At 62.2% G+C, this 54,868-nt stretch carries 59 protein-coding genes, 1 tRNA gene and 2 riboswitches (1 of these 62 running past the window's edge); of the genes, 20 read left to right on the forward strand and 40 right to left on the reverse strand.

The features are described 5' to 3' along the window. The 10 genes from gspL to gpmA all read right to left on the reverse strand — a co-directional run. Positions 1-1,197, reverse strand: the 5' portion of a protein-coding gene (gene gspL, locus GJA_RS23485) for a type II secretion system protein GspL (protein ID WP_038497279.1). It extends 36 nt beyond the left edge of the window; 1,197 of the gene's 1,233 nt are visible here — the first part of the coding sequence; the start codon lies at positions 1,195-1,197; its stop codon lies beyond the left edge, outside the window. 19 nt (positions 1,198-1,216) lie between these two features. Continuing rightward, positions 1,217-2,173 (reverse strand): type II secretion system minor pseudopilin GspK, encoded by a 957-nt coding sequence (gene gspK, locus GJA_RS23490; protein ID WP_339325671.1) that lies wholly within the window; start codon positions 2,171-2,173, stop codon positions 1,217-1,219. Then, complete coding sequence (locus tag GJA_RS23495) at positions 2,170-2,808, reverse strand: PulJ/GspJ family protein (RefSeq protein ID WP_038497282.1); 639 nt, start codon at positions 2,806-2,808, stop codon at positions 2,170-2,172. The genes gspK and GJA_RS23495 overlap by 4 nt, the downstream gene beginning before the upstream one ends. 8 nt (positions 2,809-2,816) lie before the next feature. Continuing rightward, the gene (gene gspI, locus GJA_RS23500) at positions 2,817-3,221 is read right to left on the reverse strand and encodes a type II secretion system minor pseudopilin GspI (RefSeq protein WP_242404614.1); all 405 of its coding nucleotides are present in this window, start codon (positions 3,219-3,221) and stop codon (positions 2,817-2,819) included. A gap of 14 nt (positions 3,222-3,235) precedes the next feature. Beyond that, complete coding sequence (locus GJA_RS23505) at positions 3,236-3,715, reverse strand: GspH/FimT family pseudopilin (protein WP_038497288.1); 480 nt, start codon at positions 3,713-3,715, stop codon at positions 3,236-3,238. 8 nt (positions 3,716-3,723) lie between these two features. Further along, entirely contained in the window at positions 3,724-4,176 is a 453-nt protein-coding gene (gspG, locus tag GJA_RS23510) for a type II secretion system major pseudopilin GspG (protein ID WP_038497290.1), read from the reverse strand. A gap of 153 nt (positions 4,177-4,329) precedes the next feature. Next, positions 4,330-5,091 (reverse strand): HesA/MoeB/ThiF family protein, encoded by a 762-nt coding sequence (locus GJA_RS23515; protein ID WP_038497293.1) that lies wholly within the window; start codon positions 5,089-5,091, stop codon positions 4,330-4,332. A 27-nt stretch (positions 5,092-5,118) separates the two neighbouring features. Beyond that, positions 5,119-6,618, reverse strand: a complete 1,500-nt coding sequence (locus tag GJA_RS23520; protein ID WP_038497296.1) for a S41 family peptidase — start codon at positions 6,616-6,618, stop codon at positions 5,119-5,121. A gap of 48 nt (positions 6,619-6,666) precedes the next feature. After that, positions 6,667-8,163: a murein hydrolase activator EnvC family protein gene (locus tag GJA_RS23525; protein ID WP_422567921.1), complete on the reverse strand. Its 1,497-nt coding sequence runs from the start codon at positions 8,161-8,163 to the stop codon at positions 6,667-6,669. A gap of 3 nt (positions 8,164-8,166) precedes the next feature. Further along, positions 8,167-8,913: a 2,3-diphosphoglycerate-dependent phosphoglycerate mutase gene (gene gpmA / locus GJA_RS23530; RefSeq protein ID WP_038497299.1), complete on the reverse strand. Its 747-nt coding sequence runs from the start codon at positions 8,911-8,913 to the stop codon at positions 8,167-8,169. A 106-nt stretch (positions 8,914-9,019) separates the two neighbouring features. Between gpmA and GJA_RS23535 the strand changes: the two genes are divergently transcribed. From GJA_RS23535 to GJA_RS23555, 5 genes are all read left to right on the forward strand, one after another. After that, on the forward strand, positions 9,020-9,421 hold the full coding sequence (locus tag GJA_RS23535; protein WP_038497302.1) for a rhodanese-like domain-containing protein: 402 nt from the start codon (positions 9,020-9,022) through the stop codon (positions 9,419-9,421). 17 nt (positions 9,422-9,438) lie between these two features. Continuing rightward, on the forward strand, positions 9,439-9,708 hold the full coding sequence (gene grxC / locus GJA_RS23540; protein WP_038497305.1) for a glutaredoxin 3: 270 nt from the start codon (positions 9,439-9,441) through the stop codon (positions 9,706-9,708). A gap of 161 nt (positions 9,709-9,869) precedes the next feature. Continuing rightward, positions 9,870-10,346, forward strand: coding sequence for a protein-export chaperone SecB (gene secB, locus GJA_RS23545; RefSeq protein WP_038497308.1), 477 nt, complete (start codon positions 9,870-9,872; stop codon positions 10,344-10,346). A gap of 120 nt (positions 10,347-10,466) precedes the next feature. After that, positions 10,467-10,910: an SH3 domain-containing protein gene (locus GJA_RS23550; protein ID WP_038497311.1), complete on the forward strand. Its 444-nt coding sequence runs from the start codon at positions 10,467-10,469 to the stop codon at positions 10,908-10,910. Between the two features lie 41 nt (positions 10,911-10,951). Next, on the forward strand, positions 10,952-11,992 hold the full coding sequence (locus GJA_RS23555) for an NAD(P)H-dependent glycerol-3-phosphate dehydrogenase (protein ID WP_038497314.1): 1,041 nt from the start codon (positions 10,952-10,954) through the stop codon (positions 11,990-11,992). Here GJA_RS23555 and GJA_RS23560 read toward each other — a convergent pair. Genes GJA_RS23560 through mscL form a run of 4 tightly spaced genes read right to left on the reverse strand, consistent with a single transcriptional unit; the run spans position 11,989 to position 14,681 of the window. Further along, positions 11,989-12,315, reverse strand: coding sequence for a cupin domain-containing protein (locus tag GJA_RS23560; protein WP_038497317.1), 327 nt, complete (start codon positions 12,313-12,315; stop codon positions 11,989-11,991). The genes GJA_RS23555 and GJA_RS23560 overlap by 4 nt on opposite strands. A gap of 17 nt (positions 12,316-12,332) precedes the next feature. Next, positions 12,333-13,025, reverse strand: a complete 693-nt coding sequence (locus GJA_RS23565) for a DUF2461 domain-containing protein (protein WP_038497320.1) — start codon at positions 13,023-13,025, stop codon at positions 12,333-12,335. 32 nt (positions 13,026-13,057) lie between these two features. Further along, the gene (locus tag GJA_RS23570) at positions 13,058-14,212 is read right to left on the reverse strand and encodes a Do family serine endopeptidase (protein WP_061301606.1); all 1,155 of its coding nucleotides are present in this window, start codon (positions 14,210-14,212) and stop codon (positions 13,058-13,060) included. A 55-nt stretch (positions 14,213-14,267) separates the two neighbouring features. Continuing rightward, positions 14,268-14,681, reverse strand: coding sequence for a large conductance mechanosensitive channel protein MscL (gene mscL, locus GJA_RS23575; RefSeq protein ID WP_038500919.1), 414 nt, complete (start codon positions 14,679-14,681; stop codon positions 14,268-14,270). 646 nt (positions 14,682-15,327) lie between these two features. On the opposite strand from mscL, the gene petA reads away from it, so the two are divergent. From petA to GJA_RS23615, 8 genes are all read left to right on the forward strand, one after another. Then, a complete protein-coding gene (gene petA, locus GJA_RS23580; RefSeq protein WP_038497326.1) occupies positions 15,328-15,936 on the forward strand; it encodes a ubiquinol-cytochrome c reductase iron-sulfur subunit in 609 nt (202 codons plus the stop codon). Positions 15,937-15,938: 2 nt separating this feature from the next. After that, the gene (locus tag GJA_RS23585) at positions 15,939-17,351 is read left to right on the forward strand and encodes a cytochrome b (protein WP_038497330.1); all 1,413 of its coding nucleotides are present in this window, start codon (positions 15,939-15,941) and stop codon (positions 17,349-17,351) included. A 35-nt stretch (positions 17,352-17,386) separates the two neighbouring features. Further along, positions 17,387-18,151 carry a cytochrome c1 gene (locus GJA_RS23590; protein ID WP_038497333.1) on the forward strand — a complete coding sequence of 255 codons (765 nt, stop codon included), beginning with the start codon at positions 17,387-17,389 and terminating at the stop codon, positions 18,149-18,151. Positions 18,152-18,259: 108 nt separating this feature from the next. Further along, the gene (locus tag GJA_RS23595; RefSeq protein ID WP_008443913.1) at positions 18,260-18,871 is read left to right on the forward strand and encodes a glutathione S-transferase N-terminal domain-containing protein; all 612 of its coding nucleotides are present in this window, start codon (positions 18,260-18,262) and stop codon (positions 18,869-18,871) included. 200 nt (positions 18,872-19,071) lie between these two features. Next, on the forward strand, positions 19,072-19,578 hold the full coding sequence (locus GJA_RS23600) for a ClpXP protease specificity-enhancing factor (RefSeq protein WP_038497338.1): 507 nt from the start codon (positions 19,072-19,074) through the stop codon (positions 19,576-19,578). Between the two features lie 26 nt (positions 19,579-19,604). Continuing rightward, positions 19,605-19,680, forward strand: a tRNA-Thr gene (locus tag GJA_RS23605). Positions 19,681-20,099: 419 nt separating this feature from the next. Further along, positions 20,100-20,363, forward strand: coding sequence for a helix-turn-helix domain-containing protein (locus GJA_RS23610; protein WP_038497341.1), 264 nt, complete (start codon positions 20,100-20,102; stop codon positions 20,361-20,363). Between the two features lie 2 nt (positions 20,364-20,365). Beyond that, positions 20,366-21,712 carry a type II toxin-antitoxin system HipA family toxin gene (locus GJA_RS23615; RefSeq protein WP_038497344.1) on the forward strand — a complete coding sequence of 449 codons (1,347 nt, stop codon included), beginning with the start codon at positions 20,366-20,368 and terminating at the stop codon, positions 21,710-21,712. 159 nt (positions 21,713-21,871) lie between these two features. On the opposite strand, the gene GJA_RS23620 is transcribed toward GJA_RS23615, so the two are convergent. From GJA_RS23620 to GJA_RS27910, 7 genes are all read right to left on the reverse strand, one after another. After that, a complete protein-coding gene (locus GJA_RS23620) occupies positions 21,872-22,471 on the reverse strand; it encodes a glutathione S-transferase family protein (protein WP_038497346.1) in 600 nt (199 codons plus the stop codon). 180 nt (positions 22,472-22,651) lie between these two features. After that, positions 22,652-23,701, reverse strand: coding sequence for an iron-containing redox enzyme family protein (locus tag GJA_RS23625; protein WP_051781277.1), 1,050 nt, complete (start codon positions 23,699-23,701; stop codon positions 22,652-22,654). A gap of 57 nt (positions 23,702-23,758) precedes the next feature. Continuing rightward, positions 23,759-24,814: a 2,3-diaminopropionate biosynthesis protein SbnB gene (gene sbnB / locus GJA_RS23630; protein WP_242404615.1), complete on the reverse strand. Its 1,056-nt coding sequence runs from the start codon at positions 24,812-24,814 to the stop codon at positions 23,759-23,761. Then, positions 24,811-25,803, reverse strand: a complete 993-nt coding sequence (gene sbnA, locus GJA_RS23635; RefSeq protein WP_051781278.1) for a 2,3-diaminopropionate biosynthesis protein SbnA — start codon at positions 25,801-25,803, stop codon at positions 24,811-24,813. Before sbnA ends, sbnB begins: the two co-directional genes overlap by 4 nt. A gap of 75 nt (positions 25,804-25,878) precedes the next feature. Next, positions 25,879-26,130 (reverse strand): hypothetical protein, encoded by a 252-nt coding sequence (locus tag GJA_RS27605; protein WP_144241629.1) that lies wholly within the window; start codon positions 26,128-26,130, stop codon positions 25,879-25,881. A gap of 199 nt (positions 26,131-26,329) precedes the next feature. Further along, the gene (locus GJA_RS23640) at positions 26,330-27,601 is read right to left on the reverse strand and encodes a D-amino acid dehydrogenase (RefSeq protein ID WP_051781279.1); all 1,272 of its coding nucleotides are present in this window, start codon (positions 27,599-27,601) and stop codon (positions 26,330-26,332) included. A gap of 61 nt (positions 27,602-27,662) precedes the next feature. Beyond that, a riboswitch (glycine riboswitch) is annotated at positions 27,663-27,761 on the reverse strand. A gap of 3 nt (positions 27,762-27,764) precedes the next feature. Beyond that, positions 27,765-27,864, reverse strand: a riboswitch (glycine riboswitch). A 122-nt stretch (positions 27,865-27,986) separates the two neighbouring features. Beyond that, positions 27,987-28,136: a hypothetical protein gene (locus tag GJA_RS27910; protein WP_156484126.1), complete on the reverse strand. Its 150-nt coding sequence runs from the start codon at positions 28,134-28,136 to the stop codon at positions 27,987-27,989. Here GJA_RS27910 and GJA_RS23645 point away from each other — a divergent pair. Beyond that, positions 28,135-28,416 carry a PEP-CTERM sorting domain-containing protein gene (locus tag GJA_RS23645; RefSeq protein WP_038497349.1) on the forward strand — a complete coding sequence of 94 codons (282 nt, stop codon included), beginning with the start codon at positions 28,135-28,137 and terminating at the stop codon, positions 28,414-28,416. The genes GJA_RS27910 and GJA_RS23645 overlap by 2 nt on opposite strands. Here the strand turns inward: GJA_RS23645 and GJA_RS23650 are convergent. From GJA_RS23650 to GJA_RS23720, 15 genes are all read right to left on the reverse strand, one after another. Continuing rightward, a complete protein-coding gene (locus GJA_RS23650) occupies positions 28,409-28,714 on the reverse strand; it encodes a BON domain-containing protein (RefSeq protein WP_038497352.1) in 306 nt (101 codons plus the stop codon). The two genes, GJA_RS23645 and GJA_RS23650, sit on opposite strands and share 8 nt — an antisense overlap. Before the next feature lie 132 nt (positions 28,715-28,846). Continuing rightward, positions 28,847-29,983: a tetratricopeptide repeat protein gene (locus tag GJA_RS23655; protein WP_038497355.1), complete on the reverse strand. Its 1,137-nt coding sequence runs from the start codon at positions 29,981-29,983 to the stop codon at positions 28,847-28,849. A 203-nt stretch (positions 29,984-30,186) separates the two neighbouring features. Next, complete coding sequence (locus tag GJA_RS23660) at positions 30,187-31,128, reverse strand: type II secretion system F family protein (protein ID WP_038497358.1); 942 nt, start codon at positions 31,126-31,128, stop codon at positions 30,187-30,189. A gap of 34 nt (positions 31,129-31,162) precedes the next feature. Beyond that, a complete protein-coding gene (locus GJA_RS23665; RefSeq protein ID WP_038497360.1) occupies positions 31,163-32,140 on the reverse strand; it encodes a type II secretion system F family protein in 978 nt (325 codons plus the stop codon). Between the two features lie 22 nt (positions 32,141-32,162). Next, on the reverse strand, positions 32,163-33,509 hold the full coding sequence (locus tag GJA_RS23670) for a TadA family conjugal transfer-associated ATPase (protein ID WP_038497363.1): 1,347 nt from the start codon (positions 33,507-33,509) through the stop codon (positions 32,163-32,165). Positions 33,510-33,602: 93 nt separating this feature from the next. Then, positions 33,603-34,778: a CpaE/TadZ family protein gene (locus GJA_RS23675; protein ID WP_038497366.1), complete on the reverse strand. Its 1,176-nt coding sequence runs from the start codon at positions 34,776-34,778 to the stop codon at positions 33,603-33,605. Between the two features lie 28 nt (positions 34,779-34,806). Further along, entirely contained in the window at positions 34,807-35,418 is a 612-nt protein-coding gene (locus GJA_RS23680) for a TadE family protein (RefSeq protein ID WP_038497369.1), read from the reverse strand. 13 nt (positions 35,419-35,431) lie between these two features. After that, complete coding sequence (locus GJA_RS23685; RefSeq protein WP_038497372.1) at positions 35,432-35,914, reverse strand: TadE/TadG family type IV pilus assembly protein; 483 nt, start codon at positions 35,912-35,914, stop codon at positions 35,432-35,434. Further along, entirely contained in the window at positions 35,911-37,341 is a 1,431-nt protein-coding gene (locus tag GJA_RS23690; protein WP_038497374.1) for a pilus assembly protein TadG-related protein, read from the reverse strand. Before GJA_RS23690 ends, GJA_RS23685 begins: the two co-directional genes overlap by 4 nt. Next, complete coding sequence (locus GJA_RS23695) at positions 37,331-37,633, reverse strand: hypothetical protein (RefSeq protein ID WP_038497377.1); 303 nt, start codon at positions 37,631-37,633, stop codon at positions 37,331-37,333. The genes GJA_RS23690 and GJA_RS23695 overlap by 11 nt, the downstream gene beginning before the upstream one ends. 17 nt (positions 37,634-37,650) lie before the next feature. Then, positions 37,651-39,150 carry a type II and III secretion system protein family protein gene (locus tag GJA_RS23700; RefSeq protein WP_051781281.1) on the reverse strand — a complete coding sequence of 500 codons (1,500 nt, stop codon included), beginning with the start codon at positions 39,148-39,150 and terminating at the stop codon, positions 37,651-37,653. Positions 39,151-39,175: 25 nt separating this feature from the next. After that, positions 39,176-40,036 carry a Flp pilus assembly protein CpaB gene (cpaB, locus tag GJA_RS23705; RefSeq protein ID WP_038497380.1) on the reverse strand — a complete coding sequence of 287 codons (861 nt, stop codon included), beginning with the start codon at positions 40,034-40,036 and terminating at the stop codon, positions 39,176-39,178. Beyond that, a complete protein-coding gene (locus GJA_RS23710) occupies positions 40,033-41,481 on the reverse strand; it encodes an ATP-binding protein (protein WP_051781282.1) in 1,449 nt (482 codons plus the stop codon). Before GJA_RS23710 ends, cpaB begins: the two co-directional genes overlap by 4 nt. Before the next feature lie 151 nt (positions 41,482-41,632). Next, entirely contained in the window at positions 41,633-42,181 is a 549-nt protein-coding gene (locus GJA_RS23715) for an A24 family peptidase (protein ID WP_242404616.1), read from the reverse strand. A gap of 102 nt (positions 42,182-42,283) precedes the next feature. Further along, positions 42,284-42,466, reverse strand: coding sequence for a Flp family type IVb pilin (locus GJA_RS23720; protein ID WP_038497383.1), 183 nt, complete (start codon positions 42,464-42,466; stop codon positions 42,284-42,286). Between the two features lie 481 nt (positions 42,467-42,947). Between GJA_RS23720 and GJA_RS23725 the strand changes: the two genes are divergently transcribed. Next, positions 42,948-43,997: a GGDEF domain-containing protein gene (locus tag GJA_RS23725; RefSeq protein ID WP_038497386.1), complete on the forward strand. Its 1,050-nt coding sequence runs from the start codon at positions 42,948-42,950 to the stop codon at positions 43,995-43,997. A gap of 9 nt (positions 43,998-44,006) precedes the next feature. On the opposite strand, the gene GJA_RS23730 is transcribed toward GJA_RS23725, so the two are convergent. Continuing rightward, positions 44,007-45,227 (reverse strand): HD-GYP domain-containing protein, encoded by a 1,221-nt coding sequence (locus tag GJA_RS23730; RefSeq protein ID WP_038497388.1) that lies wholly within the window; start codon positions 45,225-45,227, stop codon positions 44,007-44,009. 177 nt (positions 45,228-45,404) lie between these two features. Between GJA_RS23730 and GJA_RS23735 the strand changes: the two genes are divergently transcribed. After that, a complete protein-coding gene (locus GJA_RS23735) occupies positions 45,405-46,373 on the forward strand; it encodes a LysR substrate-binding domain-containing protein (protein WP_038497391.1) in 969 nt (322 codons plus the stop codon). Between the two features lie 299 nt (positions 46,374-46,672). Beyond that, on the forward strand, positions 46,673-50,260 hold the full coding sequence (locus GJA_RS23740) for an indolepyruvate ferredoxin oxidoreductase family protein (protein WP_051781283.1): 3,588 nt from the start codon (positions 46,673-46,675) through the stop codon (positions 50,258-50,260). 31 nt (positions 50,261-50,291) lie between these two features. Here GJA_RS23740 and GJA_RS23745 read toward each other — a convergent pair whose 3' ends face one another. Beyond that, a complete protein-coding gene (locus tag GJA_RS23745) occupies positions 50,292-51,302 on the reverse strand; it encodes a substrate-binding domain-containing protein (protein WP_038497394.1) in 1,011 nt (336 codons plus the stop codon). A 452-nt stretch (positions 51,303-51,754) separates the two neighbouring features. Here GJA_RS23745 and GJA_RS23750 point away from each other — a divergent pair, with 452 nt between their 5' ends. Next, positions 51,755-52,117 carry a hypothetical protein gene (locus GJA_RS23750; protein ID WP_051781284.1) on the forward strand — a complete coding sequence of 121 codons (363 nt, stop codon included), beginning with the start codon at positions 51,755-51,757 and terminating at the stop codon, positions 52,115-52,117. Here the strand turns inward: GJA_RS23750 and GJA_RS23755 are convergent. Next, complete coding sequence (locus GJA_RS23755; protein ID WP_051781285.1) at positions 52,101-53,150, reverse strand: MBL fold metallo-hydrolase; 1,050 nt, start codon at positions 53,148-53,150, stop codon at positions 52,101-52,103. The two genes, GJA_RS23750 and GJA_RS23755, sit on opposite strands and share 17 nt — an antisense overlap. 157 nt (positions 53,151-53,307) lie before the next feature. Here GJA_RS23755 and GJA_RS23760 point away from each other — a divergent pair, with 157 nt between their 5' ends. Both GJA_RS23760 and GJA_RS23765 read left to right on the forward strand, forming a co-directional pair. Beyond that, a complete protein-coding gene (locus tag GJA_RS23760) occupies positions 53,308-53,922 on the forward strand; it encodes a TetR/AcrR family transcriptional regulator (RefSeq protein ID WP_038497397.1) in 615 nt (204 codons plus the stop codon). Between the two features lie 65 nt (positions 53,923-53,987). Further along, a complete protein-coding gene (locus GJA_RS23765; RefSeq protein ID WP_051781286.1) occupies positions 53,988-54,299 on the forward strand; it encodes a hypothetical protein in 312 nt (103 codons plus the stop codon). Here GJA_RS23765 and GJA_RS23770 read toward each other — a convergent pair. Next, positions 54,296-54,829: a carboxymuconolactone decarboxylase family protein gene (locus GJA_RS23770; RefSeq protein ID WP_038500951.1), complete on the reverse strand. Its 534-nt coding sequence runs from the start codon at positions 54,827-54,829 to the stop codon at positions 54,296-54,298. The genes GJA_RS23765 and GJA_RS23770 overlap by 4 nt on opposite strands. Positions 54,830-54,868: the final 39 nt, after the last annotated feature.

Genomic DNA, 54,868 nt, shown 5'->3' on the forward strand with positions numbered 1-54,868 from the left:
GATCTGCCACACCCCCGGCCCGGTTTCTTTCAAGGCCAGCTTGCGCTCGGCCAGCAGCGACCTGGCTTGCGCCAGCGCGCCGGCGTCGACCATGTCCGGCTTCAGCTTGACGGTCAGGGCATGGTCGCGGTATTCCAGGCTGGCGATCACGCCGCGATTGGCCAGGCTGCCCAGCGCTTCGCCCAGCGCCGCGCTGATGCTGGTGAATTCGTCGGCCCCGACTTGCCCGCTGAGCAGGCGCGCGGCGGCGATATTGCGGCGCATCTGCTCGGCCGGATACAGCGGGGTTTCGTTCGGATAGGCCGCCTTGAAGATTTGCGTCATCGAGGTCTTGACGGTGGCGGCGTCGCGCTTCAGCCGCGACCATTCGATATTCAACCCGGCGATATTGACGATGGCCAGCAGCACGGCGAGGCGCAACGGCCAGCGCCATGTCTGCCAGGTACGGGACGGCGCGCCGGCCGATCCCAGCGCGGCAAACAGGTCCGGCCCGGCCGTCTTCGAGGCGGCAATCCAGTGCGCCCAATGGTCGCTGTCGACCGTCACGCCGCTCACCTCCAGCGCCAGCTGCTGGTACTCGGCGGCCTGCGCGGCCGGCACATACACCGTCAGCGGCGCGTCGCCGGCCATGCCGCGCAATACTTGCAGCGCCGCCTGCGGCTGGGCCGGCAAGCTCAGGCCCAATCCTTCGGACGGCGTCAGGCGCAGCGTCAGGTCGAGTCCGCTGTTGCTCAATTGCAACACCGCGGCCAGACCACCGACCGGCAGCGGCACGCATAACTGCGCCGGCAGCACGCTGATGGCATGGGCGCCCTGCGCCAGCAACGCTTTCACCAGCACGTCCAGCCAGGCCCGCTGCACCACCGCCACCGTGCGCAAACCCTCGGCATCGGGCAGCGTGGCGGCCAGCACGCAATCGCCCGGCTCGCCGAGGATGTGTTCTTCGACCAGCCCGGGCAGTGCCGCCTTCAGGCGCGCGCCCGACAGCGGCGGGGTTTTCAAACGCAACAGGGTCACGTCGGCGGCCGCCAGCAGCAGCACCACGCGGCGCGCGCCGGCGATCAATTCGCCCAGGCTGCCCAGCGCGGCCGCGCCCTGTTGCAGCAGGTTGCCGCCGTCGCCGGCCAGCGCGAACTGGCACAGCGCGACGTTGTCGATACTGGCTTTGGCCGGATGGCGCAGGTAGAGAGTTGTCAAAGGGTTTCGCTTTCAGGTATTAGTATTCGCGCATCCAGATCATTTTGGTGGTGCGCGTCGGCTGCTGGGTACGCTGAATCAGCGCCTGCGCATTCAGCACCGCCCGGTCCAGCTTGACCAGGATCGAGGCCAAAAAATAATCGCTTTTTACATCCACGTCCACGCTCGCAGGCTTGCCCAGGTTGCTAGTAAAATTAGCCGCGCTGATGAACGGCGTGCGCTGCCGCGCCACCACCAGCGTATTCGCTTCCGACAGCGACACATCGCCCAGCGCCGCCAGCACTTCGGCCGGCGCGGTATTCACATTCACCTTGCTGCGTACCGGCAGCACGATGACAAAGTCGCGCAGCTTGTCCAGCACTTGCGGCGTCATTCCCGGCACCGCCAGCAAATCCTCGACCTGCGTCAGGCCGATCAGCGCGCTGCCGCCGCCACCGCCGGACTGGCTGCCCTCGCCCGGCGGGACATTGGGCTGGTCCGGCCCGGCGCCCGCCACCGAGGTATCGGCCATCATCTTTTGCACCGCTTGCGCCAGGCCGCTGTCGAGCTGCAAATTGGTCAGTAATCGTTGAAATACCAGCAACTGTTTCGGGTCGGGAATCTTGCCATTCATCAAATTAGTCAAATTGTAACGCGCCTGAGCGTCCGTGGCACGCCCTGAAACGGTGGCGTTGAATTTTTCGCCCTGTTCGCGTTCGCGGTCGATATAGTCGTCCAGCTGCGCCTCTTCGATCGGCTTGGCCCAGATATCGTTCAAGGTGGTGATCGGTGAAAAGTCTTCGCGCAGCCAGAAGCGGGCAAAGTCGGCCATGCCCAATGCGACCCAGCGGGTTTGCAGATGCAGGCGCTGGTTTTCCATCGAACGCACTTGCACCTGCTGCTGCCAGAACAGGCTGGCGACGATGGTGATGGCCAGCGTGGTCAGCAGCAGCGCGGTAATCACCGCGACGCCCTGCTGGCGCCGGCGCGGCATCATACGGCCCCCAGGAAAAAGACTTTGACCAGGCCGGCCGCCTGGCCGGAAATTTGCAGCGCCACCTCGAATCCGGTGACGCCGACCGGCAAGGTATTGGTGCCGCTCAGCACGCGCCAGGCGGAGCCGTCCCACGAACGCATGGTCATGCTGTCGAGGCCGCGCTGCAATTCCACCGGCACGCCGCCGCCGCTGGTTTCGGTATCCGCGTTACTCAGCGCGGCTTGCCACAAGCCGTCGATCTGCGCCAGGTCGCGGGTGCTGGCGCTTTCGCGCCGGGTCAGCACGCCGCCGCTCAAGCGATAAGTGACCACTTGCATCTGCACCGCCTCGCTTTCGCCGGCGCTGGTGCGCACCAGCGTAAAGCGGTCGTTGTCGACCGCCAGCCGGTCATGGCCGCGCATCAGGTTCTGGTCGGCCAGGTGCTCGCAATCGCTTTGCATCTGGGCGAACGCCAATTGCATGCCGCGCGTCTGTTCCAGTTGTCCGGTCAAGGTCTGGCGCGCGCGCACGATGCTGTCCAGGCCGCGCCAGCCGAGCACCGCGACGATCGCCAGGATGCTGATCGCCACCAGCAATTCGATCAGCGTGAAGCCGCCGCGACGCCGGGGTTGGATAGGCCTGCTGGAGTCGTTCATGGCATCCCTCACTGATTAAACGACAACAGCACCAGGCGCACGATCAGGCGGTCCGGGTGCGCGGTTTCATACACGCTCAGCTGCACCCGGCGCATGCGCGGGTTGCCGGTGGCGATCACTTCCTGGCGGCACTCCAGCAGCAGATCGCCCTGCGGGCAATCGAAGCTGGTCTTGCCGACCGGCGGAAAGATTTTTTCGAGACGCAAGTGCACCAGCTGGTTTTCCGCCGCCCAGGTGGCCATCATCGCGCTGCGCAAACCGTTGCTGTTCTGGGTCAGGCTGCCGACCGCGCGCAGCGACGCGCCCAGCGCGGTGCCGACGATGACCAGCGCCACCAGCACTTCCAGCAGCGTGAAGCCGCGCGCGCGGCGCCGCGGCATCAGGCGGGAAAGGTGAACGGAGCGGAAAAACATGGCTGGCCTCATCGTCAGTCAACCGTAAAATGGCCGATGCCGTCGGCGCGGATGGCGACGCTGCGCTCGCCGCTGGCCAGCGTCAGCACAAAGGGTTTGTCGACCGGTTCGCGGCCGAAGATGATGCGCAGCGGCCTGGCCAGCGTGTTCGACGGCGCCACCGTCAACATCAGCGGCGCATTCTTGAAGGGACGCTCGCGCAGCAAGTCGTCCTGCGTGATCGGCTCCCAGCGCTTGTCGTTGAGCACCAGGAAGCGGTATTGCTGGTCGTCGGCCTCGAACGCCACTTGGCGGCTGCGCAGGATCGCTTCGTCGCGCGCCAGTTGCAGCAGCAGCGCGATGCGCTCGCCTTCCTTTTGCAGCGCCTGCTGGCCGTTCGGCAAGGCGTTCAGCGATACCATGCCGAGCGTGATGCCAAAGATGACCATCACGACCAGCAGCTCGATCAGCGTGAAACCGCGCGCGCGGACGCGCCGCGGCTCAACTGTCGGCAACAGGGATCTCAGATTTCCCACGAACCGATATCGGCGTCGTCGCCGGTACCGCCGGGCTGGCCGTCGGCGCCCAGCGACAACACGTCAACCTCGCCCTTGATGCCAGGCGACAGGTATTGGTAAGGATTGCCCCATGGGTCTTTCGGCATTTTTTCCAGGTAGCCGCCCTCTTTCCAGCCATTCGCGGCCGGACCGGAGGTCGGCTTGACGATCAGCGCCTGCAAGCCTTGTTCGGTGGTCGGGTAGCGCTGGTTATCCAGTTTGTACAATTTCAGCGCCTGCATCACGGTCGAAATGTCGACCTTGGCGGCCGCCACTTTCGATTCGCCGGTACGGGCGATCAGCTTTGGCACCACCAGCGACGCGAGGATGCCCATGATGACCACCACCACCATGATTTCAATCAGCGTAAAGCCCCGCGCGCGGCGCCGTGGAATCGAATGATTTGTTGCTTTTTGCATAATAAATTTCAAGGATGATGAACAATGAGTGCAGAGTATAAGGCGGCAATACCCGTCCATGACAAAAAGCTGTAAAAAAAGTTGCCACAGGCCACGGTTTTGACACGGCTATCGCACCGGCGTATCGCCAAGGACAGCGTCAATACGGCCGACTCAGCCGGCCGGATGCGGCTGGCCGCACACCGCGCAGGCCGGATCGCGCCCGACTTGCATGCTGCTCCACTCCATGTTCAGGCCGTCCAGCAGCAACAGCCGCCCGGCCAGCGAGTCGCCGATGCCGATCACCAGCTTCAACGCTTCGGCCGCCTGCATCGCGCCGACCACCCCGACCAGCGGCGCGAACACGCCCATGGTGGAACAGGCCGCGTCCTCGAAATGCTGGTCTTGCGGAAACAGGCAGGAATAACACGGCGCCGTGCCGGAACGCGGGTCGAACACGCTGACCTGGGCGTCGAAGCGGATCGCCGCGCCGGACACCAGCGGCACCTTGCGGGCCACGCACGCGCGGTTGACGGCGTGGCGGGTGGCGAAGTTGTCGGTGCAGTCGAGCACCACGTCGGCGCCGGCCACCAGTTCCAGCAAGCGGGCGTCATCGGCCCGTTCGGCCAGCGCCACGATCTCGATCTCGGGATTGATTTGATGTAGCGACTGTTGCGCCGACAGCGCCTTGGGCTGGCCGATGCGCGCCGTGGTGTGGGCGATCTGGCGCTGCAAATTGGTCAGGTCGACCACATCGTCGTCGACCAGCGTCAGCTTGCCGATGCCGGCCGACGCCAGGTACATCGCGGCCGGCGAGCCGAGGCCCCCGGCGCCGATTACCAGCACCTGCGCGGCCAGCAGTTTTTGCTGGCCTTCGATGCCGATCTGGTCGAGCAGGATGTGGCGCGAATAGCGCAGCAGCTGGTGATCGTTCATATGGCGTGCCTGCAGCCCTTGCCCGCCTTACGGCTTCTGGATCACCGGCTTCAGGTCCGGCAAATCGACCGGCTTGGCGGCGGCGGGCTTCGATGACGCCTTGTCGTCTTTCTTTTCAGGCGACGCTTCCGCCTTCGACAATTTGACCGGCAAGCCCTTGAAATGGTTCAGCGCCTGGGCCAGCTGGAAATCGTCCTTGCCGCCGTATTCCAGCGCTTTGTGTTTCTTTTCCAGCGTCAGCGCGCGCTGTTCCTGGTCCAGCTGCTGGCTTTCCGACAGCACCGGCGTGGCCACGTCGGGCTGGCCGTCGCCGCTGTTCAAGTGCTTTTGCAAATCGGCTTCGCGCACGCGCAGGCTGTTCAAGCCGTCGCCGTCGGCGTTTTCATCGACCATCAGGTCCGGCACGATGCCGCGCGCCTGGATCGAACGGCCGTTGGGCGTGTAATAACGGGCGGTGGTCAGTTTCACCGCGGTGTCGGCGGTCAGCTGGCGCAGCGTTTGCACCGAACCCTTGCCGAAAGTCTGGGTGCCGAGGATGATCGCGCGTTTATAGTCTTGCAAGGCGCCGGCGACGATTTCCGACGCCGACGCCGAACCGGTATTGACCAGCACCACCAGCGGCACGTCTTTCAGCGCGGCCGGCAAGGTCGCCAGCGGGTCGGCGCCGCTTTGCGGCGCATAAAACTCCTTGCGGCCGTAAAAAGTCTGCTTCGAGTCGGCCAGCTGGCCATTGGTCGAGACGATCACCTTATCCTTCGGCAGGAACGCCGCCGACACGCCGATCGCGCCCGGCACCACGCCGCCCGGATCGTTGCGCAAATCGAGCACCAGGCCCTTCAGGTGCGGCTCCTGGGCGTACAGCGCGTTGATCTTCTTGACCATGTCGCCGACGGTCGGTTCCTGGAACTGGGCGATGCGCAGCCAGCCATAACCCGGTTCGACGATCCTGGCCTTGACGCTCTGCACGCGGATTTCCTCGCGCACCAGCGCGAATGTCAGCGGCTTGTCGGCGCCCTTGCGCGAAATCGTCAGCGTCGTCTTCGAGTGCGGCTCGCCGCGCATCTTCTTGATCGCCTCGTCCAGCGACATGCCTTTGAGCGGCGTACTGTCGATCCGGGTGATCAAGTCGCCGGCCTGCACGCCGGCCTTGAAGGCGGGCGTATCCTCGATCGGCGACACCACCTTGACGTAGCCGTCTTCCATGCTCACTTCGATGCCCAGGCCGACGAACTTGCCCTGCATGCTGTCGCGCATTTCGCGGAACGCGTCCTTGTCCAGGTAGACCGAATGCGGGTCGAGCGACGACACCATGCCGGAAATGGCTTCGGTCAGCAGCTTTTTGTCATCCACCTTTTCCACGTAATCGGTCTTGATCAAGCCGAATACATCGGACAGCTGGCGCAATTCCTCCAGCGGCAGCGGGGCGTTGACGATTTTTTGCGCAATCGCCGAAAACTGCATCGTGGCGCCGAAACCCGCCGCCACGCCCAGACCGATCAAACCGATACTCTTTACCTTGATGCCCATGTTTTACCTGTGTTCAGCTGCTGCGTGTATGAAGCCTGGCGGACGCCGTCAAAACCTGACCCAGCCGGCCGGATCGAAGGCCTGTCCCTTGAAGCGCATTTCAAAGTATAGCCCCGATTCCTCATTGCCGCCGCTGTTGCCGGCATTGGCGATCACTTCGCCGCTCTTGACGCTGTCGCCGGCGCGTTTCAGCAAGGCCTCGTTATTGCCATAAATGCTCATGTACTGGCCGCCATGGTCGACGATGATCAAGTTGCCGAAGCCGCGCAGCCATTCCGAAAACACCACCCGGCCAGCCGCCACCGCCTTGACTTCGGCGCCTTCGCCGGTGCGGATGAACATGCCCTTCCAGGTCGGCCCGTCGCCACGCTTGCTGCCGAACCTGGCCGCCACCCGGCCCGCCACCGGCGCGTTCAAGCGTCCGCGCAGGCTGGCGAAGGCGCCGTCCGGCGCGGCCGGCGCCAGCACCGGACGCGCCGGTTCGGGCGTGGGTTCGGGCTTCGGCTCGGGTTTGCGGACCACTTGCGGCGGTTCGTCGGCATCGATCGGGTCGAGCTTGACCGGCGGCTGCGGCTTGATCTTGCCGCCCTTGACCTGCTCCCTGGCCAGCCGTTCGCGTTCGGCCTGCGCCCTGGCGCGCGCCGCCGCCAGCGCGCGGGCGCGGCTTTCGGCGGCGGCCTTGGCGGCCAGCCGATCCGCTTCGGCCTTGGCGGCGCGCTCCGCCGCCAGTTTTTCCTGGCGGCGTTTTTCGGCGGCCGCCGCTTCTTCCTGTTCCTTGATGATCCTGGCCAGCTTGTCGACCAGGCCCGCCATGCGCTGTTCGTCGCGTTCGACGTTGCCGGCTTCCTTGCGCTGCGCCGCCAGGCGCTTCGACAATCCGGCCAGCACCGCGGCGCGGCGGACTTTTTCTTTTTCCAGCAAGGCCTTCTGCTCGCGTTCTTCCTGGGCGATTTCTTCCAGGTCGTCCTTGGCGCTCTGGGTTTCGGCCTGGTTGGTGACGACCGCCTGCAAATTGGCGCGCAACTCGGCCAGCAAACGGGCCTGGGCTTGCGAGACATACGCCATCATTTGCAAATCGCGGTTGATGCGGTTCGGGTTGTCGCCGGACAGCAGCAGTTTGATGCGGTCTTCATTGCCGGCGACGTATTGTTCACGCAGCAATTCCGACAGTTGTTTCTTTTGCACGGCGACGGTCGCCGCCAGCCGTTCGCGCTGCGCATCCAGACCGGCCAGCTTGACGGCGGTCTGGTTTTGTTCGGTCGCCAGGTCGCGCAGCGCGCGGTTGGCGTTGGAAATCGCTTCTTCCGATTCGGCCAGCGTGTCGGCCGCGTCCTCCTTGGCGCTTTCGGTGCGGCTGATGTCGCGCTTCAAGGCGCTCAGCTTTTGCTGCAAACCGGCGCGTTGCGCCTCCGCGGCCTGCTTTTGCTTGCTGCGTTCCGTGATTTTGGCGCCATGGGCGCTGCCGCTGGAAATCGCGAGGGCCAGGCACAGCCAGGCCCCCGCGCGCCAGGCCGGTAAAGGTGCGACGCGGGAGAAATACAGCAAAGCTTACTTGGCCTTCCCTTGGTTCGCCACGGCCGCTTGTGCCGCGGCAATCGCTGCCGGGTCGCCCAGGTAGTAGTGACGGATCGGTTTCAGGTCGGCGTCCAGCTCATACACCAGCGGCTGGCCGTTCGGAATGTTCAAGCCGACGATATCGGCGTCGCTGATGCCGTCCAACATCTTGATCAAGGCGCGCAAGCTGTTGCCATGCGCCGAAATGATGATTTTCTTGCCGGCGCGAATGGCCGGCGCGATCTCCTCATCCCAGGCCGGCATCACGCGGGCCACGGTGTCTTTCAGGCATTCGGTCAATGGAATCGACGCTTTCGGCAAGCCGGCGTAGCGGGCGTCGTTGAACGAGGCGCGCTCATCATCTTCGGCCAGCGGCGGCGGCGGGGTGTCATAGCTGCGGCGCCACACCAGTACTTGCTCGTCGCCATACTTGGCGGCGGTTTCCGCCTTGTCCAGGCCTTGCAGCGCACCGTAGTGGCGTTCGTTCAAGCGCCAGTCATGCCGGACCGGCAGCCACATCTGATCCATCGCGTCGAGCGACAGCCACAGCGTGCGGATCGCGCGTTTCAATACCGAGGTATACGCCAGGTCGAAGGTGAAGCCGGATTCCTTCAGGATCTGGCCGGCGTTCTTTGCTTCTTGAACACCTTTTTCCGTCAGATCGACGTCGGTCCAGCCGGTGAAGCGGTTATCGAGATTCCAGGTGGACTCGCCGTGACGCATGAAAACGATTTTGTACATGGTTCTATCTTCGTTAAAGGGGTTCAAGTCAAAAAGCAAAAGGTAAAAAGAACTCTTCCAGCTTCTATTTTATAATGCGCGGATTGACTTAAACCATTGGATCCCTGTGAAATTCATTATTGACCATATTTTTCTGATCGGTATCGTCGTCCTTTCCGGTGGCGCCTTGCTGTGGCCAGCCCTGGCAATGCGCGGCAAACGCGCGTCGCCGCTGGAAGTGACGCAAATGATCAACCGCGGCAAAACCACCGTGCTGGACGTGCGCGACGCCAAGGAATTTGCCGAGGGCCACCTGCGCGACGCGAAAAACATTCCTCTGGCGGAACTGTCCAAGCGTAGCGCGGAACTGGAAAAGTCGAAAAACAAGACCATTATCGTGGTCTGCCAAAAAGGCACGCGTTCCGCCAGCGCCGTCAAGCAACTGGCCAACGCCGGTTTCGCCGACGCGGTCAGCCTGGAGGGCGGCTTGGCGGCCTGGACCACCCAGGGTTTGCCACTGGCTAAGTAATCTTCAAGGACTCTATCATGACAGCTCATGTAACCCTGTATAGCACCGCCATGTGCCCGTATTGCGTGCGCGCCGAACGCTTGCTGGAAGCCAAAGGCGTGACCGGCATCGAAAAGATCCGGGTCGACCTGGATCCCGAGCAACGCATGTTGATGATGCAAAAGACCGGCCGCCGCACCGTGCCGCAAATTTACATCGGCGACACCCACGTCGGCGGTTTCGACGACTTGCATGCGCTGGATCAGGCAGGCAAGCTTGACCCCTTGTTAAATGGGGTTTCGTCCTAAGTTGGGGGACTGCCCAAGATTTTGTTTCCAGAGTTATTGGGTTTGATACAATTGCCCTTGCGCAAATCCAAAACCGCCGCTTGCGGCGGTAATAACGTGGGCGCAAGCATCATTTAATTTGAACGGTATGCCGTTCTTGTCCCTTACAACGAAAGCGTTCCATGTCCGACGAAAACCTGCAACCTGTATTTCAAATCCAACGCGTCTACCTGAAAGACATGTCGCTGGAACAACCGAATTCCCCAGCAATCTTCCTGGAACAAGATGCTCCAGCGATTGAAGTTGCCCTGGACGTGAGCGCCGAGCCACTGGCCGACGGCATTTTCGAATCGACCGTGACCATCACCGTGACCGCCAAAGTCAAAGACAAAGTGGCGTTCCTGGTGGAAGGCAAACAAGCCGGTATTTTCGAAGCACGCAATATCCCTGCCGATCAACTCGATCCGCTGCTGGGTATCGGCTGCCCGAACATCATCTACCCTTACCTGCGCGCCAACATCGCCGACGTGATCACCCGTGCCGGCTTCCCGCCTGTGCACCTGGCCGAGATCAACTTCGAAGTGTTCTACCAGCAACGTCTGCAAGCCGTGGCTGAAGCCGCCGCGGCAGCGCCTGCGAACGGCGAAGCAACTCACTAAGTTGTCACTGCACCAAGTTGCAGCAAGTTGCAGAAACAGACAGCGGCGGCCCGGTGGCGCCGCTGTTGCAAGATCAAAGCTACGTCAGATTACCTCTCCTCCCCCTGTTGAAAGCCGCTTATGACCACTACTCGTTGGATCGCAGGTGCAGCGCTATTGCTGGTCGCAACGGCTAGCCAGGCCCTCGATTTCAAGACCGTCGGCGCGGCCCCGGTGATTTTGTACGATGCGCCCTCCATCAAGGGCGGCAAACTGTACGTTGCGCCGCGCGGCATGCCGCTCGAAGTCGTGCTCAGCTATGGCGAATGGGTCAAGGTGCGCGACGCCAGCGGCGACCTGGCCTGGACCGAAGCCAAGAACTTGAGCAGCAAGCGCAATGTGGTGGTGCGCAGCGCCAACCTGAAAGTGCGCGCCAGCCCGGACGAGAATGCGTCGCCGGTGTTCATCGCCGAAAAAGGCATCTTGCTGGAAATCAGCGAACCGGCCTCGTCAGGCTGGGTCAAGGTGCGCCACAAGGATGGCGCGACCGGCTACGTCAAGACCAGCGACGTCTGGGGTTTGTAAGCTTTTTGCCTAGCCTGTTGATTACCGACGCCTGAGGTTGCATGCAAGATTCTCCTGTTATTTCCCCTGTTTTACAACATACGCCGCGCCAAGTCACCGTGCTGGGCGCGGGCGCCTGGGGCACCGCCGTCGCGATGGCGTTTGCCGCACGTCACGATGTGTTGATGTGGGGCCGCAATGCGGCCGCCATGACGGCGATGGCGGCCAGCCGTGACAACCCCTATCTGCCCGGTTTTGTGTTGCCCGCCACGCTGGCCCCCAGCGCCGACTTCGATGCCGCGCTGGCCCATGCCGCCGTGCCGGGCGGCTTGCTGATCGCGGCCTGCCCGGTGGCCGGTTTCCGTCCTTTGCTGCAACAATTAAAAGGCCGCGAAATGCCAAACCTGGTGTGGCTGTGCAAGGGGTTTGAAAATGGCAGCGGCCTGTTGCCGCACCAGGTGGTCGCCGAAGTGCTCGGCGAGGCGATAGACGGCGGAGCCCTGTCCGGCCCGTCGTTTGCGCAAGAAGTGGCGCGCGGCTTGCCGTGCGCGCTGGCAATCGCATCGCGTGCGCCAGCGTTGCGCGAAGCCGTCGTCTCGGCTTTGCATGGCGGCAATATCCGGGTCTACGCCAGCGACGACCTGGTTGGCGTCGAAGTGGGCGGCGCGGTCAAGAATGTGATGGCGATCGCCACCGGCGTGGCCGACGGCCTGGGCCTGGGCTTGAATGCCCGCGCCGCGCTGATCACCCGTGGATTGGCGGAAATCACCCGCCTGGGCAGCGCGCTCGGCGGCCAGCCGGAAACCTTCATGGGACTGACCGGCATGGGCGACCTGTTGCTGACCTGCACCGGCGACCTGTCGCGCAACCGCCGGGTCGGCCTCGCCTTGGCGCAAGGCAAGCAACTCGATACCATCGTCGCCGAACTGGGCCATGTGGCCGAAGGCGTGCCATGCGCCCGCGCGGTGCGCGAACTGGCCCGCAAGCTGGGCGTGGACATGCCGATCACCAACGCGGTGGCCGGCGTGCTGTTCGATGGCGACTTGCCGCAAGAAATGGTGCAGCGTTTATTGGCGCGCGATCCGCGCGGCGAAGTCAGCTAAACCAATAAAATCGTCAACAACAGCACACTATCCTGTTCGGCGCGCAAGGCATGCGCCTGGCCGCCGACCAGGTACAGCATTTGCCCGCCCGACAAGGTGCGCGCTTCGCCATGGATATCGACCAGCACCTGTCCCGACAAGCACAACAAGGTGATTTCGCCCGGCACATGGTGTTCCGGCATGGTCTTGCCTTTCGGCAGGGTCATGCGTATCAATTCCAGTTCATCGGTCTTGGCCAGCGCGATCGCGGAAAATTGCGACAGATCCTGCGGCTCCGGCTGAACCTGTATCACTTGTCCCGATAACGCATGCGGCAAGGCCATGGCGGCTCCTGATGGACTTATTCTTCCGGCTGTTCCTCTTCCCTGGCGCCGCGCATCCAGCTGACCAGCGGAAACGCTTGTTTCAGTCCCGCCGCCAACTGGCCCGGCAATTCATCCGGCGCGTTCAATTTCAGGTCGACTTCGGTCCACACAAAAAAACTTTTCAGCTTGATGAATTCGATGTGTTCGGCGTCGGCGTCGAAGCCTTTCGGCGGACGCTGCAGTTTGCCTTCGTTTTGTATGGTGCCGAAGGTGGCCCGCAAGCCCTTATTCTTCAACACTTTGGAAAAACCCGGCGCGTCGTTGACCATGTGTTCGCGCAGCGCCTTCAGGCGGCCCGGCGGCGGCATGTATTCGCCGGCACCGAACAGCAAGCGGCCATTGCCGTCGATTTGCATGTAATACGTCGGCCCGCCCGCCTTGCTCGGGCGGCGCATGTCGTTGGGGGCGATGGCGGCTGAAAAACGCGTCTTGTACGGGCTCTTGTCATGCGCAAAGCGCACGTCGCGGTTGATGCGGAACATGGCTTTCTTCGGGTTGCAGAATTTCACCGCCGGATCGAACTTGCCCAGTTCATTAATCAGCCCGGTCACCAATTCCAGGAATTCTTCGCGCAAGATGTCGTAGCGCGGTTTGTTCATCACGAACCAGGGACGGTTATTGTTTTCGCTCAATTCTTTCAAGAATTGGGTCAGGTCGCGCAAATGCATGAATCAGGTTCCAGTCTCAGCTCAAATTAGTGTCATTTCGAGGCGGGCCGCTTGCCAACCAGGATCTCCAGGGTCGCTACACGGTTCTTGCGCAGCACCGTCATTTTAGCGTTACCGCCGGGAGTTAGCTGGGCGATCAGGTTCAGCATTTCCGTGCTGTCGGCGACCGGCTTGCCATCGACCTTCAGCAGGATATCGCCCAGTTTCATGCCGCCCTTGTCGGCCGGGCCGTTGCGCACCACGCCGGCGATCAGCGCGCCGCTGTTGCGCTCCAGGCCGAAGCTGTCGGCCAATTCCGGCGTGATGTCCTGGGTTTCGACGCCGATCCAGCCGCGCACCACGTGGCCGGTCTTGATGATAGATTCCATCACCGACTTGGCGGTCGAGACCGGTATTGCAAAACCGATGCCGACCGAACCGCCGCTTTGCGAATAAATCGCCGAATTGATGCCCAGCAAATTGCCGCGCGTATCGATCAGCGCGCCGCCGGAATTGCCGAAATTGATGGCGGCGTCGGTCTGGATGAAGTTTTCGAAGTTGTTGATGTGCAGATTGTTGCGGCCCAGCGCAGAAATGATGCCCATCGTCACGGTCTGGCCGACGCCGAACGGATTGCCGATCGCCAGCACCACATCGCCGACCCTGGCCTGTTCGGCCTGGCCCAGCACGATGACCGGCAACTTGTCGAGCGAGATCTTGATCACCGCCAGGTCGGTTTCCGGGTCCAACCCCACCACCTTGGCCGGCGCCTTGCGGCCGTCGGCCAGCACCACGTCGATCTGGTCGGCCGCCTCGACCACGTGGTTGTTGGTCAGGATATACCCTTCCGGGCTGACGATGACGCCGGAACCGAGGCTGTTCTGTTCGTCGTCGCCGCCGTCGTCATCGCGGTCGGGGCTGCGTTCGCCAAAGAAGCGCTTGAAGAAGGGATCGCGCGCCAACGGATGGCTGCCGCGTTTCAGGCTCTGGCTGGTCAGGATATTGACCACCGCCGGCATCGCGCGGCCGGCCGCGTCGCGATACGAACCGGGCGCCGGCGTCGCGGCGGTACTTTGCAGCAACGGCGCCGGCGTGCCGGGCTGGCCCACTTGCCGCACCTGGCTGGCCGGCCGCAGCGCGGCATAGACAAAATACAGTGCCAGGACGATGGTCACCGTTTGCGCAAACAATAACCAGAGTCGTCGCATACCAGCTTCTACAAAATTGCCGTCGCCCGGCCCGATTGCCGGGCGGCGGCCGAGTTTATTGTTTCTTCAGCGAATCGCGGATTTCACGCAGCAAGACGATATCTTCCGGCGTCGCGGCGACCACTTCCGGTTCGGCGCGCCGCACCTTATTCATCAGGCGTACCATTTGGAAAATGATAAAGGCCAGGATAATAAAATTAAGCAAGATCGTAATGAAATTACCGTAGGCAAAAACCGCACCCAGTTTTTTAGCTTCCACCAGGCTCAAGGTGGAGACCTGATTATTCAAAGGAATATAGTAATTGGCAAAATCGAGTCCCCCAAACACTTTGCTGATCGGCGGCATGATCACATCTTGTACCAGCGAATCGACAATCTTGCCGAACGCGCCGCCAATGATGACACCGACAGCAAGGTCGACGACATTCCCCTTCATTGCAAACTGTTTAAATTCTTGCATCATTGCCATGAAATTTTCTCCCTTGAATATATACAAGAACGCCTGACAAAACCTCCAGGGCCAGGCTCACCACGCCGCCATCGGCGTTTTGCCAGGCGCTCTCAGTTGTTGGCGATCATACTATCGTTTCAATTGGATTCCAAACGTGCGCACCATTGCAGCGACGCAACATGAAGATGGGCGTATTATTTTGCAAGCGAAACGCGTACGCCGTATGGCATTAAATATCATTAATTATGGGTGTGGCAACGTTTTTTCTTTAAATCGTTCCCCTATTCACTTATAATTTAAGGTTGCTAGGAGCTATGTTAACGCTTCAGGGTAGCTGTAAAAACCGGTACGGGTGAAACACAGGCCCGGCGCCCCGTTTTTTGATTAAGTAATCCTCAGAAAATTATTATGGATTTATGACAAACAGAACCGGATGCTCTGCAAGGCGCACGTTGCGACGCAGTGCGAGCACTGCTAGCAGCGAGCAACACCGCAGAGCGCCGGTTGTGCAAGTCAGAAATCACAATAATTTATTGGGGCTTGCTTAGCTGTTCCGTGTAAGTTGAGACGCAATGCGGGACGGTAAAAAGCGCGGTCGGTCAGCGGGTTTTTGGAGTTGCCACTCATAAAAAAGATTCGCATTTTGACTGATTGGGGTGTTTGTATGAGTAACGAAAAGCAGGTCGATTCGGGCCGACGCGGATTGCTCGTCGCAACGTGCGCGGCGGGCAGCGTAGTCGGTTTGGCCACGGCAGGAGCCTTGGTCAGTACATTCCAGCCTTCGGAGCGGGCCAAGGCGGCCGGCGCCCCGGTCGAGGTGGACATCACCACGCTGGAACCAGGCGAAATGCGCACCGTCGAGTGGCGCGGCAAGCCCGTCTGGATCTTGAAGCGCACCCAGGACATGGTTGCTTCCCTCAAGCAAACCGACGACAAGGTCGCCGACGCCGATTCCAAACGCAATCCCGAAGAATTCACCCCTGAATATGCGCGCAACGAGTGGCGCTCCCGCAAGCCGGAAATCCTGGTCGCGGTCGGCATCTGCACCCACCTGGGCTGCTCGCCGTCGACCAAATTCACGCCCGGGCCGCAGCCGTCGCTGCCGGACGACTGGGTCGGCGGTTTCCTGTGTCCCTGCCACGGTTCCACGTTCGACATGGCGGGCCGGGTGTTCAAGAACAAGCCGGCGCCGGATAATCTGCAAGTGCCGCGCCATATGTACTTGAGCGACACCAAACTGGTCATCGGCAAAGACGAAAAAGGCGAGGCATAACCATGGCTGCGTTTAAAGAAACCAAACTGCCGGCCGATGCGCCGGCCGCCGAGAAAGCGCTGAGCTGGGTCGATGACCGCTTTCCACTGAGCAAACTGTGGAATGATCAATGGGGCAAATACTACGCCCCGAAAAACTTCAACTTCTGGTACATCTTCGGTTCGCTGGCCATGCTGGTGCTGGTGCTGCAAATCGTGACCGGCATCTTCCTGACCATGCATTACAAACCGGACGCCAACCTGGCCTTCGGTTCGGTCGAATACATCATGCGCGAAGTGCCGTGGGGCTGGCTGGTGCGCTATATGCACTCGACCGGCGCGTCGGCGTTCTTCATCATCGTCTACCTGCACATGACCCGCGGCCTGCTGTACGGCTCGTACCGCAAGCCGCGCGAACTGATCTGGCTGTTCGGCTTCGCGATCTTCCTGTGCCTGATGGCCGAGGCGTTCTTTGGCTATTTGCTGCCATGGGGCCAGATGTCTTACTGGGGCGCGCAAGTGATCGTCAACCTGTTCGGCGCGATTCCTTTCATCGGCCCCGACCTGTCGCTGTGGATACGCGGCGACTATGTGGTGTCCGACGCGACGCTGAACCGCTTCTTCGCCTTCCACGTGATCGCCATTCCGCTGGTCTTGCTGGGCTTGGTCGCGGCGCACTTGATCGCACTGCACGAAGTCGGTTCGAGCAATCCGGACGGCATCGAAGTGAAGGAAAACCTGGGACCGGACGGCCACCCGCTCGATGCGATTCCGTCGCACCCGTATTACACCGTGCACGACCTGTTCGGCGTGTCGGTATTCCTGACGATCTTCAGCGCGGTAGTGTTCTTTGCGCCGGAGATGGGTGGTTATTTCCTGGAATACAACAACTTCTTGCCGGGCGATTCGTTGAAAACCCCGCTGCACATCGCGCCGACCTGGTATTTCACGCCGTTTTACTCGGTATTGCGCGCCACCACCGCCGACTTCATGTACGTGCTGATGGTCGCCGTGGCCGCTTACGTGGTATTTGTCTGGCTCAAGTCGCGCCTGCCGAGCAAGGTCAAGGCGGCCATCGGCGTGATCGCGCTGCTGGCCATCATCGGCATGTTGCCGAGCGTACTCGATGCGAAATTCTGGGGCGTGGTGTTTTTCGGCGGTTCGGTGGTGATCCTGGCGTTCCTGCCATGGCTCGACCATTCGCCGGTGAAATCGATACGCTACCGTCCGGACTGGCATAAATGGGTGTACCTGGTGTTCGGCCTGTCGTTCCTGACGCTGGGTTACCTGGGCACCCAGCCGCCAACCGATGCCAAGACCATCGTGTCGCAAGTGTGCACCCTGTTGTATTTCAGCTTTTTCCTGCTGATGCCATGGTGGAGTGCCATGGGCAAGTTCAAGACCGTGCCGTCGCGTGTGACGTTTCAGCCACACTAACCGACGCCATCACGACTAGCTCAAAGGACACTGACATGACTCTTGCAAAAAAACTGCTGGCCATTCTGGCATTGGTACCGGCGCTGGCGATCGCCAGCGAAGACGGCTTCCCCCTGGACAAGGCGCCGGACCGTTCGACCAACATGGCTGCGCTGCAACATGGCGCTAAATTATTTGTTAACTATTGCCTTAACTGCCACGCCGCCGCATCGATGCGCTACAACCGCCTGAAGGACCTGGGCTTGACCGAAGATCAGATCAAGTCCAATCTTTTGTTTACGGGCGACAAAGTGGGCGATATGATGACGACCTCGCTCAATCCAAAAGACGCCAAGGTCTTCTTTGGCGTGGTGCCGCCGGATTTGTCGGTGATTTCGCGTGCAAAATCGTCGTCCGCCGGCACTGGCGGCGACTACCTGTATACTTACCTGCGGACTTTCTACAAAGACGACACCCGTCCGACCGGCTGGAACAACAAGGTCGTGCCGAATGTGGCGATGCCGCACGTCTTATGGGAATTGCAAGGAATACAGACAGAAAAGACGGTCGAAGCGAAAGATCCGCATGAAGAAGGCAAGACGATCCACAAGTTTGCCGGCTTCGAGCAAGTCAAGCCTGGCACATTGAACAAGCTTGAATACGACACCGCCGTCGCAGACCTGGTTGGCTACATGGAATGGATGGCGGAACCGGCGCAGCAAACCCGCAAACGCCTCGGCGTGTGGGTGTTGCTGTTCCTGTCGATGTTTTCCCTGCTGGCATGGCGCTTGAATGCGTCATTCTGGAAAGAAGTCAAATAAGAGAGTGCTGTACACCGCATTCGTTTTGCATCACCCGCAGTTGCGGGTGATAGTTTCGGGGTGATCCGTTCGCGGTTTCACCCCCTTTGTTTCTAAGGAACTATAAAAATGATGGTTCTCTACTCAGGTACAACCTGTCCATTTTCGCAACGCTGCCGCCTGGTCCTGTTTGAAAAAGGCATGGACTTTGAAGTGCGCGACGTCGACCTGTTCAACAAGCCGGAAGACATTTCGACCATGAATCCGTATGGTCAGGTGCCGATCCTGGTGGAACGCGAATTGATTTTGTACGAATCGAACATCATCAACGAATACATCGACGAACGTTTCCCGCATCCGCAACTGATGCCGGCCGATCCGCTGATGCGCGCGCGCGCCCGCCTGATGCTGTTCAACTTTGAAAAAGAGCTGTTCGTCCACGTGCACGTGCTGGAAAGCGAACGCGCCAAGAGCAATGACAAGAGCCACGACAAGGCACGCGCCGAAATCCGCGACCGCCTGACCACGCTCGCGCCGCTGTTCCTGAAAAACAAATACATGCTGGGCGACGAATTCTCGATGCTCGACGTGGCGGTGGCGCCGCTGCTGTGGCGCCTCGACCACTACGGCATCGAATTGTCGAAGACGGCCGCGCCGCTGATGAAATACGCCGAACGCATCTTCTCGCGTCCCGCGTACATCGAAGCGCTGACCCCGTCCGAAAAGGTCATGCGCCGTTAAGGCACTCTAAAACCTGCTGCGCGCCCCAATTTCCGGCCTCCGATGCTCAGTGTACATGTGTACACTTGCGCTTCTCGGCCAGAACTTGAAGCGCTCGCTACGGTTTTAAAACTGCCTTACAATCATCTGTCTCGTTTCATTGAAGCATGGGCGCGCCGCCGTACGCGGCGGCGCGCCTGATTCACCTGTCTGGCTAGAACATGTCTGAAATCTCAACCAAACCCTATATGCTGCGCGCCATCTATGAATGGTGCACCGATAGCGGCTACACGCCTTACCTCGCGGTCAAGGTCGATGCGCGCGCCACGGTACCGATGGAGTACGTGAAAAAGGGCGAAATCGTGCTCAACATCAGCTTCGGCGCGACCAGCGGCTTGAAGATGGAAAACGATGCGATCCGCTTCCACGCCCGTTTCGGCGGCGTCTCGCGCGAGATCTACGTGCCGGTCGACAACGTGATGGCGATCTACGCCAATGAAAACGGCCAGGGCATGGCGTTCGAACCGCAACTGGCGCATGACGATCCGGACGGCCAGCCGACCGACAGCCCGGCATCGGCCAGCACGCCGGCGCCGGCAGGCCCGACCTTGTCGTCGGTCCCGACCAGCGCCCCGGAATCGCGTCCGCCCAGCGAGCCCGATAGCGGCAACGGCAATGACGAACCGCCAAAAAAAGGCGGCCGGCCAACCCTGACGCGGATTAAATAGCGTATAATTCGCAACGCACAAGTTTCGCCGACTTAGCTCATTTGGTAGAGCAGTTGATTTGTAATCATCAGGTGGCCAGTTCGAAACCGGCAGTCGGCACCAAGAATATCAGAGGGTTACAGCGCATTTGCCTGTAACCCTTTGTCGTTTCTGGATTATTTGCTGCATTCTTGCTGCAAGCATGCCCCTCGGCAACACTATACCCCTGCTCCTGGCACAACTTTGGAGCAATGTATGGCAAGTATGCTGAACCGCGGTCCACTGTCGGCCATCCAGTTCAACCATCGATGTCGATCAAAGAGTATGTGCACTGACCCGCGTGGACAGGCGAAGCCGCCTGGTCATGCGGAGCTGGCTTTCACGTGTTGATGGCGCGACTCGATTGGCTGACGCTTATCATTCATATACTCGGCCTAGTGTTATCCGTCATACGGATAAATCATATTTATCCGATATTCAGATATATTGACTTTATCTGACATTCAGCTACACTTGGTTTATCTGAATAACGGATACTTCCTATGTCAACTGCACCCGCATCCCAGCTTATCATCACCACGCCACAGCTAGGTCAGTTGCTCCTGTCTGCACGCAAGCGGCGCAAGCTCACGCAGACCGCCGTGGCGCATCGTCTTGGCTTGAGCCAGAACCGCATTTCACACTTGGAACAACATCCGGATGAAATCAGCGTCAAGCAGTTGCTCAGCTGGTGCTCGGTAATCGGGCTGGAGTTGCGGCTCGGGGAGCGAATCGAGGGCGGGCCGAGCAGCTCTGCCGAGTGGTAATCATGGGCCGCCGCGCGCATCGCCAAACACTGCATCTCTGGGCCAATGGGGACTACGTCGGACGCTGGACGGTCAAAGCCTCGGGAGACTCCGAACTGCAATATGACGCAGCCTGGCGCAACTGCACACGCGGACGCCCGGTCTCGCTATCGCTGCCGTTCAATCTTCATAACGAGCCGCTAAAGGGAGACCGCGTCGCCCATTACTTCAATGGACTGCTGCCGGACAGCGACGCCATTCGCAAACGCGTCGCTGTCCGGTTCAAGACTGGCTCCACCGATGCATTCGACCTTCTCGCGGCCGTTGGCCGGGACTGCGTTGGGGCTTTGCAGCTTCTGCCCGAGGGTGTCGTACCGGAAGGACAGGGCCAGGTCGACGGCATCGTGGTTGATGATGAGGCCATCGAGCGGCACCTGCTGGACGTGGTGAACCCAGGCCATTACGGCGCCATGCCGGACCCCGATGACGATTTCAGGATTTCGCTGGCCGGCGCGCAAGAGAAGGACGCGTTCCTGTGGTGGGATGGAAAATGGCTGAAGCCGCGGGGCGCGACGCCGACAACGCACATCTTCAAGCTCCCCATCGGGCTGGTTGGCGGAAGAAAGGCGGACTTCTCCACATCGGTCGACAACGAGTGGCTATGCCTGCGGCTATTCAAAGAATACGGTTTGTCAACGGCGAATGCGCAGATTGTGACCTTCGGCTCACAACGCGTGCTGGTCGTCGAGCGCTTCGACCGGGCCCTGTCGCACGACGGAAAACAGCTGTTCCGGCTGGTGCAGGAAGATTTTTGTCAGGCAACGGGCACCTCGCCGCTGCTGAAATACGAAAACCAGGGCGGCCCGGGCCTGCAGCAGATATTCCCCCTGCTGCAACAGTCGCAACAGCCGGTCGCGGACATGCACACACTCATGGCCACACAGCTGCTGTTCTGGATGTTGCGGGCACCGGATGGTCACGCCAAAAACTTCAGCATCCAGCTGCTCGCCGGCGAGCAGCGCTTCAAGATGACGCCTATCTATGACGTGATGTCGGCCTACCCTGCCATCGGCAATCGGCCGAACCTGTGGGCAGAGCAGGACATCACAATGGCGATGGCGTTACTCGGGAAGAACAGGCACTACCTGGCGCACAACATCATGCGACGCCACTTCAACAGCACGGCGAAGAAGGTCGGGTACGGCGACAACGCCGAGCCTCTCATCCAGGACTTGATTGCCCGCACACCTGCCATTGTCGACAAGGTCCGCGCGGAGTTGCCAGCCGGGTTCTCGGAAAAGGTCGCCGACCGGATTCTCGGTGGCATTCTCGCCGCGGCGCACTCCCTGGAACGGATGTCCCCCGTCTAATCGAACACTTGCCTGCCTCGCTGGCCCGCAGGGCATGCGCAGCCGGACTGTGATGACATCTGTAACCCTTTGTCGTTGCAGGGGCATTTGCTGCCCAGCAGGATTGCTAGCGATGGCGTTGCGAGCGCCGGCTTTGGTCCGCGCGGCGCGCCAAACCCGTCAGGGTAGCGTCGCGATCATCGATGGACGCCTGCCGATCCGGTCGACAAACTGCGCCAACCGTGGCGCCGTGGCGCGCCAGTCCAGCTCGGGAACACGCAAATCACAGTAGTCGAAGGCGATGGCGATCGCCAGATCGCCGAGGTCGGGATCACCCTCCCGCGCATTGAGCGCGTCGTCCTGCTCGAGCACGCTTACCGCGCGCGGCAAGGCAGCCTGCCAGCGCCGGGACAAGACGCTCTCGTCGGAGTCGCCAAAGCGCGCGCGAATGACGATGGAAAACGCGCAATCGATGACCGCGCGCGCCAGGCCGAGGCGCCGCAAGGCGTCCAGGCGCTTCTCCACCGGGACCGGCAAGAGTGTCTCGTCGCCGGCCAGTGCCAGCAGGTATTGCCCGATACAGTCACTTTCGATGAGACAGCTTCCGGTATCGGTGACCAGCGCCGGAATCCTGGCCAGCGGATTCGCCGCCAACAACTCAGGCGGTGCGTTCCAGGGATCGACCGAGATCAGTTGCAGACGCTCGAACAGCGCCGTTTCATGCGCGATCACCAAAACCAGTCGGGCATATGGCGAGGTCTTGTTCAAATAGAGTTTCATTCACGCTTTCTCTGATAAAAAATATTGTGGACGTGGCGCGCTGTCAACGCGCCAGCCTGGACACTCGCGAAATTGTCGAAGGTCAATAATAACCGTTTACTTTCCATTTGAACAATTCCTTTCCTCCAGTGGGTCGCATAGGGGCATGGCCGGCGTCGCCCGGCTGGCCTTGGCGGGGCGTTAAGCGGGATACTTATCCTGAAAATACGCCAGGACGCGCCCGTACTGGGCCATGCCAGCGGCCACCGCGAAGTGCGCGCCGCGTACGACTTCAGCGACCTGAACCGGGTTCAAGGCGGGCTCCTGATGGGAAAAAGCCGTCAGCAGCTCGTCGGTATGATGCGGATCGATCCGCATGTGGGTGTCAAAATAGACCGCGATGTCCCTGTGGTCGAGACCGGTCCGGCGCAGCCCCCCCATAATGGCGGAGAAATGCGGCGCGACTCGCGCTTCGGTGGTCAGGAACATGCCATACGCCCGGCACTTGTACGCGGGACGGGTGACGAGGGCATTGAAGGTGTTGGAAATGATCGACGAAAACCAGGGTTTCGAGCTGGCGCGATACTGCGGCAGTTGCTCCCAGTCCTGCAATTGCTCGACCAGCCGGCGCAACCAGTAAGTATGGAACTTTTCCAGCGATCCATTACCGCACTCGTCCCAGAGGTTGGATGCGATCGCCTTTTTCATATTTCCCTGCAATCCGCACAGCAGCAGCGCGATTTCGTCATCGACGATTTCATTACGGCACGTTTCCAGGCGCAGGAATTCCATCAGCGCCGCCGGTTCCGCCTCGTCGCGCAGATAGTCGAACAGCGGATGATGGAGCGCTGCGTTGGCGTCCACGTACTCCCTCAGATAGTTGGCCGCGGCTTGCTGATCGTCGAATTGCGGAATCGGCGTCACGGGCAGCCAGTGATTGACCAAGTCCTCTTCCAGCACCAGCTTGGCGCGCGCCAGACGCGACTCCAGCTCGATATCGTTGCGCAGGAAACAAGGGCTGTCTGCATAGCCATAGTGGTACGAGTAGATGGTCCCCAGATAATTGTTCAACAGCTCGCCGCGTTCGCTGGAGCGGCGCTCGACATGATTGATGCAGGCCGTTTGGCCAAGCAGGTCGAGTTCGAGGAAGGCGCGCAAATCCGGCTGAAGCGCGGTAAATGCGGGGACCGGCGGCCACTGATATGCTTGCAGCGCCGGGCTGTCGGATGTGATCGAAGAGAGTTTAAGCATTGAGTAATTTCCTAAGAAAAATAATTTCTGGCCTGCTGATATGTTTGGCCGGATGATTTATGCGAGAGTGGAATAAGGCGTCGGGAAAAATGCCGGGCAAGTCAGCACATCGTCGTGCTCGCTGTCTTGCCAGATCGCCTGCGCCACCGACAAGTCGAGTATTCCCATCCCGAATGGCGAAAAGACCCGGGGCCGGTTTGCGTCGGGAACAAAACGCGCCTCGATGAGTTGTGCAATGTCGCCCGCGATAAAGGCGCGTCCCGCCGTTTCCTGTTCGGCCAAATGCAGCGAGGTATTGGCCTTGAGGCTATGTTCAACATCATCCACGACGTTCTGCGACATCAGGACAATCGCCGGCGACAGGTCGCGCAGCGACAGATGCAGCACCGTCGGATTATGGGAAAACAGGGCGGGATCGGACACATGGGGGCGACTGGCGGTGGTGGCGAACAGCACCATATCGCAATCGGCAATGGCGCCGATCTCGGTCCCGACCTCGCAGGCGATGCCGGCGATCCCGGATTTGCGGGAAAAAGCGCGGGCGCGTTCGATATCGGTATCGATCAGGCTGAGGGCGTCGATGCGCCAGCCAAGCCGCTGGAAAAAGGCGATCACGTTCAAGGCGATCAGGCCGCAGCCAACCACGCCGAGCCGGGCGATATGCCGGTCGCCGCCATGCAGGTAGTGCGCGCCGATCACGGCCGAAACCGCGGTACGGGCGGCGCTGATCAACGAGCCTTCGAGACAAGCCAGCGGATAGCCTGTGCGGCGGTCATTGAGGATGAATAGCGCCGACGCGCGATCCAGCCCCGCATGGATATTGTCAGGAAAACTGGCAATCCATTTGATGCCGGCGATGGGATCTTGCTGTTCCATCGAACAGGGCAGCGCAATGATGCGATTGCGCGTATCGTCGGGAAAGCGCAGGAAGTAACTGTCGGGATTGACGGCATGCCCGCGGGCATACGCAAGATAGGCCTGGCTTACCAGGTCAAAAATGCGCTTGGGATGACTATCGATCCACTGCCGAATCGGCGCGGCGCCGATCACTGCAAGGCCGGGGAGCGCCTGATCGGCTGGGCCGGCCGCCCGATGCGTCGCGTTGTTCATCATGTCGCCTCCGTGAATGGGCGGTCGACGCCATCCGTGGGGATGGCATCGGCCAGTAGCGGGAAATGGGCCGCCACCCATGCGTCGTTATAGATGGTGTCGACATAGCGGTCGCCCATATCGGGTGAAATCGCGACGACGCAGGCGCCTGCCTGAATCTTCGACGCGTACCGCTGAATCCCGCACAAGACCGTTCCAGAAGATCCGCCCAGCAAAATGCCCCGGCTCGCAAGGGCGCGGCACATCCTGACGGTGTCCGCTTCGGGCACCATGATCATGCTGTCGAAACTGGACGCTTCACGAATAGCCGGCGGCTGGCTGGTACCGAGGCCCGGAATGTGACGGGGGCCCGGCACGCCGCCAAAGGTTACCGAGCCCTGCGTGTCGACGGCAACGATCTGGGTGGCGGGCGAATGGCGACGCAGGTATTGACTCACGCCACCCAAGGTACCCGTGGTGCCGGCACCGATAAACACATAATCCGGCGCCGGGAAATCGGCGAGCACTTCCGGGCCCGTGCTGAGATAATGGGCACGGACATTGTCGGAGTTTTCATACTGGTTGATCCAGACTACAGACGGGTCCTCGGCAAGAATCGATCGGATGAGCGCGATCCGCGTGCCCAAAAATCCCCCATTGCTGTCTGGCTGCTGGACGACGATCAGCTTCGCGCCATAGGTGGCCATCAGGCGGGCGGTCTGCGGCGAAATATTTTTGTCGCTGACGCAGGTGAAATGGTAGCCTTTTGCCGCGCAAGCCATGCTCAAAGCCAGTCCAAGGTTACCGGAAGAACTTTCAATCACCCGCATGCCGGGCCTCAGCCTGCCAGTCCGCTCAAGTGTCTCGAGCATATGGATCGCAGGCTTGATCTTGCTGGAGCCGGTCAGCGACAAGCCTTCGAGCTTCAGCTGGACCGGCGTTGCCGGCAGAATGCCGGTCACCTGCAGAAAAACACCGCAGGGCAAAATATCAAGGGGAGAGGTAAGTATCATGTCGTGATTGTCGGCAAGTGTAGGTTCATGGGTTTTTCGCGTTGGCCAGGCAGATTAAAAGGGGAACCAGAATTTTTATTCAATACCCGCAACTGGCGGCGATAAAAAATATGAATTCCTTGCATAGGAATTAGCGGCAAAAAATTTAAGCACCCGCATACGTAATTTAGAGCAATCCACGCCCATGCACCCTGTACGGAATGCAGTTTTCAAAACTCTCTGTATTGGTGTGGAAACGGTACAGGCGATGCCACCGTATAGCTCGGCGACGGCAGGCAAGGCATCGATGTTGATGAACGCAAATGGGGTTTTGAGCGGATCGCTCATTGATTGACGCAGGCTCCAACGACAGGCCGCGCGCTTCCATTATTTCTTCCAGATGCCGGTAACTCAGCGGGCAAGCCAGGTACCGGCGGAGGCAGACCTGGTGGCCGGTGCGATACCGGCAGTCGCACCAGCATTAGCAGTAAAAAGATGCCTTGCGTGGTAGCCACGCAAGGCATCTTTTTTATTTTTGTCGCCAGATTTACGCCATGTTCAACGCATGCATGTTGCCGTGTCCAACCGTGGGCGCCGGCGCACCCAGCGCGGCCAGCACCGTGTCAGCGATGATGTCCGCCGTGGCGGCAGACAAGGTCCAGCCCAGGTGGCCGTGGCCGGTGTTGTAAAACACCGCGGGGGACTTGCCGCGCCCTACGCGCGGCATCAGGTCGGGCATCATCGGACGCAATCCGGCCCACGGCGTCACGCTGCGCGTGCTGACGCCGGGGAAGCATTGCTGCACCCAGTCGACCAGCGGCGCAATGCGCGAGGCGCGGATGTCACGGTTGAAGCCGTTGAACTCCGCCGTGCCGGCCACCCGGAAACGGTCCGCGCCGAGGCGGCTGGTGACCAGCTTGGTGGCGTCGTCCAGCAAACTGACATTGGGCGCGGCAGCCTGGCTGGCGGCGTCGTTCAGGTGTACGGTGATCGAATAACCCTTGACCGGATAGATATTGACGCGGTCGCCCAGCATGGCCGCCACTGCGCGGCTCGCGGTGCCGGCGCAGACCACCAGCGCATCGTAGCGCCGGGTATCGTCGAGGCCGTCCTGCGTGACCGTGATGCTGGCGCCGTTCGCATCGGCGCTGACCTTGCTCACGCACTGGCCGAAGCGCAAGTCCGCGCCCAGCCGCTGCGCCGCCTGCGCCAGGCCGACGGTAAACTTGTGGATGTCCCCGGTGCTATCGCTTTCGGTGTAGTAGCCGCCATAATACTGGCCTGCCAGCGCCGGCTCGATGGTCCGCATTTCTTCCGGACTCACGGCACGCCGCGGCAAGCCGCCTAACGCCAGCAGTGTCGACACCTCCGCCGCATGCGCGAAGCCCGCGCGGTCGCGGTAGATATGCAGGATGCCTTCGCGCTTGTGGTTGAAGTCGATGCCTTCTTCCTCGGCCCAGCTGAACAGATGCTCGCGCGCAGCCACCGCCAGCCTGGCGGTGGCGACGGTGTTGTCGCGGTAGTGCGGGATGGCGGCGATGAACTCGGCGAACCACGACAGCTTGTGCCAGCTTGGCTTCGGGTTGACCAGCAACGGAGCGTCGTTCTTCAGCATCCACTTCAGGCCTTTGACGATGGTGCTGCTGTGGTTCCAGACTTCGGCATTGGAGGCCGACAACTGGCCGCCGTTGGCAAACGAGGTTTCCATCGCAGCGTAGCGGTGGCGTTCGAACAGCGTGACGGCAAAGCCGCGTTTGACGAGGGCATAGGCGGTGGTGATGCCGGTGATGCCGCCGCCGATGACAGCTATGGTTTTCATGAGGATAAGGCTCCAGCACGTCAAAAGGGATGGTCGATGCACACCTGTGCAAGGACACCCCCTCTGTTCTGGACCTGAGAGATTCACGCCGGCCGCAGGTCGCGTCGTCGCTTGCTCCTTCGGTGCGCCGGGCGACGTCTGCGCCGGCAACTCTTCAGAGTTTGAAACAATATCGGTCCTTTTGCCTGAGAGTTTCCGGGGCGGTTGCTCCTTCGGCGCTGCGCGGGGTCGATTTCCTGAACAGGCTCTCCCGATATCGTGCGTTGGCTGGTGGGCCGCGATACAGCTTACAGCAAAATGATACGGGATCAAAGTCCATTCAGGCAGCGCGAGGCGTTTCCCTGTTGCACCAGTGCAGGCAGCGGCGGCGGTATCCGGCCCCCGATCAAGCCTCTTTCTTGACAGACAGCGTATCTACACCGTCCAGCAAGTAGCTGTTCTGTTTTTCCACGGCGGCCTGCCGGGCGTGGTCGATACTTTCCAATATCAACGGCGACCACCGCGCCGGCAGCGCCGACCCGTTCAGCCTGAACATGACCACCGGCACCAACGATACGGGAAGCGCGCGCGCCTACGCCAACGGTTTTGCGCTCTTTTCGCTGCGCTCGAATTGCGCGCTGCCGGCCGGCACCTATACCTTGAATTTTTCTAGAGTCAGCCCCAACGATATCGTGGTGCAGCAAATTCCGGAACCCGGCACCTTGCTGTTGCTCAGTGCCGGACTGGCGGCGCTGGCGTTCGGGCGCCGCGCAAGCTGTGATGTTGCGAAGGGTCACAAGCCGGAGCCAGGCTCCGGCCATCGCGTGATTATTTGACGACCATCGAATTCTTGACCGACGTGACGCCCTTGATGCCGCGCGTCAGCGCCACGGCCTTGCTGATATCGTCGCGCGAACTGACGAAGCCGCTCAACTGCACCGTGCCCTTGAAGGTTTCGACATTGATTTCGCGCGCCTTCAATTGCGGATCGTCGACCAGCGCCGCCTTGACCTTGGCGGTGATGACGGTATCGTCGACATATTCGCCCGTGCCTTCGCGAGTGGCGGTCGATGCGCAAGCCGCCACGGACAATAGCAGGACGGCGCTCAGGAATGCAGATAAGAAACGTTTCATGGCAAGACTCCGGTTAAGTGGTTGATTGGATGCCATCCTATTGTCGGCGCTGCATCAAGGCGCTGTTTGACGCTCCACAAACGAGCCGATGGTCCGTGTCGGGATTAGTGGCCCGCATGACCAGCATGGCCACTACCCCAGCCGCGCCAGCGCAACCCTGGCCAGTGCCAGTTGCCCGACGTAATAGCGGTGCAAGGCCGCCGGATCGGTCAGGTCGAGGCCGATGACGACACACAGGTCGGCCACTTTGCACACCGCGTCGCCGGTCTCCACCAGCGGTCCCAGCCGGGCCGCCAGCGCGCGCGCCGCCTCTTGCTGGTCAGCCCGGTATCCGACCCGGGTGCGCGCCACCAGGAACGTCTTTTCATTACTCAGGCGTACTACTTGCAAGTGCCGGCCGGCCACCGTGCGCGCCAGCGCCGCCGCCATGCCGGTGACGCCGTTGCCGTTGCGGATTTCCAGCCGCAGCAAACCTTCCAGTGACTGCTGATCGGCCACTTGCGGCGCCGGCGCAAGGTCCGGCGCGACACCGGCCTGCGGCGCGGCGACCCGGCGCAGCGACGCGATGCCGCCGCTGAGCGTCACTTCGGTGCGCGCCATGTCGTCCGGCCAGGCGCTGGCCGCCGCGCTCGCGGCTGTGTTGGACGTCGTTGACGCATGTGCCGGCAGGCTGCGCGGCGCGGCTTGCCGGGCCAGCGCGTAATCGGCCCTGGCGTCGTATTGCCGCAGGCTGAGCGCCTGCCTGAACATCAACGCGGCGCGTTCGCCGTGGCCGGTCTTTTCCAGTACCGCCCCCAAATGTTCCCAGGTGGCGGCGTTCAGCGGATCGAGCACGCAAGCTTTTTCCAGCGTGTTCAGCGCTTGCTCGTCGTCGCCGCTCAAGAAATAGGCGTAGCCCAGATTACTGAACAGGAAGGCGTGTTCCGGCGTCGCGATTTGCGCGTCGGTCAGGCCGCGCCACAGCTCGATGGCGCGACGGTAGTCGCCCTGTCCCGCATACAGTACCGCCAGGCCGTTGCGCGCATTGATGTGCGCCGGCGCGATGCGCAGCGCCTGCTGGTAGGATTGCAGCGCTTCGGCCCGGCGCCCGGCGGCGTACTGGTTGCGGCCCAATACATAATAACCATCGGCTGCGGAATTGTCCGCCGCCGCAGCGTCGGCCGCCGGCATCGCCAACGGCGCCGGCCGGACCGGCTGGCCGCCGCCGGCGCACGCCATCAGCACGGCACAGGCGCAGGCGGCAGTCAGGTATTTGATGCTGGTCTGCATGATGCACTCCTTCCACTCATATCATTGATAGGGTTTATGTCCTTAGAGCCTATCCCGGTAGATGAATACGCCCTCTTCTGGCGCCCCTCAGGAACGGGGACTGCGTTGATCGTCGTCGCGTGGCTCGCCACGCTTGCTCCTCACGCCTGGTCCGCGCTCCCGATGCGCGGCCAGAACAAGACGCTCACTACTGGGATAGGCTCTTACTGGTTGGCCGCCATGGCCGGCACCAATACCCGGTAGACTTCGATGATGGCCGGCCCCATCAATACCAGCATCAGGGTCGGGAAGACGCAAAAAATCAGCGGGAACAGCAGTTTCAAGGCGATCTTGGCGGCCGCTTCCTCGGCCATCAGGCTGCGCTTGCTGCGCAGGTTATCGGAATGCACGCGCAGCGAATCGCCCATGCTGGTGCCGAAGCGTTCCGACTGGATCAGCATCGCCACCAGCGTGTCGACGTCTTCGACGCCGCTGCGCAGCGCCAGGTTGCGCAGCGCTTTTTCCTTGCTGAAGCCGGCGCGCATTTCCATCAGCACCAGCTGCAATTCCTGCGCCAATGTCACGCTCTTGATGTGGATTTCGGCGGCCACCTTGACCAGGCCGCGCTCCAGGCTCAGGCCCGCTTCGACGCAGACCGTCAGCAAGTCGAGCGCGTCGGGGATATTTTCGAAAATTTCGCGCTGGCGCCGCGCTGCGGTGCGCGCCAATATCAGGTTCGGCAGGTAATAACCGGCGCTGGCGGCCAGGCACAGCAGAAATAAAAACACATTGCGCAATTGCGCGCCCATGCCGCTGGCCGCGTACAGGCCGAGCAAGGCGGGAAACAGCAGCGCCAGCACCGATTTGGCGGCGAAGTACAGCGCCGGCGCATTGCCGTTGCGCCAGCCGGCATTCATGAAACGGGTGCGCAGCGGCGAACGTTCCCAGCCCTCTTCGGGCAGCGACAGCTTGGTGAATGGCTTGGCCACCTTGGCGATCCGCTCGATCCAGCCGCCGCCGGCGCCCACCTCCTTGGCGGCCGGCGCCATGAAGCCGAACAGGCGCTGGCGCAAGGCGCCTGGCGTAAAGATCAGCAGCGCCAGCAGCGACAGTCCGGCCACCACCGCGAAGACGATCAGTAAAAACAGCAATTGCGGGCCGGTCATGGTTTTCCTTTAAAGGTTGTGCCAACGCTGGCGGCTATACGCGGATACGGATCACCTTGCGCATCCAGACCACGCCCAGCGCCACCATGCCGGCCGCGTACCACAGCAGGCGGATGCCGGTCGGATCGGTCCACAGCAGGCTGATGTAATGCGGATTGACCACCGACATGACCAGTATCATCACCACCGGCATCAGGCCCAGCACCCAGGCCGACATGCGGCCCTCGGCCGACAGCACGCGCACCTGGCCCAGCAATTTCAAGCGGGCGCGGATGATGCGCGCGATGCTGTTCAAGACTTCGGCCAGATTGCCGCCCGATTCGCGCTGGATCAGCACCGCGATGACCAGGTAGCGCAAGTCGGTCAGCGGGATGCGCATCGCCAGGTTGTGCAGCGCCTCGTTCATCGGCACGCCGTAATTGATTTCTTCATAGGTGGTCTTGAATTCGCCGCTGAGCGGTTCGGTCAACTCATCGCCGACCATTTGCAGCACGTTGGAAAACGAATGTCCGGCGCGCAGCGCGCGCGCCAGGAAGTCGGCCGCTTCCGGCAACTGCGCCTCGATCTTGTGCAGCCTCCCGCTGCGCGCGCGCAGCAGGATCATGCACGGCGAGGCCAGCGCCAGCGCGGCGAACAGCAGCGCGGCCAGCGGCGGCATGCCGAACGCGCGCGGCAGCAGCAGCCCGGGCAGCAGCAACAGCAGCGACCAGGCCAGCACTTGCGCGACCGACCATTTCAGGCCCGATTGCAGCAGCAGCCGGTCCAGCGCGGCGCTGTTCGGCAGGCGCCGCAGCAGATGGTCGAGCCGGGCCGACGCGGCGTAGCGGCGCTGCTTCAGGATCGAGACCCGCTCGCCGCCGCCGTCGCCGCGCGCGGCCATCAGGCGCAGTCGCTTGGCGATGCGCTGGGCCCCGCCGCCGTGGGTGCCGGACCACCACAGCCAGGCGCCTTCGACCATCAGGATGCAGGCCGCGAACAGCAGCACCGCAAAACCGTAGAACACCAGGTCCATGCCGTCCTCCGTTGGCTAGTCATTACTCATAGATGCGGTCCGGGTCGAACACGCTGTCCGGCACCGCCACGCCGAACATGCGCAGCCGGTCGGCGAAACGCGGCCGCACGCCGGTGGCGCTGAAACGGCCCAGCACCTTGCCGTCCTTGTCGACGCCGCTCTGCTCGAAGGTGAAGATTTCATGCATGGCGATCACGTCGCCTTCCATGCCGGTCACTTCCTGGATGCTGACCAGCTTGCGCGCGCCGTCGGTCAGGCGCGACACTTGCATCACCACCGTCACGGCGGAACAGATTTGCTGGCGGGTGGCGCGCGGCGTCAGGTTGACGCCGGCCATGCCGACCATGTTTTCCAGCCGCGACAGCGCGTCGCGCGGGGTATTCGAGTGGATCGTCGCCAGCGAGCCCTCGTGGCCGGTGTTCATCGCCTGCAGCATGTCGAGCGCCTCGGCGCCGCGCACCTCGCCGAGGATGATGCGGTCGGGCCGCATGCGCAGCGCATTGCGCACCAGCGAACGCTGCGTGACTTCGCCCTTGCCCTCGATATTCGGCGGCCGGGTTTCCAGCCGCACCACGTGCGGCTGGCGCATTTGCAGTTCGGCCGCGTCCTCGATGGTGACGATGCGTTCGCTGGAAGGGATGAAGCCGGACAGCACGTTGAGCAAGGTGGTCTTGCCGCTGCCGGTGCCGCCGGAAATCAGGATGTTGACCTTGGCCTGGCCCAGCGCCTGCAGCACCTGCACCATCGGCGGGGTCAGGCTTTTGTAGTCGACCAGGTTGGCCACCGACAGCGGGTTGACGGCGAAACGGCGGATCGACAGGATCGGCCCGTCCACCGCCAGCGGCGGGATGATGGCGTTGACGCGCGAACCGTCGGGCAGGCGCGCATCGACCATCGGGCTCGATTCGTCGACCCGGCGGCCGACCCGCGAGACGATCTTTTCGATGATCTTCATCAGGTGCGCATTGTCGTGGAAGGTGACGTCGGTCAGCTCCAGCTTGCCGGCCCGTTCGACATACACCTTGGCATAGGTGTTGACCAGGATGTCGGACACGCCGGGATCGGCCAGCAGCGGCTCCAGCGGCCCGAAGCCGAGCATTTCATACTGGATGTCGAGCACCAGGCTGTGCCGCTCATGCTGGTTCAGCACGATGCGCTCGTCTTCGATGATGCGCTGCACCAGCAGCGCCAGCTCATGCTTGAACTGCTCGGCGGTCAGCCGCTTCAGGCGTTCCAGGTCGATACGGTCGAGTATCGTCTGGTGCATGGTCTTCTTCAATTCCTGGTAAGCCTGGCTGGCCAGCGCGCCGGCCCCGGGCGGCGCCGGGCGCGCCGGATCGCTCACCGACAGGCGTTCGCGCAGGGTCATGTTTGCTTCCGGCGAATGTGGGTCCACGTCAGGCTCCGCTTGGGTTGAGGTTGAAGTTGAGGTTGAGGTTGCAGCCAGGGTCGCGCCGGCCTCCTATAATTCCGCATCGCCGCGGCCGAACAGGCGGTCGAACAGGCCCTTGCTTTCGCAAATGCGGCGCGCCGTCACCAGCTCCACCAGTTCGCCCAGGCTGCGCGCCACCGCGCTGGTGCGCGACAGTTGCAGCACCGGGATGCCCTGGTTGACCGAATCGGTGGCCGAGATGTAATCGTTGGGCACCGCATGCAGCACGCTCGCGCCCAGCGCATGTTCCAGGTCGGCCAGCCGCAGCTTGCCGCCTTTTTCATAGCGGTTCACGATCAGCCGGATGCGCTCGCCCGGATAACCCAGCGAGCGGAAGATGTCGAGCAGGCGGCGCGCGTCGCGGATGTCGGGCAAGGCCAGTTGCAGCACCGGATAGATGCTGTCGGCGCCGTCCAGCGCGCGCAGCGACAGCGCATCGATCTGGCGCCCGATGTCGAGCACGATGTAGTCGTAATGCTGGCGCGCCACGCGCAGGATCTTGTCGATATGCTCGGGCAGCATGTCGGCCGCGCGGGCCGGATCGTCGGCCGCCGCCAGCACCCCGAAATTGGGCGACACATGCACCAGGCACGAAGCCAGGAAGGCGCCGTCCATGCGCGCGATCTGGGCGCAGATGTCGGACAGCGTCATCGTCGGCACCTGGTCCGACACATACAGCACGGCGTCGCCGAACTGGCCGTGCAAGTCGATCAGCAAGACCTTGCTCTCGACCAGCGTGGCCAGCGCGTAGCCGAAATTGGTGGACAGGAAAGTGGCGCCGCTGCCGCCCTTGCAGGAAATGAAGGCCAGTACCTTGCCGTCGCGCATCTGGGTCACGCCGGCCTGGATATCGAGCCGGTCCATCGCCTCGTGGAACAGCTTGTGCACCAGCGGCAGCTGCAGCACTTCGCGCACGCCGGCGCGCATCGCGCGGATCAGCAATTCCTGCTGGTGCTCGCGGCTCAGCATCATCAGGCAGGCGGCCGGATATTGCTTGGCCAGCCGCTCCAGCATGTCGACCTGGCCCGGGTCGACTTCGCTGGCGTCGACGATCACCAGTTCCGGCGCTTCCGGCACGATGTGATCGACCGCGTCGCGCAAGCCGCCGCGGCTGGCCGTCAATTGCAGTGCCGGCATGCGCGCGGCGCCCTGCGCCGCGATTTCTTCGTGCAGCAGGCTGTCGCGGGTAATGATCAGGGCTTTCATCGGCTATCCTTTTGGTTCACAGTCGCGTTCACAGGCAGAGCGCCATGCCGGGCCGGTAACCCAGCGATTCGGCCACCGCCACGGTGGCCCCGGTGGGCAGGCTCACGCCTGCCGGAAACAGCATGCCGACCATCGGCACGATGGGTTGATACGGCACCGGCCGGCAAGCGCCGGCGGCGCCGTTCGGGCCGCCCGGACCGTCCGGCAGGCACAGGCTGGCGCGCACGAAGCGGATGCAACTGGCGCCGTTCGGATCGTTGATGCAATTGACCAGGTTGCGCGCCGGGCAGCCCGGCAGCGCGCCGAGCGGCACCGGTTGCGCGGCGCCGCCCGGCAGCGACAGATAATCGATGCGCACATAACTGTCGGTGATGGCGCCGCCCATCACCAGCCGGCCCGGACTGTCGCGGAACACCGCCTGCTGGCGCAGCCGCTGCATCGCGCCGGCGTCGGCGAAATTGGCGACCGCGGCGGCGCGCGCCGCGCGGCGCGTGATTTCCTGCACCGTGTTCCACAAGTAGACGGCGCGCGCCACTTCCATCATGGCGAACAGGAACAGGAAGAAAACCAGCGCCACCAGCGCAAACTCGACCGCGGCCACGCCGCCCTGGCGCGTCCTGCGCCAGAGCGGAACAAGCATCGCCGGCGAGCTGCTAGTTGGCATAATGCAGGCTCACATTCGCAAAAAAAGGCCGGGTCGCGATATTGCCCAGCCAATCGACCACGATCAGATACAGGAAGTTGTTTTGCTCCTGCTTGAAGATCTGGACCCGCACCATGACCGGTTTGCCGGCGCCCGTGCCGCAGCGGAAATACAGAGAGGTGTAGCCGTAATTGCACACCACCATGATGTCGCGCCGCTGCAAGACGGTGTTCATTGCGGCGCCGCTGGCGATCGCCAGGTTTTCCGCCACCGCCGTGGCGCGGTCCGCGTCGTCCGGATTGGCCATCTCCAGCAGCGGCACGGTGGCCATGTAGCGCGCCGCGTCGTAGGCCGCTTTTTGCATCGCCGTGTAAGTCAGCAGCAAGCGTCCGAAGAACAGCGTCACGCCCAGCAGGCCGATAAAGAAGATCAGTATCAGCGCCAGCTCCAGCGACGCCAGGCCGCCCTGCCTGCTACGCCAGGCGCGCCTCATTGCTGCAACTCCACCGGACCGCCGGGCGCCTGTTCCGCCACGACGCCGGCAAATTCGGCGCTGATCATGCCGGGCACGGCCGGCGCCGTCATGAAGAATTTGCCGATCGCCAGCACGTTGGCCAGCACATCGCTAGCGGCCGGCAAGGGGCATGCCAGCAAGGGGATGAACAAGACCCGGCGCAACGCCAGGCCGGGATTGCCGGCCGGCGCCGTGACATACAGGCTATACGGCGAGGACGACAAAAAATTGCTATTGGCTACCGGCGCAGCCGGCGTGCCCGGATAAAGCTGCGCCCATGCGGAAGATGGAAAGGCCGTGAAATCGGCGGCCGGCCTGGGCGACGCATATTGGGCCGCGCGGGCATACGACCACAGCGGGCCGTAGCTGGCCGCGCTGACGCTGGCCGGCACCGGCGGCTCGATATCGGCCACCGTATGCAGCGGCGTGCCGCCGGCCGGCGCCGCACTCGGTCCGGCCGGCGCATTATTCATCCACCAGTTCGGGCCGGCGCCGGTGAACACGCGGATATTGGTATCGGGCGGCGCGCTCTTCGGATGGCACCAGCCGCTGCCATACTGGTTGAAGCGCGAATTGAGCGCGCCCAGCAAATCGGGCGGGAACGGGCTATGGGCATGGATCCGTGCATGACCGATGCGCACCATCGGCATGCTGCCGCTGCACACGAAGGGCGCGGCGGCGGCCGGCGTCACGTGCGCCGCCGCGCCCAGCGCATCGAGCGGGTCAATCGGATTGAGCAGGTAATTGGCCGGTGTCGCGCCATGCGGATTCAAGGCCAGCAAGTTGTAGCCGACGCCGCGCCGGAAACCGTATTCGACCGCTTCGGTCCGGGCCGGCGGCCCCGGATTGTTGCGCGCGGTGAGCGGCTGCGGCGACATGGCGCACACCGCCAGCGGCGTCAGCCGGATACTGGAGCGTCCCGCCACCGCGCGGCCGGAGGTCTGCACCCGCGCCAGCGAACTCGATAGCGCCCCCATGAAATACATGCCGACGGTGCCCAGCGGCAGCGCATTGCGCGCCGTGTCGACCTTGACGAACAGCGCTTGCGTCGGATCGGCGACCACGCTTTGCCAGTCGCCTTCCGGCGCATCGGCGCTGGCGCTGAACTTGACCGCGTCGTCCGACAGGATCACCCCTTGCAGCCGGAATTGATAGGCGTTCGGTTCGGCGGCGCTGCTTTTGGCGGCCGCCAGCGCGCTGGCCACGCCGGCCGCGCTGCCGTTCAATTCCTGCGCCGCCGCCAGCGCCGCGCTGTCGGCGATGATTTGCAGTTCCGTCTTGCGGGCAAACACTTGTGCCAGGTCCAGCGCCATGCCGATGAAGCCGATCACCGCGATCAGCAAGATGGCGAAAATCATGATCAGCGAACCGCGCTGGCGCCTCGGGCGGGGAAGTTTATTTGCCACCGCCGGCTCCCAGCATGAAGGTGACCGGCTGCGCGGCCGGTTCGGCAAACGATTTGTGATAGCGTTCGACAGCGGCGCGCGCGGCGCGGCCATCCATGCCGGTGACCGGCGCGGTATTGGCGGCGGCGTCCGGGTTCAGCACCTGGCTGACCAACGCGCTGCGCACCGTGTCGCCGAAGTGCCGGTCCCATTGCGGCGTGGTGCCGACGCACGCCGACAGCAAGGCGCAGGCCGACAGCAGACCCGGAAGCAAGCGCAAACGGCGCGGCAACGATGCGAGTGTGGCCTTCATGCTGGTACTCCCCCGGTTCATTTCAATTCGAAGCCACGCGCCGCAGGCACGGCTACTGGCGGCGGCGCGGACGGCTGGCGCCCTTCCATGCGCCCTTCCAGGAACAGTTCGCGCCGGCTGGGCGTGCTCAAGCGGTCGGTCGGCAGCGCATAATTGGCCGGCAGCGGCTTGACCAGGTGCGCCGTGATGACGAACAGCAGTTCAGTGCGGTCGTGCTGGAAATCGGTGCTGCGGAACAGCGCGCCCAGCACCGGCAATTCGCCCAGCACCGGCAAGCCCTTGATATTGGTCACCTGGTTATTCTTGATCAAGCCGCCGATCGCATAACTCTGGCCGTCGAACAATTGCACGGTGGTCGCCGCGCGCCGCGTGGTAATCAACGGCAAGATCGAGCCGCCATTAAAACCCGCCGCGCTGACGCCGACGCCCTCGCGCGACAATTCCGATACTTCCGGCGCCACCTTCAGATTGATGCGACCGCCGGACAGCACGGTCGGCGTGAAACGCAGGCCGACGCCGAATTCCTTCTCTTCCAGCGTGACCTTGTTATTGTCCTGGCCGACCGGGATGAAGATTTTCCCGCCCGCCAGGAAGCTGCCTTCCTGGCCACTGATCGCCATCACCGTCGGCTCGGCCAGGATGCGGATCAGGCCATCCTGCTTTTGCGCTTCCAGCGTCAGTTGCTGGTTGCCGTTCGACTTGCGCAGATCCAGCAAACCGCCGGCGGTGCCGCTGAGGAAATTCGACAATAAGGTGGTGGCCCAGCTGCCCGACGCAAAACGCAGCGTGGCGCCAACTTCCAGCTTGTCGATCAGCGACTTGGACACTTCGGCGATCTGCACCTGCAGCATCACTTGCTGCGGCGCGCTGACATTGAGCAAGTTGATGATGCGGCTGGCTGGCGCACCGCCGGCGGCACCGGCCGGCGGCCCGGCGGCGGCGCCGGGTTCGGCCGGCCTGGCCAGCGCCTGGGCCGGCCGGCGCACATAGGCGTTGGCCAGCTCGACCGCGCGCAATACCGCGTTGGCGTCTTCCACCGTGCCGCTCAGCACCAGCGTATCGGCGGCCACGCTGACTTTCAGGTCTTTTTCTTCCGGCATCAATTCCGCCAGCGTCGCCTGCAAGCCGGCCGGGTCCATGCCGACCGTGACATCGACCATGCTGCACAAGCCGCTCTTGCCCTGGATGATCATATTGGTGCTGCCGACATCGACCCCGACCAGATACAGCGTGTCCGGCGCCACCAGCATCGCTTGCAGCACGGCCGGATTGCCGACGCTGCGGTTGAGCACCGCTTCCGGCAGGCGCATCATCGTCGATTTGCCCAGTTGCAGCAGCAGCCGGCCCGGCGCCGCCGCATCGCCGCGGCAGCGCGGGCCGCTGTCGGCGCCGGCCGGTGCGGTAGCCGGTGCGGTAGCCGGCGCGGTAGCCGGCGCAGCGGCGACAGCGGCGGCCGATACGGCGCCGACATCCGGCAGCAGCGACAAAGCCAGCAAAAACAGCAGTCCGGGTTTCATGATGAAGTTCCCATCGCGGCAATCATTAAAAACACTCGCGCGTCAACCGCGTGCCATCGATCAAGCCGCTGCAATGGCGCGGCGCGGCGCCGGCGACCCGGGCCTTGACCACCACCGGCGGAGCCGGCGCAGCGGCGGTTGGGGCGCTTGCCGCCGGCTCGGCCGGGGTCTCCGGCTGTTCGCCCAGCAAGCTCAGCTTGGTGGCGCCCCCGGTCACGCCCGGCTGCGGATCGACCTGGTTGCGCAAGGCCAGCGACAGGCTGCCGACGCTGCGCGCCAGGTCCAGTTTTTCGGCCTGCTCCGGGGTCACTTCCAGCGTCACCGCGTTGACCACCCGGGGCTTGGTTTCGTCGCGCCCGACTTCTTGCGCCACCGCCAGCACCAGTATGCGTTCCAGAACGATCTTGGAAATTGCCCGGCTGCGCGCGCGCGCCTCGCTGCCGGTCTCTTGCTGGGTATTGACCAGGATATCGACGTAATTGCCGGGCAAGGCGAAACCGGCCACGCCGATCACGTCGTTGACGCGCACCGTGATGGCGCGCTTGCCCTCGGTAATCAGGGCCGACAGGCCGCCCAGCGTGCCGGGCGGGGCCAGCTTGGCTTCGCTCAGCGGTTCGCCGCGCAGCACACTGCTTTTCAAGACCCGCCCGTTGAGTTTCAGCACATCGGTCAATGCGCCTTCCGGCAAGCTGTCGGTCGGCCAATCCGACAGGCGCAGCAATTCCGGCGTCAGGCGCTGGCCCAGGTTGACGTCGGCGCTGGCCACCACGATCTTGCCGGACGCGGCCGAATTCTGGCGCAGCAGCCAGTGCGACGCCAGCACCACCGCCATCAGGCCCAGCAAGACGGCCAGCGCCATCATCGCGTATGCGCGGCGGTTTTTCATACGATGCTTTCAAACAGCGGATGCGGCCCGGCGGACGCCGTGGCATGCCGGCCGGCCGGCACTTCGTCGCAATCGGTGAACAGGCTGGACCACGCTTGCTGCAGCGACGCCGCGTCGAGGCGCGGTTCCAGGCCGGCAAAACCGGCGAAGTCGGCGATCCGCTCCAGCAAGGCGCGCGGATAGCTGGGCAACAGCGGCCGCCCGCTGGGAGCATGTAATTGTTCCAGCAAATAATGCAGCGCACTGTCGTCGAGGGCGATATTGGCGGCCCGGCATTGCTGGCGAAACAGCGCGCGGTAGGCGTGCTCGCTCAAGGCGCCCAGCGGAATCTTGTAGCCGAGACGGCGCAAAAAGGACGCGTCGAGCAGCGATTGCGGCGCCAGGCTGGTGGCGAACACCAGCACGACATCGAAGGGGACGGTGAATTTATGGCCGCCGCGCAGGCTGAACTGGTCCAGGCCCGCATCGAGCGGCAACATGAAGCGGTTCAGCAAGTCGCGGATGGCGATGCGCTGGCGGCCCAGGTCGTCGATCACCAGCATGCCGTTATTGGCCTTGAAATGGGACGGCGCGTGGTAACAGCCGCTGTAGGCGTCGTGGCGCAATTCCAGCATGTCTTCGGCCAGTTCCGCGCCCAGCCGCACCAGTGGCCGCTGGCACAAGGCCCAGCGGATATCGTGGCTGCGCCGTTCCAGCGCCTGGCGCGCATGGTTGACCTGCTGCGGCGCCGGCGGCAAGTGCAGCGCCGTATCGTACAGCTGGATGATTTCCTGCCCGACCACCACCGCATACGGCACCGCCACCAGGCCGTGCAGCAACTGGCCCAGCTTGCCGGCCAGCGTGGTCTTGCCGCTGCCGGGCGGACCGTACAGCATCAGCGAACGGCTGGAATACATCGCCGCGCCCAGCAAGGCCTGGGTGGCGGCGTCGAAATGGTCGGCCCCCAGCACCGCCGCCAGATCGTCGGCGCCGATCCGCACTTGCTCTTCATGCCGCCAGGACTGGCGCTGCACCATGCTGCGGTACGCTTCCAGCGGCACCGGGGCCGGTCCCGCATAGGCGCAGCGCTCCAGGTAGCCGGCGGCGCGCTGCTTGCCGGCGCCGGTCAGTTGGTATTGCACATCGATATCGGATTCACCGCGCCACGCCACTTCGGCCAATTGCTCGGTCACCATAAAGGCCAGCACTTCGCGCAACACATTGATGGACAGGCGCAACTTAGTGGTCAGCACGGGCAAATGGGTTTTTCCGGCGATAAACAGCGACTTGGCGATCAATTCGACCAGCAGTTGCTTGTCGAGCCCCGTTTCGCGCACGCTTTTCGGCTGCGGCGGCAGCGGCGGCATCCAGCTCGGGCCGCCCGGCCCCAGGCTGGCGCCAGCGTCGGCGGCGCGCGACACGCCGGTCAGGCTGTCGGCGGAAAACTGCTTGTCGATATCGATCATGCGCCTTCTCCAATGCCGGTGAGCGGCTATCCGGGTGCAATAACGCCGGGGTCACGAAAACGATTTTATCGGCGGCTGTCTGATGGCCCTTGATGCAAAGCAAAAAATGCAGGTATGCAAGAATTACTGCTCATTGCTGCAACAATACTGACTAAAAAAACAATTCCCGGTAGCGCCAGCCCAGCCACAGCAGCGTCCCCAGCGCAATCGCCAGGCCATACGGCATGCCGCCGACGCTGCTGCCCGGCGCCAGCGAGGTCGGCGCCAGCGGCAAACCGGCGGTGCGCATCAGCAAGGGCCACAACAACAGCCGCAGATTGCGCAGGCAGGCGCGCCAGCGGCCCTGGTACAGCACGATCGCGATGGCCATCAGGCCACCGATGACAAAGGTCGCAAAACAGATCAGCAACGCCGGCCACGGACCGCTGAACGCACCCACCATGGCCATCAATTTGACGTCGCCGGCGGCCATGCCGCGCATCGCATACATCGGCAAAAACAGGAAAAAACCGGTCAGCGCGCCGCCCAGCCAGCTGGCCGGCAAGCCGCGCAGGCCGCCATCGAGCAGGTGCAGCGGCAGCGCGGCCAGCAAGCCGGCCAGCACCACGCGGTTCGGGATCTTGCGCCAGGCCAGGTCGCTGACCGCGGCCACGGTGACGCAGGCAAGCAGCGCCAGGTCCAGCATCAGGCGGGCGGTCATGGTGGATGTCCTTGCCGGCTAATAGCAAAAAGGGAAACGGCGGAAACAACGGAATATGGGAACAGCCCCCCGTCGGCCGGGACAGGCGGGGAGCCTGCCTGTCTAAGGCGTGGTGGTCAGATGTGTCGAAATATCCGTCAGCACCGCCAACAGATTGGTCTTGATCAGCAAGAAACCGGCGGTGATGGCGGTTGCCATCAATGCCGCGATCAGGCCGTATTCGATCGCCGTAATACCTTGTTCATCGTTTGCAAATTGTTTCACTGCCGACAAAAAGGTTTTCATCACAAGCTCCCAAAAGTGAATCACAAGTCCCTGGCGCAATCAGGTGTGAAACTTGACGTATTCCTGCTAATATGTTTCTTGCCGTAAATTTCTGCGCCATTGGATACACTATAGGGTTTCCATGATCCGACAATTTGACCTGACACAAGTTTTTCATGTGGGAAATTTTTGGATGACAGGCATACTGTAAAACAGTCCCGACAGCACGGGCTGGGCGTTGCGTGCACAATACAGGCACGCGCCACGCATCATGCTTTTTCCGATGCGGCGCCAGAAACGCGGGCATTTCAATGAAAATTTGCACACTATAATTGCCTATTAAGCAAAAAAACATTATCCTGCCTTGCTCTTCAATGGAAAGGCGGTTTGCTTCATTAGATGGGCGATTGTTGATGGGCGCAGACAAACTTAAACTGGGTGCGATGCTGCTTGTATGGCTACCGGTGTGGCGACTTGTGTGACTACTCTCCAGAGAACGACAATGGATTCCCTACTGAAACACATGGTGGACATGACCGGCCACCGTGATCATACGATGCTCGACATCTCGGTGATCTCGGCGGTCCAGGAACTGGCCGCCGCGTCGCAGACCCGGGTATTGGCGCTGACCACCGTGCGCGGCCAGGTGTTCGTGCGCTCGCGCGCCATCATCGTGTCCGGCAGTCCGGCCCGCATGGAGGACAATCCCGATCCCGCCGTACCGGGCGAACCGCTGTCGGCCTATCCGGCGCTGGCCGGCTGCATCGCGCGCCACGAAGCGAGCGCCGACATGGTCTGCGCCGACGGCCGCCACCTGCTGTGGCTGCCGATCTGGATCGGCGACCAGGCCACCACCTGCCTTGAAATCGTCAACCCGACGCCGTACACCGGCGCCACCATCCAGGTCATCGGCGGCATCGTCAGCGTGTACCGCAACTTCCAGAACTTGCTCGACTATAGCGAACGCGATTCGCTCACCGGCTTGTTGAACCGCAAGACCTTCGACGACCAGCTCAGCAAGATCCTGCAAAGCCGCACCGACCCCGATCCCGGCAAGCCCCTGCAAGCGGGCGAGGAAGAGCGGCGCCATCATACCGATACCGAAAAGCAATGGCTGGCGGTGGTCGACGTCGACCATTTCAAGCTGGTCAACGACAAGTTCGGCCACCTGTACGGCGATGAAGTGCTGATCCTGATCGCCAACCTGCTGCAAACGTCGTTCCGTTCGCAAGACCGCATCTTCCGCTTCGGCGGCGAGGAATTCGTCGTGCTGCTGCGCTCGACGACGCTGGAAAATGCGCAAAAGATCATCGACCGTTTCCGCATGGATGTCGAAGCGCATGAATTCCCGCAAGTGGGCCGGGTCACCGTCAGCGTCGGTTTCGTCAGCATCAATGCGTACGAGGCGCCGGTGATCATCCTCGGCCGCGCCGACCAGGCGCTGTATTACGCCAAGAGCCACGGCCGCAACCTGGCCTGCCATTACGACGAACTGGTCAGCGGCGGCTTGCTGCACACCATAGAATCGAACGACACCGCCGAGTTTTTCTGAGCGGCCACCTCAGGCCAGCGTCAGGAAACGCATCGGATCGACTTGCCACTTGGCGGCCGATTCATGGCCGACGATCTTGTCGCCGCCGCCAAAACCGAGACCGCGCGACAAGTCCACGGTTTCCGGCTTGATGTAGGCGTTGCTCTTGGTACTGAAGAACACATTCACCTTCGGCGCCAGCAAATTGCTTTCATGCGCCTCGACCACCACGCCCAGCCGGCCCGATTCCAGCATCACCATGGTGCCGACCGGATAGATGCCGACGCAACGCATGAATTCCTGCGCATACACCGGGTTGAACTGGAACTTGCTCCACTCATAAATCTTGCGCAGCGCTTCGGCCGCCGGCATGCCCTTGTGATAACAGCGGTCGGCCGTGATCGCATCGTAGACGTCGACGATCGCCGCCATCTGCGCCAGTTCGCTGATGTCGTCGCCGACCAGCCGCTCCGGATAACCGCTGCCGTCGCGCCGTTCATGGTGATGCAGCGTGATGTCGAGCGGCACCGGGCCGATTTCCGGCGACAGCCGCAGGATTTCATAACCGTCTTGCGGATGGCGCTTGACGATGTCGAATTCTTCCGGCGTCAGCCGGCCCGATTTGTTCAGGATATGGTCTGGAACCAGCGCCTTGCCGGTATCATGTAGCAAGCCACCCAGTCCCGCCTCATGCGTCAGCTTCGGGTCCAGGCCGCGCGAACGGCAAAAAGCGACCAGCAGCGCACACACGCTGACCGAGTGCAAAAAGGTGTAATCGTCCTTGGTTTTGATGCGCAGCAAACCGACCAGCGCGCCCGGATTGCGCAAGATCGACTCGGTAATGTCTTGCACCATCGGCTGCACGCGGTCCAGTTCGATCGCCTTGCCGAGACGCACGTCCGCCATCACGGTGCGCACCATGAACGACGCCTGGCTGCGGATCTGGGTGGCGCGGGTCAGCTCTTCGGCCAGCGCCAATTTGGGCGGCGCGCGGGGCGCGGAAGCGATTTTCTCCAGCTCGCGCTCGGTCGCGGCCTTGGCTTCGGCCAGCGTCGGCGCATGCGGCACGTCGATGCCCTTGGTATTGTCGATCACCACCTGGCGTATGCCGGCATGCACGATCTTGCGGATTTCCTCATCGCTGCGCAGCAAGAAACGGTTGCGCACGAATGGATGCGTCATCCAGTCGCAACTGAGGTCATGGATATACATGCCTACTTTCAGCTGTGAGGAATCGACTTTCTTGAACATGCTTGCATCCCACAAATGTAAAGGCCACCGCGCAGGAAAACGCTAGAATCAGTATATCAAATAGTTTCTTTATCAATTCATCTTTAGACGGGCGGCGGTGCGCAAACGAAGCACCACCGCAACAGATCCACCTGGCCAACCGGAAAAAACCGCTGGCACCACGCTACTCGCCTCTCCATGGAACTGCGCCAACTCCGTTATTTTGTCGCCATCGCCGATCACGGTTCGCTGTCGCGCGCGGCGCTGGTGCTGCACGTGGCGCAACCGGCGCTGACCCAGCAATTGCGCCAGCTGGAGCAGGAACTGGGGGTGCAATTGCTGCACCGCTCGGCGCAGGGCGTGCTCAGCACCGACGCCGGCAAGGTCTTTTACGAGCACGCCCAGGCGATCCTGAAGCAGGTGGCCGACGCCAAATCGGCGGTGGTCCAGTCGGCGGCCAGGCCGTCCGGCAGCGTCATATTGGGCTTGCCGCACAGTATCTCGAATGCGCTGGCCTTGCCGCTGCTGATGGCGGCGCGGCTGCACTATCCGGAAATCACCTTGCAACTGACCGAGGAATTGACCGGCAACCTGAACGAGCAATTAAAGTCGGGCAGAGTGAACCTGGCGGTGCTGTTCGACGATGGGCAGTTGACGCCGTTCGCCGCCAGCGCGCTGATCGAGGAAGAAATGCGCTTCATTTGCCGCAGCGATTCGGCGTTTGCGCCGGCCCGGGATGGCGTCAGCCTGCGCCAGGCGCTGGCCACCACGCTGATCCTGCCGGGCCTGCAGCACGGCGTGCGGCCGCATATCGACCGCGTCGCGCGCGAAGCCGGCCTGACGCCGGCGGCGGTGATTGAAATCAACTCGATCGCGATCCTGAAATCGGCGATCCTGGCCGACATGGGCGCCACCATCTTGCCGGCCGCGCCGCTGCTGGGCGAAATCGAACGCGGCGCGATGTCCAGCCATGCGATCCACAGCCCGGCGTTGTCGCGCACGGTGGTGTTATGCGCGTCCAAGAACATCCCGCTGACCAATGCCGCGGCGGCGGTCAGCCGGCTGGTGCGGCAAGTCAGCCACCAACTATGCCGCGACGGCAACTGGCCAGGGACGCGGGTGCTGGGAGACCAGACATCGCATGCAATCCCTGACGCGCCGTCTTGATGCCAGCGAACTGAACGTTGCCATAGTGCCGCGCTGGATGCATGGCCGCACATTGTTGAAACGCCGGCAGGAGCCCGCCGACAGCCGTGGCCCGGAAGGGCCATCATTTTTCCTTATACCCCCATCGGCAAACCCTATTTGCCGCGCCTGCGCGCCCGCTCTACACTCAAGGCGCATTATTTTAAAAATAAAGTCATGCGCCCTGCCGCCCACCCGCGGCCATCCCGCCTGGACACGGCGCGCCTTACCGGGCGCGGCTTTGTGCAGACGTCATCTGAAACACCCTTTTGGAGACAGCCATGTCCGTGACCACGGAAAACGGCGCCGCAGCGTTCGATAGAAACGCCAGCGCCTTGCCATCCACCTCGCCATCGCGCCTGAACAGCGTCAGCCTCGACGACAAATACAGCGCCACCTCCGGTTCCATCTTCCTGTCCGGCATCCAGGCGCTGGTACGCCTGCCGATGATGCAGCGCCAGCGCGACCTGGCCGCCGGCCTGAACACGGCCGGCTTCATTTCCGGCTACCGCGGTTCGCCGCTGGGCGGCCTCGATGAAAACCTGTGGCACGCCAGGCCGCACCTGGAAAAGCACCATGTGCAATTTGTTCCCGGCGTCAATGAAGACCTGGCCGCCACCGCCGTCTGGGGTTCACAACAGGTGGACTTGATCGGCCCGGCCAGATACGATGGCGTGTTCGCCATGTGGTACGGCAAGGGACCGGGCGTGGACCGCTGCGGCGACGTGTTCAAGCATATGAACCACGCCGGCACGGCCAGGCTGGGCGGCGTGCTGCTGGTGGCCGGCGACGACCATGGCGCATATTCGTCGACGCTGCCGCACCAGTCCGACCACTTGTTTTCGGCCTCGATGATCCCGCTGCTGTATCCCTGCAATGTGCAGGAATACCTGGACCTGGGCATCCACGGCTGGGCCATGTCGCGCTTTTCCGGCTGCACGGTGGCGTTCAAGGCGCTGGCCGACACGGTCGAATCGTCGGCCTCGGTGGACGCCGATCCATTCCGCGTGCAGGTCAGGATTCCGCAGGATTTCGTCATGCCGGAAGGCGGCCTGAATGCGCGCCTGTCCAGCATTGCGCTGGGCCAGCAGGCGCGCCAGCAGGAAGCGCTGATGCAGGATTACAAAATCTATGCGGCGCTGGCGTATGCGCGCGAAAACAAGCTCAATCACACCACCATCGACAGCCCGCATGCGCGGCTCGGCATCATCGCTTCCGGCAAATCCTACCTCGACGTGCTGGAAGCGCTGGAAGAACTGGGCATCGACGAAGCCATGGCGGCCGAAATCGGCCTGCGCCTGTTCAAGGTGGCCATGCCATGGCCGCTGGAACCGGACAGCGTGCGCGAATTCGCCCAGGGCCTCGATGAAATCCTGGTGGTCGAGGAAAAGCGCCAGATCGTCGAATACCAGTTGAAGGAGCAACTGTACAACTGGCGCGACGACGTGCGCCCGCGGGTGATCGGCAAGTTCGATGAAAAAGGCGAATGGGTGGCGCCGCGCGGCGAATGGCTGCTGACGTCCAAGGCCGATTTCTCGGTGTCGCAAGTGGCGCGCGTGATCGCCAGCCGGGTCGCGCGGCTGATCAGCGACGCCGTCACCTGCGACTTGATCAAGGCCAGGCTGGCCTTCCTCGACGCCAAGGACGCGGTGCTCAAGAAAGCCGTCAGCACGCCCTTCCGGCCAGCCTTCTATTGCTCCGGCTGCCCGCACAATACCTCGACCAAGGTGCCCGACGGCAGCCTGGCGCTGGCCGGCATCGGCTGCCACGTGATGGCCACCTCGATTTATCCGGACATGAACAAGCTGACCACCCACATGGGCGGCGAAGGCGCGCCATGGATAGGCCAGGCCGCGTTCTCCAAGGTTCCGCATGTCTTCCAGAACCTCGGCGACGGCACCTATTTCCATTCCGGCTACCTGGCGATCCGCGCGGCGGTCGCGGCCAGGGTCAACATCACCTACAAGATCCTGTACAACGACGCGGTGGCGATGACCGGCGGCCAGCCGGTCGACGGCCAGATCAGCGTGCCGATGATGGCGCAGCAAGTGGCGGCCGAAGGCATACGGCGCATCGCGCTGGTGACCGAAGACCTGGCGCGCTACCGCGACCGCTCCAGCCTGCCGGCGCACGTGACGCTGCACGACCGCAAGGACATCGATGCGGTGCAGCGCGAATTGCGCACAGTCGAAGGCGTATCGGTGCTGATCTACGACCAGACCTGCGCCGCCGAAAAACGCCGGCGCCGCAAGAAAGGCGCCTACCCCGACCCGGCCAGACGCATGGTCATCAACGAAGCCGTGTGCGAAGGTTGCGGCGATTGCGGCGTGCAATCGAACTGCGTGTCGATACTGCCGAAGGAAACCGAATTCGGCCGCAAGCGCAGCATCGACCAATCGTCGTGCAACAAGGATTATTCCTGCGTCAAGGGCTTTTGCCCGAGCTTCGTCACGGTCGAAGGCGGCACGCTCAAGAAGAGCAAGACCGGCGTCGCCAGGGACAAACAGGAGGACACCTTCGGCCCCCTGCCGCAACCGGTGCTGCCATCCTGCGACGCGCCCTACAACATCCTGATCAACGGCATCGGCGGCACTGGCGTGATCACCGTCGGCGCGCTGGTCGGCATGGCCGCGCACCTGGAAGGCAAAGGCGTGTCGGTACTGGACATGACCGGCATGTCGCAGAAAAACGGTTCGGTGACGTCGCACGTCAAGATCGCCAGATCGCCGGCGCACATCCGCGCCCAGCGCATCGCCACCGGCGAAGCCGACCTGATACTCGGCTGCGACATGCTGACCGCCGGCGCGCAGGATGCGATCTCGAAAATGCGGCCGGCACGCACTGCTGCCGTGATCAACCTGCACCAGCAGCCGCCCGGCACCTTCGCCCAGAACGCCGACTGGCAATATCCGGCCGCCGAGGTGCGCGCGCTGATCGAGGAATCGGTCGGCGCACCGGCGGCCGACTTCATCGACGCCACCAGACTGGCCACCGCGCTGATGGGCGACTCGATCGCCGCCAACCTGTTCATGCTCGGCTACGCGTGGCAAAAAGGCCGCATCCCGCTGGGCGAGGCCGCGCTGCTGCGGGCGATCGAATTGAACGGCGTCGGTGTCGCGGCGAACCAGCGCAGCTTCCTGTGGGGCCGGCGCGCTGCGGTCGACCTGGCGCGGGTCGAAAAAATCGCCATGCCGGCCCAGGCCATCGTGGTGCACATGCCGCACAACCTCGACAGCATGATCAGGCAGCGGGTCGCCTTCCTGAGCGGCTACCAGGACGCGGCCTATGCCGCCGCCTACGACACGCTGGTGGCGCGGGTGCGCGCGGTGGAAACCGGTCTCGGACTGGGCCGGCAATTGACGCTGGCGGTGGCGAAATGCCACTTCAAGCTGATGGCCTACAAGGATGAATACGAAGTGGCGCGGCTATACACCGACGGGCGTTTTGCCGAACAGTTGAAGCAGCAGTTCGATGGTGCTTTTTCCGTCAAATTCAACCTGGCGCCGCCGCTATGGGCCAAAAAGGATGCCGGCGGCCACTTGATCAAAGCGGAATTCGGTTCGTGGATGTGGCGCGCCTTCACGCTGCTGGCCAAGTTCAAGGGACTGCGCGGCGGCATGTTCGACATCTTCGGCCATACGGCGGAGCGCAAGATGGAGCGCGCCCTGATCGTCGAATACCGCGGCATGGTCGAAGCGCTGCTGGATCGGCTGACGGCGCACAACCATGAGCAAATAGTCGAGCTGGCGAACTTGCCGGAGAAGATACGCGGCTTCGGGCATGTCAAGGAAAAAGCCGTCGCCGCCTTCCACGCCGACAAGGCGCGTTTGCTGGCGGCGCTGGCCGACGGGCATCAGCACGCGGCTTGATCGCGCGCCGGGGAAGAGGATCGCTGCGGCGTTACACCCCGCAGCGCCCCACCGTCCCGCCCGGCAACAACACCGGCTGCCACAGCACTTGCAGCTCATCCGGCGGCGTGCCGCCCAGCAGCGCTTGCAGCATATCGACCATCCTGGCGCCGGCGCGGCGCGGTTCCGGCAAGTCGATGGTGGTCACGTTCGAGCCGATCAGCGCATCTTCGACGCTGCCCCAGACGATCACCGACATTTCATGGCCGATCACGATGCCGGCGTCGAGCAAGGCGCGCACCGCGCCGACGCCGGACAAATGGTTGTCGACGATGACCGCCGTCGGCCGTGGCGAACAGGCCAGCAATTGCTGCATCGCCTGGTAGCCGCTGCGCCGGTCCAGCGCATTGTCGATCAGGTGGCACGGGTCCGGGGTCAGGCCGGCCAGCGCCATCAGTTGCATGAAAGCGGCCTTGCGCTGATGGGCGAAATTGAGGACCAGCGGCGCGCTGATCAGGGCGATGCGCTGGTGGCCCAGGTTCAGCAAGCGTTCCAGCCCGAGCCGGATGCCGCTTTCGTCGTCGTAGTCGAACCACGCATAGGGTGTGTCGATGCGGGTCCGGCCATGCGCGACAAACGGAAAACCGGCCCGGCTCAGGCAGGCGATGCGTTCATCGTTGACCAGCGTGCGGCCCACCACCACGCCATCGACCTGGCGCCCGCTGACCAGTTGTTCATACGTGGCTTGCTCGTTATGGGGCGACACCGGCGCGATGATCAAATTCATTTTCGACGCTTCCAGGCGCTCCGAAATACCGCCCACCAGCGCCAGCATCATCGCGTCGCCTAGGTCGCTCGGCAACATCGGGCATATCATGCCGAACACATTGGTGCGTCCGACCGCCAGGCTGCGCGCCATCGGATTGGCCCGGTAGCCCACCTTCTTGGCCAGCGCCAGCACTTTTTCACGGGTGCGGGAATTGACTTCCGGATAGCCGTTCAATGCCCGGCTCACTGTCGTCTTCGACATGCCGAGTGCAATTGCGAGGCTCTTGAGATTCATGATCGCTCAATCTGGATAGTTACTTTGTGTGATGAAAAAACTAATTCCGGTCGAAGATTATAGCCGACCCCATCAGTTAGCCTAGCGCTTGCGGACGGAGAGTTTGGTAGGAAAACAACAGTTGACATAGGCTGCAAACTGGCCGCGGAATCAGGCAATCTTCCGGTAATGGGGGCGTATCGCGGCGATACAAGGGCGTCCAGGCAAGCGCGCGACTGGCAACGCCGGTTTGCCTTAATATCGGGAAGAGTAAAGAAGAAAAGAAATAGGGCCAGGACATGGAAGCAAGCGCTCACATGCAGCAAAAACAGCCATTCAAGTGATATTTAATACATTGTTGCAAGTAAAAATTGATAAAAATTATCAATAAAACACAAGCATTACTAGCATTTGGACATGAGTTGTCCTAATCTGACATTAACTTGATTTAGCGCAAACCACTCTGATAGGTGATGATCATGGCCTCCCTGGCTTCGCTGACGTCGGTCAGCAGTCTGCAATCGACCATTGCGTTCGCAGAAAGAAAAGTCCAGCAAGGACAGAATCAGGTTCAGCAAGACAGTGACCGCCTGGCGCAAAGTCGCTTGCAACTCGATAGGGATCAGGAGCAAGTTCGCCAGGCCCAGCAGCAAAGCCGGCAAGCCGGACAAAGCGAGGCTGCTGCTGCGGCGACGCCCAAGCCGGTCAATACCAGCCAGGCAATTCAAATCCCGGTGCCGACGCAGCAAGTCGTGGCCAGCAACTTTTTAAATCATCAGCCGCAGATCAATGCCCAGGGACAAACCATCGGCCGCTTGATCAACGTGACTGCGTAAATTCCGCTTCCAGCACTTTCAACCACCATTTTTCGCCGGGATGCGGCTGTTTCAAATCGACCGCCTGGCCCATTTCCGGCGTCGTGATCGGCACCCCCTGCCTGGCCGCCAGGCCGCTAATCCGGTCGAACGGTTCATGCCATGCATGCAAGCCCAGGTCAAAAGTACCGTTATGCACCGGCATCAGCCACTTCCCTTTCAAGTCCAGATGCGCCTGCAAGGTTTGTTCCGGCTGCATATGCACGTCCGGCCATAATTTATCGTAGGCGCCGGTTTCGACCATGGTGACGTCGAACGGCCCGTATTGTTCGCCGATGGACTTGAAGCCGTCGAAATAGCCGGAATCGCCACTGAAAAACACCCGCAAGTCCTGGTCTTCGATGACCCAGGAAGCCCACAGCGTTTCATTACCGTTAAACAAGCCACGGCCGGAAAAATGCTGCGACGGCGTCGCCACCAGCCGGGTAGTGCCGATGGTGACCGATTGCCACCAGTCGAATTGCTGCACCTTGCTCGCTGGCACGCCCCATTTGATGAGGGTGTGACCGACGCCCAGCGGGGTCAGGAAATGCTCGGTCTTGCTTGCCAGCTTCAGCACCGCCGCATGGTCGAGATGGTCGTAATGGTCGTGCGACAAAATCACGCCCTTAATTGGAGGCAAGTCTTCGATGCTGATCGGCGGCTGGTGGAAACGTTTCGGGCCAGCCCATTGCACCGGCGATGCCCGTTCGGAAAAGACCGGATCGGTCAGCCAGAAGTGGCCGCTCAATTTCAGCAGCAGCGTCGAATGGCCGAGACGAAACAGGGTATTGTCCGGCGCCGCCAGCAATTGCGCCTGGCTCAGCGCATGCACCGGCACCGGCTGGGCCGGCACGGTACTGGCCGGTTTGTTGAAAAACACGGTCAACAGCAGCTTCAAGGTCTTGCCGAGACTCAACTTCTGCATGGCGACCGGATTGCGGAATTTGCCGCCATGCTGCTGCGACGATGCATAGTGCGCCGGCTGGCCGGCGCTGGCGATGTAAGAACTCATGATGGTCAAGACTCCTTCGAGAGCGCCAGAAAAACCGCGGCGCTGGATGCAAAGCTGTTTATAATACCTAAAATGTATACTACACAGTGTAGTTCTAAATGAAAGATAAGTAAACTACCGGGTGTAAAATAGTTTCTTTATTACGGAATTCAAGATCATGCCCTCACCACAACGTCTGACCGACCGCAAACGGCTCGCTATCGTCGATGCCGCCATCGCCGAATTTCGCGAGCATGGGTTTGAGGCGACCAGCATGGACAAGATCGCCGCCACCGCCGCCGTATCCAAGCGCACGGTGTACAACCACTTTCCCAGCAAGGATGAATTATTCGCCGCCATCCTGTTGAAATTGTGGGAAAGCAGCACGGCGCAGCCGCCGATACCGTATTTGCCGGCACAGCCGCTGGACCAGCAATTGATGGTATTGATGCAGCAGAAAATGCAGATGATGGGAGACGCCAATTTCCTCGACCTGGCGCGGGTGGCGATCGCCGAAGCCATCCATGCGCCCGAGCGGGCGCATGCCGTGGTCGCCAAGCTGGGCGACAAGGAAGCCGGCCTGACCACCTGGATACGGGCCGCGCAGCAAGACGGCCGTTTGAAAGCCGGCGATCCGCAGTTCGCCGGCCAGTTATTGCTGGGGCAGCTGAAAACCTTTGCGTTCTGGCCGCAGGTGACCATGGGCCAGCCATCGCTCAACGAAGCGGACCAGCAGCGGATCTGCAGCACCGCGATTGGCATGTTCCTGGCGTATTACGCGGTGTCGACCTAGAGAAACACCCCGGATCGCCGTTGCATCCCTTACAATAAGGCCGTCTCGATCAACGGAGCCGCCTGATGTCGATTACCCCGGAACAACTCGCGATTTTGATGCAGGAAGTGGAACTGTCCGATCCGATCGACTTTGCCGACCTGCCCTTCGACGAACAGGAATTACGCGGCCTGATCGCCAACCACCTGTGCGACATGGCGGCGGCGATGGAAAGTTTTAGCGAGGAAGACCGCCACCTGGCGCTACTCGCGGTCGCCGCCAAGCTGGTGCTGGAAAACCTCGTGTTGCATGTGCAATTGCTGCGCAGGCACGGCTTGCCGATGAGCGACAGCGTGGAAGCGCTGCTGCAGCGCCTGCGCGGCGCGCGTGACGGTTAAACGGCGGGGAAATCCAGCACGGTATCATTAACCCGGTTAAACAAATTGGTGAACGTGATCGCGCTGATGGCCAGCAAGGTATCGACGATTTGCTGATCTGAAAATCCGGCCGCCCGCACCGCCTCCACCACTTGCGGCGCCACCGCGCCGCGGGTCGATACCAGGCTGCGCGCAAATGCCGCCAGCGCATCGTCAGCCGCGTCGCCGCTGGCGGCGCCTTGACGCAAGGCGAGCATCGCTTCCTTGCTCAGCCCCGCCTTCTTGCCAAACAAGGTATGCGCGGCCAGGCAATAATCGCAGCCCGCGACTTCGCTGACGGCCAGCTTGACGATTTCCAGTTGCTTGCCCGACAAGCTGCTTTTGCGCAGCACGCCATCCAGCGTCAACGCCGCTTCCAGTGCCAGCGGGCTATTGTTGCCGATATTGGCATACGCATTCGGCACCATGCCGACCGCGCCCTTGATGACGCTGAATAATTGGGCGGCCTTGCCGGTGGCTTCGGCAACAGGCTGCTGATAAAGACGGGTCATGATAATTCCTTTCAAGAGATAGTTGGCAGCAAAAACGCT

Origin of the sequence: Janthinobacterium agaricidamnosum NBRC 102515 = DSM 9628 (assembly GCF_000723165.1) — a bacterium.
Classification (GTDB): Bacteria; Pseudomonadota; Gammaproteobacteria; order Burkholderiales; family Burkholderiaceae_D; genus Janthinobacterium; species Janthinobacterium agaricidamnosum.

Coding starts and splice junctions, on each gene's coding strand:
- gspK (WP_339325671.1), bottom strand. CDS start 2,173: ATGATGCCGCGCCGGCGCCAGCAGGGCGTCGCGGTGATTACCGCGCTG.
- GJA_RS23495 (WP_038497282.1), bottom strand. CDS start 2,808: ATGAACGACTCCAGCAGGCCTATCCAACCCCGGCGTCGCGGCGGCTTC.
- gspI (WP_242404614.1), bottom strand. CDS start 3,221: ATGTTTTTCCGCTCCGTTCACCTTTCCCGCCTGATGCCGCGGCGCCGC.
- gspG (WP_038497290.1), bottom strand. CDS start 4,176: ATGCAAAAAGCAACAAATCATTCGATTCCACGGCGCCGCGCGCGGGGC.
- GJA_RS23515 (WP_038497293.1), bottom strand. CDS start 5,091: ATGAACGATCACCAGCTGCTGCGCTATTCGCGCCACATCCTGCTCGAC.
- GJA_RS23520 (WP_038497296.1), bottom strand. CDS start 6,618: ATGGGCATCAAGGTAAAGAGTATCGGTTTGATCGGTCTGGGCGTGGCG.
- gpmA (WP_038497299.1), bottom strand. CDS start 8,913: ATGTACAAAATCGTTTTCATGCGTCACGGCGAGTCCACCTGGAATCTC.
- grxC (WP_038497305.1), top strand. CDS start 9,439: ATGACAGCTCATGTAACCCTGTATAGCACCGCCATGTGCCCGTATTGC.
- secB (WP_038497308.1), top strand. CDS start 9,870: ATGTCCGACGAAAACCTGCAACCTGTATTTCAAATCCAACGCGTCTAC.
- GJA_RS23550 (WP_038497311.1), top strand. CDS start 10,467: ATGACCACTACTCGTTGGATCGCAGGTGCAGCGCTATTGCTGGTCGCA.
- GJA_RS23555 (WP_038497314.1), top strand. CDS start 10,952: ATGCAAGATTCTCCTGTTATTTCCCCTGTTTTACAACATACGCCGCGC.
- GJA_RS23560 (WP_038497317.1), bottom strand. CDS start 12,315: ATGGCCTTGCCGCATGCGTTATCGGGACAAGTGATACAGGTTCAGCCG.
- GJA_RS23565 (WP_038497320.1), bottom strand. CDS start 13,025: ATGCATTTGCGCGACCTGACCCAATTCTTGAAAGAATTGAGCGAAAAC.
- GJA_RS23570 (WP_061301606.1), bottom strand. CDS start 14,212: ATGCGACGACTCTGGTTATTGTTTGCGCAAACGGTGACCATCGTCCTG.
- mscL (WP_038500919.1), bottom strand. CDS start 14,681: ATGGCAATGATGCAAGAATTTAAACAGTTTGCAATGAAGGGGAATGTC.
- petA (WP_038497326.1), top strand. CDS start 15,328: ATGAGTAACGAAAAGCAGGTCGATTCGGGCCGACGCGGATTGCTCGTC.
- GJA_RS23585 (WP_038497330.1), top strand. CDS start 15,939: ATGGCTGCGTTTAAAGAAACCAAACTGCCGGCCGATGCGCCGGCCGCC.
- GJA_RS23590 (WP_038497333.1), top strand. CDS start 17,387: ATGACTCTTGCAAAAAAACTGCTGGCCATTCTGGCATTGGTACCGGCG.
- GJA_RS23595 (WP_008443913.1), top strand. CDS start 18,260: ATGATGGTTCTCTACTCAGGTACAACCTGTCCATTTTCGCAACGCTGC.
- GJA_RS23600 (WP_038497338.1), top strand. CDS start 19,072: ATGTCTGAAATCTCAACCAAACCCTATATGCTGCGCGCCATCTATGAA.
- GJA_RS23610 (WP_038497341.1), top strand. CDS start 20,100: ATGTCAACTGCACCCGCATCCCAGCTTATCATCACCACGCCACAGCTA.
- GJA_RS23615 (WP_038497344.1), top strand. CDS start 20,366: ATGGGCCGCCGCGCGCATCGCCAAACACTGCATCTCTGGGCCAATGGG.
- GJA_RS23620 (WP_038497346.1), bottom strand. CDS start 22,471: ATGAAACTCTATTTGAACAAGACCTCGCCATATGCCCGACTGGTTTTG.
- GJA_RS23625 (WP_051781277.1), bottom strand. CDS start 23,701: ATGCTTAAACTCTCTTCGATCACATCCGACAGCCCGGCGCTGCAAGCA.
- sbnB (WP_242404615.1), bottom strand. CDS start 24,814: ATGATGAACAACGCGACGCATCGGGCGGCCGGCCCAGCCGATCAGGCG.
- sbnA (WP_051781278.1), bottom strand. CDS start 25,803: ATGATACTTACCTCTCCCCTTGATATTTTGCCCTGCGGTGTTTTTCTG.
- GJA_RS27605 (WP_144241629.1), bottom strand. CDS start 26,130: ATGAGCGATCCGCTCAAAACCCCATTTGCGTTCATCAACATCGATGCC.
- GJA_RS23640 (WP_051781279.1), bottom strand. CDS start 27,601: ATGAAAACCATAGCTGTCATCGGCGGCGGCATCACCGGCATCACCACC.
- GJA_RS23645 (WP_038497349.1), top strand. CDS start 28,135: ATGACCACCGGCACCAACGATACGGGAAGCGCGCGCGCCTACGCCAAC.
- GJA_RS27910 (WP_156484126.1), bottom strand. CDS start 28,136: ATGTTCAGGCTGAACGGGTCGGCGCTGCCGGCGCGGTGGTCGCCGTTG.
- GJA_RS23650 (WP_038497352.1), bottom strand. CDS start 28,714: ATGAAACGTTTCTTATCTGCATTCCTGAGCGCCGTCCTGCTATTGTCC.
- GJA_RS23655 (WP_038497355.1), bottom strand. CDS start 29,983: ATGCAGACCAGCATCAAATACCTGACTGCCGCCTGCGCCTGTGCCGTG.
- GJA_RS23660 (WP_038497358.1), bottom strand. CDS start 31,128: ATGACCGGCCCGCAATTGCTGTTTTTACTGATCGTCTTCGCGGTGGTG.
- GJA_RS23665 (WP_038497360.1), bottom strand. CDS start 32,140: ATGGACCTGGTGTTCTACGGTTTTGCGGTGCTGCTGTTCGCGGCCTGC.
- GJA_RS23670 (WP_038497363.1), bottom strand. CDS start 33,509: ATGACCCTGCGCGAACGCCTGTCGGTGAGCGATCCGGCGCGCCCGGCG.
- GJA_RS23675 (WP_038497366.1), bottom strand. CDS start 34,778: ATGAAAGCCCTGATCATTACCCGCGACAGCCTGCTGCACGAAGAAATC.
- GJA_RS23680 (WP_038497369.1), bottom strand. CDS start 35,418: ATGCTTGTTCCGCTCTGGCGCAGGACGCGCCAGGGCGGCGTGGCCGCG.
- GJA_RS23685 (WP_038497372.1), bottom strand. CDS start 35,914: ATGAGGCGCGCCTGGCGTAGCAGGCAGGGCGGCCTGGCGTCGCTGGAG.
- GJA_RS23695 (WP_038497377.1), bottom strand. CDS start 37,633: ATGAAGGCCACACTCGCATCGTTGCCGCGCCGTTTGCGCTTGCTTCCG.
- GJA_RS23700 (WP_051781281.1), bottom strand. CDS start 39,150: ATGAAACCCGGACTGCTGTTTTTGCTGGCTTTGTCGCTGCTGCCGGAT.
- cpaB (WP_038497380.1), bottom strand. CDS start 40,036: ATGAAAAACCGCCGCGCATACGCGATGATGGCGCTGGCCGTCTTGCTG.
- GJA_RS23710 (WP_051781282.1), bottom strand. CDS start 41,481: ATGATCGATATCGACAAGCAGTTTTCCGCCGACAGCCTGACCGGCGTG.
- GJA_RS23715 (WP_242404616.1), bottom strand. CDS start 42,181: ATGACCGCCCGCCTGATGCTGGACCTGGCGCTGCTTGCCTGCGTCACC.
- GJA_RS23720 (WP_038497383.1), bottom strand. CDS start 42,466: ATGAAAACCTTTTTGTCGGCAGTGAAACAATTTGCAAACGATGAACAA.
- GJA_RS23725 (WP_038497386.1), top strand. CDS start 42,948: ATGGATTCCCTACTGAAACACATGGTGGACATGACCGGCCACCGTGAT.
- GJA_RS23730 (WP_038497388.1), bottom strand. CDS start 45,227: ATGTTCAAGAAAGTCGATTCCTCACAGCTGAAAGTAGGCATGTATATC.
- GJA_RS23735 (WP_038497391.1), top strand. CDS start 45,405: ATGGAACTGCGCCAACTCCGTTATTTTGTCGCCATCGCCGATCACGGT.
- GJA_RS23740 (WP_051781283.1), top strand. CDS start 46,673: ATGTCCGTGACCACGGAAAACGGCGCCGCAGCGTTCGATAGAAACGCC.
- GJA_RS23745 (WP_038497394.1), bottom strand. CDS start 51,302: ATGAATCTCAAGAGCCTCGCAATTGCACTCGGCATGTCGAAGACGACA.
- GJA_RS23750 (WP_051781284.1), top strand. CDS start 51,755: ATGATCATGGCCTCCCTGGCTTCGCTGACGTCGGTCAGCAGTCTGCAA.
- GJA_RS23755 (WP_051781285.1), bottom strand. CDS start 53,150: ATGAGTTCTTACATCGCCAGCGCCGGCCAGCCGGCGCACTATGCATCG.
- GJA_RS23760 (WP_038497397.1), top strand. CDS start 53,308: ATGCCCTCACCACAACGTCTGACCGACCGCAAACGGCTCGCTATCGTC.
- GJA_RS23765 (WP_051781286.1), top strand. CDS start 53,988: ATGTCGATTACCCCGGAACAACTCGCGATTTTGATGCAGGAAGTGGAA.
- GJA_RS23770 (WP_038500951.1), bottom strand. CDS start 54,829: ATGACCCGTCTTTATCAGCAGCCTGTTGCCGAAGCCACCGGCAAGGCC.